Raw genomic sequence first — 55,555 nt, 5'->3', positions numbered from 1 at the left:
CTTGCCTTTCCGGCCGAGATTCTTGATGCGCTCCAGCTGCTTGCGGACCTTCGCGATGTCCGCAACCTTCTGCACGCCTTTGTTGATGTTCTTGGACAGCTTCCATGACGCGATGGCGAGGCCGATGGTGCGGGCGAACTTGGTGATGGAGTTCGCGGCTTTGGCGGTGGCTGCCACCGCACCAAATCCGGCTGACACCACCGATGCCGCTATGCCGATCAGGACGGTCGTCGCGAGTTCCTCGGCCAGGTCCTCGAGGATGCCCTCCAGATTGTTGCGGAGCTCGCCGAGTGCGGTCTTGTAATCGGCGCAGGACTTCGACAATTCGGCGCACCCGTCGAGGATTGCGCTGGTCGCATCCTTCAATTCTCGTAGATCGCGCGCGATGAATTCGACCTCTGGCGTTTTTGTGTCGGCGAATCGCTGTGCGTTAACCTCCAGCGCCTCGACCACCGTCGTGGTTTGGTACACCGTGGCGAGCCGATCCCAGGCCTGGGCAGCCTTGTCGAGCTTGTCGGTGTTGCCGTCAGGGACGGGGACACCTATCTGGTCGACCAAACCCATCAGATTGTCGAGAAGGCCTTCGCCGGGCCCGCCGGCCGACGGCGGCACGCTCAGGATTCCGGCGACGCTGGTCGGCTCGGGTGGCTTTACCGGTGGGGCTCCCGCCCCGGGCGTCGCATTGTGCTCCGCCATGGCGTGGTTGTGGCCCGCCTGAATGACGACGCCGCCATAGTTCTCCATGGCCACGGTCAGGTCGTTGACCGCGCCCAATACCTCGCCCACTCGCGAGTCGTAGGACTCGGCCCACGCTGTGCCAGCATCGTCGCTACCGGCCATCTCCCCGGTCTCAGCCAGGATCCGAACGTTCACATTGAATGCGTCATACATGTCGCCGGCGAGTTCGTAGAGACGCTTTCCAACGGCGTAGAACGTCTCTGGATCGACGTCTCGGGTCGTCACGACAGCATTTCGACGTTGAGGCGTGCGGCTTCGGTGTAATGGTGATGAGCTTTGTGGGCAGCAGCCCGCAATTCAGTTACCGCTTCCCGCATATCTTTTGCCGCGGCCATCCATTCATCATGTTGTGAACGGTGTGCCGTGGCCGCATCCCCCGACCAACTGCTGTGTAGTTGGCCAACTTGGCTGTCGGCGCGAGCAGCGATCGTCTCCGCACGCTCACTGAAAGTCTGCAGTTTGCCCACGAATGCGAGTAGTTCATCGAGTTCCACCTGATAGCGCATCTACAGCCCCATTCGACTGACGGTGTCTTCAAGTCTGGCCGCCGCACTGGTGTCCTGCTCCTGATAGCGAGCGGCCGCTTCAGCCAGGCGTCGCGCGGAATTGTCGAGCGATTCCACCAAGTCGTGCGCGCCCTCACGCCATTCGTCGAACAGCGGCGCGTACGCGGATGCGGCCGTCCCGGTCCAGCTGTGGGTCAGGTTTCTCCACTCGTGCGCCAAGCGTGTGAGCTCCTCGCGCAGCTCTTGTGCGTCGTTGCTCAATGCGCGGGACGCGTTGAACGCCGCGTCCGCATCCACTGTCAGCTGATCGGCCATGACTCCCCCCGGAGATCAGGTTCGCATTCGTAAACGTGCTCGAGCCTAAGTCACCTGACTCGGCGGTGCCGACGCCAATTGTCTGCTCGTCCTTAACCCAGTGGAATATCGTTGCCGCCCTTGGACTCCTGATACTGCTGCGACAGCTGGGCGTAACGCTCGGTGATGAGACTCTGCTGGGCGCGCAGCTCGGGTTCGGTGCCGATCAGCTCGTCGATGCTGACCGCGGTCCAGAACGCATTGCGGCGACGGTAGCCACCGGGCTCCAAGCCGAACACCTCGGACAGGATCTGAAGATCGTGCGGAATGGCGAAGCTGTCGCGGGAGTCCTCGTGGCTGAAGAAGTAGTAGAAGTTGTCGAAACCCGCCCACGTGATGGCCGACATGCACATGGTGCACGGTTCGTGGGTCGACAGGAACACCAGATCCGCGGTCGGAGGGCGGTCGGGCAGCTCGTAGAACAGATTGAGCGTGCGCACCTCGCCGTGCCACAGCGGATTGGTCAGTTCGGCGTTGGTGCCGGCGACCACCAGCGACAGATCGGACTTGCGCAAGATGGCGGCGCCGAAGACCTTGTTACCCGCCGCGACCCCGGTCGATGTGAGCGGCAGCACATCGGACTCGATCACATCGAGCAGGCGGCGGGCCAGTGCGGTCGCTGAAGTCATGTCGAACACTAAACCGAAACCGCCCGACCCGCCCGCGCTGCAAAATCGGGTCGACCGAGCGGGTAATCTGACGCCCGTGACCACCAGTGGAATTGATGTCAGCGCACGTCTGGGCACCGTGCTGACTGCCATGGTGACGCCGTTCGGCCCGGACGGCTCGCTTGATCTGGCGACCGCCAAGAAGGTAGCCACCCACCTGGTCGACACCGGTTGCGATGGTCTGGTGGTCTCGGGGACCACCGGCGAGTCGCCGACCACCACCGATGACGAGAAGATCGCGCTGCTGGAGGCCGTGCTGGACGCCGTCGGCGACCGTGCGCGCATCATCGCCGGAGCCGGTACCTACGACACCGCGCACAGTGTGGGCCTGGCCAAAGCCAGTGCGGCCGCCGGCGCGCACGGCCTGCTGGTGGTGACCCCCTACTATTCCCGCCCGTCGCAGCGCGGGGTCGAGGCGCACTTCACCGCTGTCGCCGACGCGACCGAGCTGCCGGTGGTGCTCTACGACATCCCGCCCCGCTCGATCATCCCGATCGACTGGCACACCCTGCACAACCTGTCAGCTCACCCCAACATCGTCGCGGTCAAGGACGCCAAGGGTGATCTGCACGGGGCGGCACGGTTGATGGCTGACACCGACATCGCGTACTACTCCGGGGACGACTCGCTGAACCTGCCCTGGCTGGCGGTGGGCGCGGTCGGCTTCATCAGCGTCTGGGGCCATGTGGCCGCCGGTCAGCTGCGCGACATGCTGGTCGCGTTCAACTCCGGCGACGTCGCCACCGCCCGCAAGATCAATACCACGCTGGCGCCGCTGAACGACGCACAGAACCGGTTGGGCGGCGTGACGATGTCCAAGGAAGCGTTGCGGTTGATCGGCCTCGATGCGGGTGAGCCCCGGTTGCCCCAGGTGCCGGCCGAGCAATCCGAGATCGATGTCCTGGCCGCCGATATGCGCGCCGCCGGCGTCTTGCGATGAAGGGCTTCTTGCGATGAACACTGTCGCCGGCGAACCGGCTCCCACGACTCAGCCCACGCTGAACGCGCCGGGGCCGTTGGCGCCGGGTGGGCTGCGCATCACGGCGCTGGGCGGCATCGGCGAAATCGGCCGCAACATGACCGTTTTCGAGCATCTCGGTCGATTGCTCATCATCGACTGCGGTGTGCTGTTCCCCAACCACGACGAGCCCGGCGTCGACCTGATCCTGCCGGATCTTCGCCACGTCGAGAATCGCCTCGACGATGTCGAGGCGCTGGTGCTCACACACGCCCATGAGGATCACATCGGCGCGATCCCGCACCTGCTGAAGTTGCGCGGAGATATCCCGGTCGTCGGCTCGAAGTTCACGCTGGCATTGGTGGTCGAGAAGTGCCGCGAGCATCGCATCAAGCCCAAGATCATCGAAGTCGCCGAGGGGCAGCGCAGCACCCACGGGGTGTTCGAATGTCAGTACTTCGCGGTCAACCACTCGATCCCTGATGCGCTTGCCATCGCCGTGCACACCGGCGCGGGCACCATCCTGCACACCGGCGATATCAAACTCGACCAGCTCCCGCCGGACGGGCGGCCCACCGATCTGCCCGGCATGTCGCGGCTCGGGGATGCCGGTGTGGATCTGTTCTTGTGTGACTCGACCAATGCCGAGCATCCCGGAGTGAGCCCGTCCGAGAGTGAGGTCGGCCCCACCCTGCACCGGCTGATCCGCGGCGCCGATGGCCGCGTGATCGTGGCCTGCTTCGCCTCCAACGTCGATCGTGTCCAGCAGATCATCGACGCCGCAGTCGCGTTGGGCCGGCGGGTGTCCTTCGTGGGGCGCTCCATGGTGCGCAACATGGGCATCGCCCGCGAGCTCGGCTTCCTGCGGGTGGCCGATGAGGACATCCTCGATATCGCGGCCGCCGAGATGATGCCGCCCGAACGGGTCGTGCTCATCACCACCGGCACCCAGGGTGAGCCGATGGCCGCGCTGTCGCGGATGTCGCGCGGCGAGCACCGCAGTATCACCCTGACCGCCGGTGACCTGGTCATCCTGTCCTCGTCGCTGATCCCCGGCAACGAGGAGGCGGTGTTCGGTGTCATCGATGCGCTGGCCAAGGTCGGGACCCGAGTGGTCACCAATGCGCAAGCGCGGGTACATGTTTCGGGGCACGCCTACGCCGGTGAACTCCTGTTCCTCTACAACGGTGTGCGTCCGCGCAATGTGATGCCGGTGCACGGCACGTGGCGGCACCTGCGGGCCAATGCTTCGTTGGCGGTGAGCACCGGCGTGCCGCCCGAGAACGTCATGTTGGCCGAGAACGGGGTGAGTGTCGACCTGGTCAACGGAGTCGCCTCCATCGCGGGCGCGGTGCCGGTGGGCAAGCGGTTCGTCGACGGTCTGGTCACCGGTGACGTGGGGGAGTCGACCCTCGGCGAAAGGTTGACCCTGTCAGCGGGTTTCGTCGCCGTCACGGTGGTGGTGCATCGTGGCACCGGGCGAGCGGCAGGACCCGCGCACCTGCACTCGCGGGGTTTCTCCGAGGATCCCAAGGCGCTCGATCCGGTCGCCGAGAAGGTGGCCCAGGAGCTGGAGCGGCTCGCCGGTGATCAGGTGACCGATCCCGTTCGCATCGCACAAGCGGTGCGGCGCACCGTCGGCAAGTGGGTGGGGGAGACCTACCGGCGCCAGCCGATGATCGTGCCGACCGTCATCGAGATCTAGTCGCTACGCACGGCCAGCGCCGTCCATTCGATCGGCGATGCGCTCAGGGGCCGACCGGTGGGACGGATGTAGATGTCGCGGTAGTAACTCGGACCGGCCTGCTCGATCAGCCGCCAACCGTAGCCGCGCAGCATCTCCTCCAGGTGTTCGGGGGAGAAACCGGATTTCCACAACCGTGGCACGAACCGGCGATACACCGCGTCGCTCTCATATCTCTCGGTGCCGTCGACGAAATCGGCGCGGACGTAGGTGAAGACCAGTCTGCTGCCGGCGGTCGCTTGGCGGAGTTGTTCGAACAGGTCGTGCACCGCAGCTGGGGTCAGATACTGGGTGAGCCCTTCGGCGATGTAGAGGGTGCGGCCGGTATCGCGAAAACCGTTGGTGTGCAGCGCGTTCATCAACGGCTCACGTTCGAGGTCCATGCCGACGAGGTGCACCGAGTCGGGCACCGCGCCGAGCGCGCGGACGACAGTTGTTCTCTTGCGGTCGATGATCGTCTGCTGATCGACCTCGAACACCGGAAGATCGCTGTAGCGGGCGATCCGATAGGGCCGGGTGTCCAGACCGGATCCGAGGATGACGACGGCGTCGGTCTCGCTGGCCGGATCGGACACCTTGTCATCGATATAGCGCTTGCGACAGGCGATCCCGGCCCAAAGCCCCGGTCCGGACCGGTCCGAGGCCGCGATCAGGGCACGGCGCAGCCAACCCGCGCGTGCCATTCCGGCCAGGGTCCGAGTGCCCCGCGGCAGGAAGGAAGCCGCCAGATCATCGTCAATCAGCCGGTGTTGCGGCGGCTCCAGCGCTTCGATGGCCGACAGCAACATCGGTCCGATCGCGGTGCGGGCGGCCGGATTCGACGGCACTAGCGCTTGTTCACGAATCCGGCGTCCAGCGGCAGCGTGACACCGGTGACGTACCGGGCGGCATCCGATACCAGCCAGAGCACCGCATTGGCGATGTCGTCGACGTCGAGGGTCTGCACCGGCAGGGCGTTGGACATATCCGGTCCGCGCTGCTCCTGCAGGGCCATGCCCTGCAACCAACCGCGGATGAAGTCGTTGTCGATCATGGGAGTGTCGACACCGGCCGGATGGATGGAGTTGACCCGGATATTGAACTGCGCCAGCACGTTCGCATACACCCGCATCAATCCGACGATGCCGTGCTTGGCGGCGGCGTAGCCGATGGATCCGGCCAGCGGCGAGCCGATGCCGACCAACCCCGCCACCGAGGACGTCAGCACGATCGACCCGCCGTTGCCGAATTTGACCATGGGCTTCATTGCCACGTCGACGGTGTTGTACACCCCGGTGAGGTTCACGTCGATCACGTCCTGCCAGGCGTCCTCGCCGGACATGGGGGCGATGCCCGCGTTGGCGATGACGATGTCGAGTCGGTCGCCGAGCGCTTCGGTGCCGGCCCGCAATGCCGACTTCACCGCGTCTCGATCCCGCACATCGGCTTCGGCGGCGTAGATCCGCGCGCCCGCCTCCTCGACGAGCTTGACCGTCGCGGCCAGGTCGTCGGGGGTGGCCATCGGATAAGGCACCGAGGCGATCTGATCGCACAGGTCCACCGCGATGATGTCGGCGCCCTCACCGGCGAGCTTGACCGCGTGCGCCCGGCCCTGGCCGCGCGCGGCGCCGGTGATGAAGGCGACCTTTCCCGATAGTGATCCCATCAGGGCACCTAACCGCGCAGCTGTCCCTTGGCGGGATCACCGGCAACGATCGGTGTCAGCATCTTGATGTCCGGTGCGCCGGCGAGGTGGTCACCGATCGCCCCGAACAGCTTCCCGATCGCCGGCGCGGTGCCGTGCTTCTGCAATGCGTCGGCGTCGGCCCACTGTTCGACGAAGACGAAGGTCCCATCGGCTTCGTGCAGCGAGTACAGCTCGCAGCCCGGTTCCTCGTGCACCTCGGCAATGGCCTCGGTGCATGCCGCGCGAACGGTATCCACGGATTCGGGTTTGGCGGTCATGGTGGCGACGACGACAACGGGCATGGTGCTCCTCAACTCCGAGTGGCTTGCCGACCTACCCTACTTGGGTGTGGCCGGCGTCACCGAGACCACGTCCTGGTCGATCGCGGTGACGGAGTCTGCGCCCACCAGGTACAACCGCGCGGTGGGCAGGTCGAGGAACAACCCGACCACGGTCACGGTGCCCGCCGCCAGATTTTGGGCGACCAGCGGGTGCCGCTGCGCGGCCTGCACCTGAATGGCGACGTTGACGACACTGAGTTGGTCGGCTCCGGTGAAGCCGGCTTCGGCGGCAGCGGCTGCCACCGGGTGGTATGCCCGGAATGCGGCCAGCGCCTCGGCGCCGTGGCCCAACCACTTCTCGACAGCACCATCGGCATCCTCATGCATCAGATCGTGCATGGCGTCGCAACCGGAGTGCCCGCAGATGGCGATGGTGCGCACCGATAGGCGGTCCACCGCGTAGCTGAGGGCGGACTCGACCGACAGGTCGGCACCCACCAGGTTGCCGACATTGCGCACGTTGAGCATCTCGCCGGGCGCCGAATCGGTGATGAGGTTGGGCAGGATCCGGGCGTCGGCACAGGAGATCAACATGGTGTGCGGATCGTGCTGAGCGCCGGCCGATTCCATCCGGGCACGCAGTAGCGGGGCCAGGCCGTTACTGAAGCGGTCGACACCACCGGCGAAGTGCGGCGGCCAGATGGTCCGCAGCGCGCTGATCACCCGGCGCCCCTCGGTGTCGCGACGCGGAACACGGCTGTGGGCGAACTCCATCCGCGCGGTACCGGTCTCGGTGACGGTGACTTCGCCGCCGTGTCCGCGTCGCTGCTTGATCCATTCCTGCAGCGTTTCCAGCGCGGCATGGTCGAGATAGTCGACGTTCAGGTCGATGGATACCTCGGCGCCGTCCGGGATCTCGGCCAAAGCTGCGGTCAGCCGCGGCAGTGCCAGGAAGCTGCACGATCCAGTGATGGCGACGTGCCAGCGGGGCGGGCCGTCCGCGCCGATGCGCGCGGTCAGGTCCTCGGTCACGATCGAGACCCGCACGATCCGCCACGCGGCGATCGTGATGGCCAACACCAGACCGATGAGCACGCCTTCCAGCAGGTTGAGGAAGACCACACAGACCAGCGTCACGGCGTAGATCAACAGTTCGCCGGTGCGGCGCGCCAGGTCGATGTGTGCCAGCTTCACCAGCTGGATACCGATGACGATGAGCAGGCCGGCCAGGGCCGCCATCGGGATCATCTCCACCACGTTGACCAGCAACACCGAGAACAGCAGCAGCCACACACCGTGTAGGGCTGCCGAGGCCCGGGTCTTGGCGCCGGCGCCGACGTTGGCGGTGCTGCGCACGATGACGCCGGTGACCGGCAGGCCGCCGAGTAGACCGGAAGACACGTTTGCGGTGCCCTGGCCGACAAGTTCGCGGTTGAAGTCGGTGCGCGGTCCGTCGTGCATCTTGTCCACAGCGCTGGCCGACAGCAGGCTCTCCACACTGGCGATCAGCGCGACGGTCAGCACCGCGAGTGCGATGGCACCCCAGCTGCCCTGGGGCATTTCCGGCAGCCCGATCGCGTCGATGACGGATTCGTCGAGGTTGATCCGGTCGGTGGCCAGGCCAGGCACGTAGCTGACCGCGGTGGCCAAGACCACCGCCACCAGTGCGCCCGGCACGGCACGTGCCGCCGCCGGGACATACCGCCAGCTCAGCATGACGGCAATGACCATGCCGCCGATCAGGACCTCGGTCCAGCCCGGGTGGGCCAACTGGCCCGGTAGCGCGGTGAGGTTCTCCCAGGCATTACTGCGCGGACCCCCGCCCAACAGCACATGCACCTGCTGCAGGGCGATGGTGATGCCGATACCGGCCAGCATCGCGTGCACCACGATCGGGGCGATCGCCAATGCGGCACGGGCTATCCGACTGAGTCCCAGCAGGATCTGCACCACGCCCGCCGCCGCGGTGATGGCGCAGGTGGCCTTCCAGCCGAACTGGGCCACCAGCTCGGCGACCACCACGGTCAATCCGGCCGCGGGTCCACTGACCTGCAGCGGAGATCCGCCTACCAGCGCGCAGACGATCCCGCCGACGATCGCGGCGATGAGGCCGGCCACGACCGGAGCCCCGGATGCGACCGCGATGCCGATGGACAATGGCAGTGCGACCAGAAAGACGACCAGTGAGGCCGGCACGTCATAGCGAAAGATCTTGTGTAACAAGGGGTTAACATTGGCCTGCGATTTCGTCCGCGTCACCTCCCCGACTGTAGCGCCACCTTCGGATTCCGTCGTGTCGTGGCTGGGTGACGATGCGCACGTATGGCCAACTGCAGTTCGAAGCCGATTTATGTGAACTACGGATTTCGTTGGAACCCAGATCGAAGGGGTGCGTGACACCGCTGCAGCTGAAAGCGCGGCTTCGATACCAATTTGTGACTGGTGTGGCTGATGGTGAAAGAGAGGCCTCTGCGACTAGGCTGGCACCCATGGCCAACAAGACCGCCGCCCGGTCCCGAGCCCGTTCGAGCACGTCAAAAGGCAGTTCGGGAACCAAGTCGCGGGCAGCAAGCAAGCCGGCGAAGCGTCCGGCCCCGCCGCGGCGCAAACCCGCGCCGCGCCGCTCGCCGTCGCGCTTTGCCGCCGCCGGCGCCGCCATGGGCCGGGGAACCCGGGCCGGCTGGCTGATGGTTGCCAAGGGCGCAGGCTCCACCGCGCGTTCGGTCGGCCGGGCTCGTGATCTGGAGCCAGGCCACCGGCGCGACGGGATCGCGCTGGCGCTGCTGGGGCTCGCGGTCGTCGTCGCCGCCAGCTCCTGGTTCGATGCCGCCCGACCCGTCGGCGGCTGGATCGACATCGTGTTGCGCACCGTGGTCGGCGGCGCCGTCGTGCTGGTGCCCATTGTGCTCGGCGTCATCGCTGTCGTCCTGATGCGCACCGAGCCGAACCTCGATGCCCGGCCCCGCCTGATCCTGGGCTCGGTCATGATCGCGCTGCCGGTGCTGGGGCTGTGGCACGTCTGGGCCGGCGCACCCCTGGATTCGATCGCGCGCCGCGATGCCGCGGGATTCATCGGTTTCGTCATCGGTGGCCCGCTCTCGGACGGTCTGACGGTGTGGATCGCCACACCGTTGCTGGTGATCGGCGTGCTGTTCGGGGTGTTGCTGTTGACCGGCACGACCATCAGGGAGCTGCCCGACACGTTGCGGGACATGTTCAGCACTCGAGGCTTCGACGACCGCTATGACGACGAGTACGACGACGACGACTACTACGACGATGGCGCCGAGGCCGTCACCGATGACTTCTCCGACGCCTACTACGACCGCGACGACGACCTCGGAGCTGCCGACGCACAGCAGTGGCCGACCGCCGAGTTGCCCGCCGGAACGCCGATGGACAACTACCCGCTGCCGGTCGAAGAGGCCCCCACGGCTCCGGAACCCGTTGCGGCCAAGCCCCGCAGGCCCAAGCCGGAACCGAAGAAGCCCAAGAAGTCCGAGGACGACGCCCTGGTGGTGGACCGGGTCGTCGAGGGGCCCTATGTGCTGCCCTCGCTGGAGCTGCTGGTGGCCGGGGACCCGCCGAAGTTGCGGACCGCCGCCAACGACCAGATGGAAGACGCCATCACCTCGGTGCTGCAACAGTTCAAGGTCGACGCGAGCGTCACCGGTTGCACCCGCGGCCCGACGGTGACCCGCTATGAGGTCGAGCTCGGCCCCGGCGTGAAGGTCGAGAAGATCACCGCGCTGCACCGCAATATCGCCTACGCCGTGGCCACCGAGAGCGTCCGCATGCTCGCGCCGATTCCCGGCAAGTCGGCCGTCGGCATCGAGGTGCCCAACACCGACCGCGAAATGGTGCGGTTGTCCGATGTGCTCACCGCGCCGTCGACCCGCCGCGACCATCACCCGCTGGTGATCGGGCTCGGCAAGGACATCGAGGGCGATTTCATCTCCTGCAACCTGGCCAAGATGCCGCACCTACTGGTGGCCGGTTCGACCGGTTCGGGTAAGTCCAGCTTCGTCAACTCGATGTTGGTGTCGTTGCTGGCGCGGGCGACCCCCGAAGAGGTCAGGATGATCCTGATCGACCCGAAGATGGTGGAGCTGACGCCCTATGAGGGCATCCCGCACCTGATCACCCCGATCATCACCCAGCCGAAGAAGGCCGCCGCCGCGCTGGCCTGGCTGGTGGAGGAGATGGAGCAGCGCTACCAGGACATGCAGGCGTCCCGGGTGCGCCATATCGACGTGTTCAACGAGAAGGTGCGCAGCGGCGAGATCAGCACACCGCTGGGCAGCGAGCGGGTCTACAAGCCCTACCCCTACATCCTGGCCATCGTCGACGAGCTCGCCGACCTGATGATGACCGCGCCGCGTGACGTCGAAGAAGCCATCGTGCGTATCACCCAGAAGGCGCGCGCCGCCGGTATCCACCTGGTTCTGGCCACCCAGCGTCCCTCCGTGGACGTCGTCACCGGTCTGATCAAGACCAATGTCCCGTCCCGGTTGGCGTTCGCGACGTCGTCGCTGACCGACAGCCGCGTCATCCTCGACCAGGCCGGCGCCGAAAAGCTGATCGGTATGGGTGACGGGCTGTTCCTGCCGATGGGGGCCAACAAGCCGATCCGCATGCAGGGTGCCTTCATCACCGACGAGGAGATCCACGCCGTCGTCGAGGCCACCAAGTCCCAGGCCGAGCCGGAGTTCGTCGAGGGTGTCACCAAGGCCAAACCGGCCGGTGGCGAGCGCGGCGATGTCGACCCCGACATCGGCGACGATATGGACGTGTTCCTGCAGGCAGTCGAGCTTGTGGTGTCCTCGCAGTTCGGGTCCACCTCGATGCTGCAGCGCAAACTGCGGGTGGGATTCGCCAAGGCGGGACGCCTGATGGATCTGATGGAGACCCGCAATATCGTCGGTCCGTCCGAGGGCTCCAAGGCACGCGAGGTGCTGGTCAAGCCCGACGAGCTGGCCGGCACGCTGGCGTTGATCCGGGGCGGCTCGGACGCCAACGGCGGTGACGACGAGGACGAGGACGAGCCCGACTTCTAGCGCGACTTGTGGAGCGTGAGCCGTCACCGTCGCGGCTCACGCTCCACAAATCACTAGAGGGTGAGCAGCATGCGGGTGTTGCCGAGGATGTTCGGCTTCACATAGGACAGGTCGAGGAACTCGGCCATGCCGGTATCGAAGGACCGACACATCTCCTCGTAGACCTCGGCGGTCACCGGGGTGCCCTCGATCTCGGTGAAGCCGTGCCTGCCGAAGAAATCGGTCTCGAAGGTCAGCACGAAGATGCGCTGCAGGTGCAGTTCGCGTGCCACGTCGAGCAGTTGGGCGACCACCCGGTGCCCGACACCCTTGCCACGGACCTTGGGATGCACCGCGACCGTGCGTACCTCGCCCAGGTCGGCCCACAGCACGTGCAGGGCACCGCAGCCCACGATCTCACCGCCGGCCTCGGCCACCCAGAACTCCTGCACCGCCTCGTAGAGGTTGACCAGGTTCTTCTCCAGCAGGATCTTGCCGGCATAGATGTCCACGAGATCCTTGATCGCCGGGACATCGGAGGTGCGGGCCCGGCGCACGACAAGGGCATCTGGGACTCGATCGACCGCCTCGCTCACAGCAGCGAGAGTATCGGCAAGGGCAACCGATATTCTGTTTCGGTGCCGGGCCAACCAGATACCGATCCAGTGGTTCCCCGTGCGTCCGTCGCCAACGTCGCCAATCTGCTGACCGGTGTCCGATTTGTGCTCGTGCCGGTCTTCCTGGCCGCCCTGTTCGCCGGTGACGGTCACGAGACGTCCTGGCGAACAATCGCTTTCGCCGTGTTCACGACGGCGGTCATCACCGACCACCTGGACGGCGCCCTGGCCCGCGCCTACGGCATGGTCACCGAATTCGGCAAGCTGGCCGATCCGATCGCCGACAAGCTGCTGATCGGCTCGGCGCTGATCGGGTTGTCGATGCTCGGCGATCTGCCCTGGTGGATCACGATCGTCATCATGGTCAGGGAGATCGGCGTCACAGTGCTGCGATTGGCGGTGCTCCGTCACGGGGTCATCCCGGCCAGCCGCGGCGGCAAGGTGAAAACGCTGGTCCAGGCGGTCGCGATCGGTCTGTTCATCCTGCCGATCTCCGGGCTGTGGTTGACCACGGCCACCGCGATCATGTGGCTGGCTGTCCTGCTGACCGTGCTGACGGGTGCCGACTACGTGGTGTCGGCGGTGCGCGACTCCCGGGCCCGGCCGGCCGCCTGAGCGAGTGCGGTACCTGCGGGGAACCAACGAGCCTCCGAGGGCGTTGACCCTGATATGACGACACTGCTGCGTGAGGTGATCGGCGATGTGCTGCGTGGCGCACGGACCGGGCAGGGGCGGACGCTGCGTGAGGTGTCCGACGCGGCCAGGGTCAGCCTGGGTTATCTGTCCGAGGTGGAGCGGGGCCGCAAGGAGGCCTCCAGCGAGCTGCTCAGCGCCATCTGCGACGCTCTGGACATCCCGATGTCGCGGGTGCTCTTCGACGCCGGTGAGCAGCTTGCGCGCCAGGAGCATGCCGCCAGCGGCGTGACGGGTATCGATGCCAGCACCAAGGTCGTGATCCCGCAGGTCGTGTCCATGGCGGTGGCTTGATCGGGTGCCGAAACGATAGGTTGACCCCAAGACGTTGCGCACCTCCGAATTACGAAGGCGGGAAACTTCATGGCCAATCCGTTCGTCAAGGCATGGAAGTACCTCATGGCGCTGTTCAGCTCCAAGGTCGACGAATATGCCGATCCGAAGGTTCAGATCCAGCAGGCGATCGAGGACGCTCAGCGCCAGCACCAGGCCCTGACGCAGCAGGCCGCGCAGGTCATCGGAAACCAGCGTCAGCTGGAGATGCGGCTGAACCGCCAGTTGGCCGATATCGAGAAACTGCAGGCCAACGTCCGCCAGGCCTTGACGCTTGCCGACCAGGCGACCGCGGCCGGTGACGCTGCCAAGGCGACCGAGTACACCAACGCCGCTGAGGCGTTCGCCGCGCAGCTGGTGACCGCCGAACAGAGCGTCGAGGACCTCAAGGCGTTGCACGATCAGTCGCTGCAGGCCGCCGGCCAGGCGAAGAAGGCCGTCGAGCAGAACGCGATGGTGTTGCAGCAGAAGATCGCCGAGCGCACCAAGCTGCTGAGCCAGCTGGAGCAGGCCAAGATGCAGGAGCAGGTCAGCGCCTCGCTGCGGTCGATGAGCGAGATCTCCGCACCGGGTACCACCCCGAATCTCGACGAGGTGCGCGAGAAGATCGAGCGTCGCTACGCCAATGCGATGGGCGCCACCGAGCTTGCCCAGAACTCGGTCCAGGGCCGGATGATGGAGGTCCAGCAGGCCAGCGTGCAGATGGCCGGGCACTCTCGTCTTGAGCAGATCCGCGCCTCGATGCGCGGTGAGGCATTGCCGTCGGGTGACGCCGCCGCGCCGACGGCCACTCCGGCCGCCAATCCGCCGGCTGCTGCCCCGGAAAACCCACTTTCGCAATAGTTTTGGAGGAGATATGGCCGCGGGACCGCGATCGGGGCGCCGAGGGGCGTGGCGCGCTGTGGCCGAGCGGGGTCTGCAGGGCGGGATAGACACCGCCGCCGAGTTCTCCGGTCTGCTGGCGAGCAAGCTCGCCGCCATGTCCGACCCGCGCGCCAAGCTGCTGCGCAAGCGCCGATGGGCGCTTCGCCTGGGTCTGTTCTTCGGCCTCAGCAGCGCCCTGTGGATCCTGGTGACCGCATTGCTGGCATTGTGGAGCACCCCGGTGTGGGCGTTGATCGTCACCGGCGTAATTGCCGCGGGTGCAGCGTTCCCGGCGACCCTGTTCTTCCTGCGCTACCGCTGGTTGCGTGCCGAACCGCTGCCCGCCGGTCCCACTACCAGGCGCATGCCGCCCTGGGGTTCGGCGGCCCGCAAACCGATGGCCGACCTGGCGTCCTCTGAGCGCGGGTTGTACTCGTTGCTCGGTGTGCTCCGGCGCAGCCGGATGCTGCCCGAGACCGACCTGCGCGATATCGAGATCGCCGCGGGACAGACCGCAGTCACGATGGCCGCGACCGCCGACGAGGTGGTCGCCATGGAACGCACCGCCTCGGCCTCGCCGCGCTCGCGCGCGCATCTGGCGCCGACCATCGCGTCCTTCACCGGGCAACTACAGCGCGGCGCCCGACAGTACGACGAAATGGTCACCGCGGCAGCCCAATTGGTGTCCTCTCTGAACGCTGGCCCGGTATCGCACTCGCCGATGGCTCAGCAGCGCTACCGTGACGAACTGGTCCACGCCACCGACCGGCTGCAGGGTTGGGCGCAGGCCTACAGCGATCTCCGCGAGATCGGGGTCCGGCGCGGCGCCTGATCAGATGTCGTGCGTGCCCAGCTCGGCGGAATCCGGGCGCGGGCCGAACCGGTCGATGTAGGACTGGTGTTTGGCGGCGTCGCGTTGCCGCGCCAGCGCATCTACCAGAGCCGGGTTCAGGCCGTGCACGCGCAACATGTGGCGACGCCAGATCTTGTTCAGTGCGTGGGAGAAGTAGATGAACGGGATCAGGATGGGCACCGTCATCGACAGGTGCACGTACAGCGTGGTGGGGATGAGCCAGAACGGCGCGAGCACCAACACCGCCGGGACCAAGACCCGTAGCATCAACCGGCGCGTGGCGCCCGGACCGGCCAGGTCGTTGCGGACCCAGTCGAGCATCGAATCGGGGAGCCGACGGCCCAGACAGTAGCCGATCAGCTGGAACAGATTCGGTTTCGACCTGGTCATCGCAACCCGGTCATCGCAGCCGAGGCCGCAGCGCGGGGATCACCGCTCCGGCCAATCCGCGCACCAGCGCCTTGGTCATGTCGAACATGTCGAAGTAATCGCGCCAGAGCGTGATCCGACCGTCGCGCACCTCGAACACGCCGCACACCCAGAACTGCAGCCGCACCGGGCCGATGATCAGGACATCGGTGCGCTCGTTGAGCACGACACCACCATCGGAAGCGGTCCGGTGGATGGCCACGTCGAACCCGAAGGCGGGCCGGTCCAGACCCCGGAACACGGCAAGGACGCGTCGACTTCCGCGTACGGTCGGAAACCCGACGTTCTGGTAGACGATATCGTCGTCGATCAGCGCGGCCGCCGTGTCGAGGTCGGGTCCGCGCAGGGAGAACAGGAACTTCTCCACCGTCGCGATATCGGCGGCGTCGGTGCTGGTCGGGGATGCCTGGTCGGTCATGGAACTCAGCGTATGTGACAGGGTGTGCGGTGTGCGCGTAGCTGTGGTGGCCGGACCGGATCCCGGGCATGCCTTCCCGGCGATCGCGCTGTGCCTGCGGTTGCGCGAGGCCGGCGATGCCCCCGTCCTGTTCACGGGCGAACAGTGGCTGGACACTGCCCGGTCGGCAGGGCTGCACGCCGAGCTGTTGGCGGGCCTGGACCCCGAGGGCACCGACGACGACGGTGATGCGGGTGCCAAGATCCATCGTCGGGCGGCGCGGATGGCGGTGCTCAATGTGCCCGGAATACGTGCTACCGCACCCGATCTGGTGGTCTCCGACGTCATCACCGCGTGCGGTGGGATGGCCGCCGAGCTGCTCGGGGTGCCCTGGATCGAGCTGAACCCACATCCGCTGTACTTGCCTTCGAAGGGTCTGCCGCCACTGGGCAGCGGCCTCGCACCCGGGGTGGGTCTGCGCGGGAGAATGCGCGACACGGTGATGCGCGCGCTGACCGCGCGCTCCATCCGGGCAGGCCATCGGCACCGTGAGCAGGCCAGGACGGCGATCGGACTGCCGGCCCGCGAACCAGGACCGTTGCGGCGACTGATCGCCACGTTGCCGGCCCTCGAGGTTCCGCGACCGGACTGGCCTGCCGAGGCAGTCGTTGTCGGCCCCTTGCACTTCGAGCCCACCGACGCTGTGCTGGAGCCCCCGCCGGGCGGCGGCCCGCTGGTGGTCGTGGCGCCCTCGACCGCCGTGACCGGGGCCGCGGGACTTGCCGAACTGGCGCTGACCGCGCTGCGGCCAGGCCGGGAACTACCCGCAGGGGCACGCGTGGCCATCTCGCGCCTCGGCGGTCCCGAGCTGGCCATGCCGGCGTGGGCCGTGGCCGGGCTGGGACGTCAGGACGCGCTGTTGGCCAAGGCCGACGTGCTGGTCTGCGGTGGTGGTCACGGGATCGTCGCCAAGGCCTTGCTGCACGGGGTGCCCCTGGTCACCGTCCCGGGTGGCGGTGACCAATGGGAGATCGCCAATAGGGTGGTGCGCCAGGGATCCGGGCGTCTGATCCGGCCGTTGACCCCCGAGTCGCTATCGGCTGCCGTGGCCGCCGTGCTGGCGGATCATGGGTACCGGGATGCCGCCCAGCGGGCCGGGTCCGGTGCCGAGGCGGTGACCGATCCGGTACGGGTGTGCCATGACGCGCTGGCTCCGACCCGCTAGCGGTCGGTAGGTTGGCGGCGTGCGTCTCACCGAGTTCAACGATCGTGTCACCGGCCGGTTCGGTGCCGCCTACGGCGCGTCGGTGCTCGTGGATCATGTACTCAGCGCGTTGGGGGGTCGGACCGCCGCCGAGGCCATCGAGGCAGGGGTCGAGCCGCGGGATGTGTGGCGGGCGCTGTGCGCGGATTTCGACGTGCCGCGCGATCAGTGGTGACCGGTCGGGCCTACCGGCGGGCGAGCACCCGATCCAGGAACTCCACCTGATCGATACGGACCTGTGGATCCAGATAGATGTCGAAGTGGCCGTACGGATAGCGGCGCAGCTCACCGCGGGGAGCGCGTTCGGCCGTGGTGACGGTCGATCCCGGTGGCGCGGTGGTATCGCTGTCACAGACGCACACCAGCACGGGCATCCGTAGCCGCCGGGCCGCGCGCACCGGTCGGTAGAAGGGGAAGCGCAACATGAGGCGCGCCGCGAATTCGTTGCGCCACAGCGACTCCGGTCCCACGATCGAGGCGAGGCCCGGCTGTGCGTCCGGCGCGGTCATCGCCGCGACCGTGCCGGGTGCCCCGACGGCGGGTATCAGCAGCGGCGGCCCGCCCCGCCAGGCCCGGATCTGATCGCGGACCGCGGCGATCGTGATGCGCGCCGATGTCAGTGGCGCGACTTTGGCCAGGGTGGGCAGCGCGTCGGTGAACGGCGCCTGGGAGACCACGGCCGCGATGGACGGCTCGTCGGCGGCGATGGCGAGCACGTGGCCGCCGCTGAATGAGGATCCCCACAGCACGATGCGGTTCGCGTCGATGCCGTCGAGTCCGCGGGCCCACTCCACGACGGCCCGGTAGTCCGCGTGCTGGGCGGCGATGTCGATCAGTTGACGGGGCCGACCGGTCGACGCGCCGAAACCGCGGTAGTCGAACAGGGCGACGGCGTAGCCGGCCGCACAGAATGCCTCGGCGTAGGGCGGCAGGCCGTCGTCACGGGTGCCGGCGAACCCGTGGGCCATGACGACGCAGGGCGTGTCGATGCCTGGCGTGTTGTCGGTGTCGGGTCGATACAGGTAGACGGCGAGTTCTTCACCGGCGAAGGGAACCCGCAGGTCCGCGCGCTGAGTCATCGACCGAGGATACCGACCTGCGATACCCGCGCCCGCGGTGCGCGGCGTGTCACCTTGCCTTCGAACACCTGTTCGCTAATGTGGTGATCATTCGGCCGGAGTCACTTGTCGGTGGTGCGTTCTAGTCTCGCAGCCAACCGACCGGAACCCCGGTCAACCGCACGACTACGGAGAGGTACTCCCATGGCGCCACAGGCTCCCGATCGCGAAAAAGCACTCGAACTGGCGATGGCCCAGATCGAGAAGAACTACGGCAAGGGTTCGGTGATGCGCCTCGGTGAAGAGGTTCGCCAGCCCATCTCGGTCATTCCCACCGGCTCCATCTCGCTGGACGTGGCGCTGGGTATCGGCGGTCTGCCGCGCGGCCGCGTCGTCGAGATCTACGGGCCGGAATCCTCGGGTAAGACCACCGTTGCGTTGCACGCGGTGGCCAACGCCCAGGCTGCCGGCGGTATCGCGGCGTTCATCGACGCCGAGCACGCGCTCGATCCCGAGTACGCCAAGAAGCTGGGGGTGGATACCGACGCCCTGCTGGTGTCCCAGCCCGATACCGGTGAGCAGGCGCTGGAGATCGCCGACATGCTGGTGCGGTCCGGGGCCATCGACCTGATCGTCATCGACTCGGTCGCCGCCCTGGTGCCGCGCGCCGAGATCGAGGGTGAGATGGGTGACAGCCACGTCGGTCTGCAGGCCCGCCTGATGAGCCAGGCGCTGCGTAAGATGACCGGCGCGCTGAACAACTCGGGCACCACGGCCATCTTCATCAACCAGCTGCGCGAGAAGATCGGCGTGATGTTCGGTTCGCCCGAGACCACCACCGGCGGTAAGGCGTTGAAGTTCTACGCCTCGGTGCGCCTGGATGTGCGCCGTATCGAGACGCTCAAGGACGGAACCGACGCCGTCGGTAACCGCACCCGCGTCAAGGTCGTCAAGAACAAGGTGTCTCCGCCGTTCAAGCAGGCCGAGTTCGACATTCTGTACGGCCACGGCATCAGCCGCGAGGGCTCGCTCATCGATATGGGTGTCGAGCACGGCTTCATCCGCAAGTCCGGTTCGTGGTTCACCTACGAGGGTGAGCAGCTGGGACAGGGCAAGGAGAATGCCCGTAAGTTCTTGTTGGAGAACGGCGATGCGGCCAACGAGATCGAGAAGAAGATCAAGGAGAAGCTCGGTATCGGTGCCGTGCTGACCGATGATGACGTTCTGCCCGCCCCCGTCGACTTCTGAGAAGCCGGCCGGACCCAAACGGGAGGAGCAGGCGCGGGATGTATGCCTTCGCCTGCTCACCGTCCGGGCCCGCACTCGTGTCGAGCTGGAAACCGCGCTGACCAAACGCGGCTTCCCCGACGATGTCAGCGCTCGGGTGCTCGACCGGCTGGTCGAAGTGGGGTTGCTCGACGACGCGGCGTTTGCCCAGGAGTGGGTCCGTAGCCGTCGGACCAATTCGGGAAAAGGCAAGCGCGCGTTGGTCGCCGAGCTGCGCACCAAAGGCGTCGACGCCGAATTGATCACCGAGACGCTCGACAGCGTCGACGCGGGCGAGTGGCGGGTCCAAGCCGAGCGTCTGGTCGCCGACAAGTTGCGTCGGGAACGCCTCGATGACGAGCTGAAGGTGACCCGCAGATTGGTCGCGATGCTGGCTCGTCGCGGGTACAGCCAGGGCATGGCCTATGACGTCGTGAGCACACAACTCGCTCAGGAGCGCGAACGCCGGGCGGTTTAGATCAGCACGTCGAGTACCTGGGGCAGCCTGGTCACGCCGTCGGAACCGAGGAAATGCCCGGCTCCCGGGACCACGACGGCGGTGGTGCCCAGCGACGCGGCGAGACGGTCGGTGTGTTCGATCGGAACGTAATCGTCTGCGTCGGAACGGAACAGCGCCAGCCGGTCGATACGTTCTGCCAGCCCGTTCACCGGGCATCCGCCGTTGATGTAGTCGTCGAGATTGGGCAGGGCCGGGCACGGATCGACAAACCCGGACACCAGGACCAGGGCGCCGAGTCGCCATGGCCTGCGAAGTGCGGCCAAGTATCTCAGCACGGTGAGGCATCCGAGACTGTGTCCCACCACGATCGTCTCCGCGTCGGGGATGCCGACGGTGTCGCGCACGGTGCGCAACCATGGTCCGGGCTCGGGTGCCTGCGGACTGGGCATGGCAGGCACCGAGGTGGTGATGCCGCGGGTGCCGAGCTCCTCGGCCAGCCAACCGAACCAATGGTCGTGCGGCGTGGCCGAGTATCCGTGGATGATTACGGCACGCCGTGCGGTTGTCGATGTCATGCACCCGACGCTAAAGCTTCACGCCTGCGTGAATGTCAAGACCGAGTCCGGAATTCACCGTCGTGCTGATCGGTGAGCTGGCTGCGGCGGCCGGTGTCAGCACCCGTGCCCTGCGGCATTACGAAGACCGTGGGCTGCTGGTTCCCGGCCGGACCGCCAACGGTTACCGGCGGTACGGCCGGCAGGACGTCACCCGGGTGATGCAGATCCAACTGATGATCGGTGCCGGGCTCGGCACGTCGACCATTCGGCGGTATCTCGACTGTGCCCGCACCGACGAGCGTGGGACATTCCTGCACATGTGTCCCGACCTGCGGGCCGCTCTGGACGAGGTCGCCGGCCGTCTCGACGAGCGCCAGGCCCAGCTCACCGAAACCCGGTTGCGGCTGCGCACGCTGGCTGTGGGAGCAGCGGCCTCAGATCAAGAACCCGCCGTCGACATTCAAGTTGATACCGGTGATATAGCCCGAGTCGGGGGAGGCAAGAAAGGCCACGGCGCTGGCGATATCACCGGTGTTGCCGTAGTGCCCGACGGCCAGTAACGGGGTCATCTGCTCGGCGAGTGGGCCCTCGGCGGGGTTCATGTCGGTGGCGATGGGCCCCGGCTGGATGTTGTTGACTGTGATACCGCGCGGCCCGAGTTCGCGGGCCAGGCCGCGGGTGAATCCGGCGACCGCCGCCTTGGACAGCGCATACACCGAAAAGGCCGGCACCGGAACGCGCTCGGCGTTCACGCTGCCGATATTGATGATGCGCCCGCCCATGCCCAGGTGTGGCACCGCGGCCTTGGTGGCCACGAATACGCCGCGCACGTTGATGTCCACGATGCGGTCGAATTCCTCGAGGTCGAAGTCCTCGATGAGTGCGCCGGAGGCGACACCGGCATTGTTCACCAGGATGTCCAGGCCGCCGAGTTCGGCCGCGGCGGACTCGACGGAGGCGGTGACTGCCTGCGCGTCGGCGGAGTCGGCCGCAATGGCCACCACCTTGGCGCCCGCGGTGGTCAGTTCGTCGACCAGTTGTTGTGCCGGGGTGGGCGAGGAGTTGTAGGTAAAGGCGACCGACGCACCGTCGGCGACCAGGCGGCGCACGATCTGGGCGCCGATACCGCGCGAGGCGCCGGTCACCAATGCGCGGCGGCCTGCCAGTGGTGCAGAGTACGGGTGTTATCGGTCATGACGTCCTCCGCGAGCTGGAACGGTTCGTGCGAACCGATCGGTTGTTGACCCCTGGGAGATAACAGTGCACGCCGTGCTTCATTCCCGGGTCTGATCCCGCGGATCCGAACGCGGCTACTGTAGCCCGCGTTCCAACGCGGCGAGCAGGCGCAGCGCCGCGGGGAGATCGCGGTGGTCGTCGAGTGCGCCACCTATGACGGATGCCCAGACGGCGCGGATGCGGGCGAGATCTTCGGCGGCCAGTTCTGTTGTGCGAAGCAGGAATTGACGATTGTCAGCCGGGTCCGGCGTTCGTTCGACGAGACCCTTGCGTTCCAGGTCGCGCAGCGCCCGGCTCAGGTTGCTGCGCTGCAGGGCGGTTCCGGTCGCGACCGCGCTGGGGCCGATACCGGGGTGGTGGTCGATATAGCGCAGCACCGTCACCTCGGTCGTGGAGAGGTCGAGTACGGACGGATCGGCCATGGTGCGGGCCCGGATCGCCCGGGACACCGCCATCAGGAGGTCGGCCAGGTCGGCGAGCTGCTCGGTGTGAGCGGGTCGAGCTTGCATGATCGCCACCCTACCTGATAGTTATAGATATATAACTATCATTTGATAACCAATTTGGAGCTGCTGCATGACCACCTCTGTCGACACCCCGCGCGCGGACGCGGCACCACGGATCACCGTCGGCCTACTCGTCACCCTTGCGCTGTTGTCGGCGGTGGCCCCGTTCGCCACCGACCTCTACCTGCCAGCTTTCCCCGAGATGGTCGACGATCTGCATACCTCGCCGACCACGGTGCAGCTGACCCTGACCACGTTTCTGATCGGTCTGGCGCTGGGGCAGTTGATCTTCGGCCCGCTCTCGGATCGCTACGGGCGGGTGAAGCCGCTGTGGATCGGTGCCGCGATCTGTGTGGGTGCGAGTGCGGTCGCGGTGTTCGCGCCCACCATCGAGGTGCTCATCGCCGCCCGGCTGGCGCAGGGCCTGACGGGTGCGGCGGGCATGGTGATCGGCCGCGCCATCATCTCCGACCTGGCCACCGGCCGTGCCGCCGCCCGGGCCTTCAGCCTCATGATGATCGTCGGCGGCATTGCTCCGATCGTTGCTCCGCTGGCCGGCGGTTTCCTCGTCGGTCCGTTGGGTTGGCGCGGCGCGCTGGCGATCATCCTGGTGCTGGTCGCTCTGATGCTCATCACCGCGCTCATCGTCATCCGCGAGACGCACACCGAGGAGCGTCGCACCGCGCTGCGGGCCGAGAAAGCCACCGCAGGCTCGCCATTGCGTGAATTGCTCGGGCGTCGCTATATCGGCAACGTCGTCGCATTCGGCTTCGCCTTCGCCGTGCTGATGGCCTACATCTCGGCCTCACCGTTCGTCTACCAGACGATGATGGGCCTGAGCGCCGCCCAGTACGGCGCGGTGTTCGGTGTCAATGCTCTCGGCCTGCTGCTGGTCAGTGCGCTCAGCGCCCGGCTGTCGGCCCGCACCGAACCGCATGTGCTGGCCACCGCCGGACTGGCCGTCATCACCGTCGCCGGCGTCATCGTGCTGGCGCTGGCCTACACCGACCTCGCGGCGGGCTGGCTGGCGCTCCCGCTGTTCGCCGCCGACGCCGGCATGGGTCTGATCTTCGGCACCACCACCGCGCTGGCCCTGTCGGCAGCGCCGCGGGCAGCAGGTAGCGCCTCGGCGGTGCTGGGTGCCACTCAGTTCCTGTTGGCCGCCGCCGTGTCACCTCTGGTGAGTCTGGCCGGTGAGCACACCGCCGGCCCGCTGGGCATCGTGATGGTGTGCTGCTCGGTGATCGCCTGCGCCGGTCTGGCGCTGGCCCGCAATCACACTCCCGGACCGTCCTGAACGATCGGCCGTGCCGCCTGCGGTTGAGGGCCCTTCTTGGACCGCCGCAGCCTGGCCTCGAGTCGCGTGGCCAACGAGGAGAGGGCGAAGTTCAGCCCGATCATCAACACCGCGATGACCATCAGCGCCGGGATGTAGTTGCTGTAGGCGGAGCCGACGCTCTGTGCCTGGCGAACCATCTCCACGAACGTGATCTGATAGCCGATCGCGGTGTCCTTGAGCACCACGACCATCTGTGACACCAGGACCGGCAGCATCGAGGTGATGGCCTGGGGGAGCTGCACACTGGTCATGGTCTGGGTCCACGTCATGCCCAGCGCCGAGGCGGCCTCGGCCTGACCGCGGGGCAGCGCGTGCACACCGGTGCGCACGATCTCGGCGATCACCGCCGCGTTGTACAACGTCAGGCCGGTGATCACCCCGGCCAGTGCCAGGTACTCCGAGGCGAACACCCCGTACATCGCGAACAGTGCGTAGGAGAACAACATCATGATCAGCACCGGCACCGCGCGGAAGAATTCCACGAACACGCCGCAGCCCCAGCTGATGGCCCGCACCGGCGAGAGCCGTCCGATCCCGAGCAGACAGCCCAACACCAGGGCCAGCACGATCGACACCGCGGCGGCGGTCAGCGTGCCCTCGATACCGGGCAGCACATAGGTGGTCCAGAGATCGGCGGTGAAGAACGGCTCCCACTTGGCGGCATCGAACTGCCCGGCGGCGGCGAACTTCCACGCCACCCAGCCCAGGATCGCGGCGAACACCAGGGCCGTCAGAACGGCCAGGACCATGTTGATCTTGCGCGCGCGGGGACCGGGCGCATCGAACAGAACGGACGAGCCCGTCATCGGTGCTCTCCGCTCTTCGCGCAAGCGCTCACGTGTTGTCTGTTCTTCGCGCGAGCGCTCATGTGTTGTCTGTTCTTCGCGCGAGCGCTCATGTGTTGTCTGTTCTTCGCGCGAGCGCTCACGTGTTGTCTGTTCTTCGCGCAAGCGCTCATCACCGAAGCACCGCCCAGCGCTTGCCCAGCCACCCGAACAGCAAGCCCATCGGCAGGGTCAGGATGACGAACCCGATGGCGAAGATGCTACCGACCACCAGCAGTGCCGAGGTGTTCTCCACCATTTCCTTCATCAGCAGTGCCGCCTCGGCGACGCCGATCGCCGAGGCGATGGTGGTGTTCTTCGTCAACGCGATCATCACCGAACCCAGCGGGATGATGACCGCTCGAAAAGCCTGCGGCAGCAGGATGATCCGGAGGTTCTGCGAGAAGGTCAGGCCGAGCGAGCGCGCCGCCTCGGCCTGACCCATCGGCACGGTGTTCACCCCCGAGCGGATGGCCTCACACACGAATGCCGCGGTGTAGATTGTCAGCCCGAGAACCGCCAGGCGGAAGTTGCTGTCGACGATCGACGTCGGCGACGTCGGGTCGGTCAGCGTGATGTGCAGCGTGTTGGCCAGGCCCAATGAGCAGAACACCAGGATCAGGGTCAGCGGGGTGTTGCGCACCACGTTGACATAGCTGGTGCCCACCGCCCGCATCACCGGTACCGGTGAGAGCCGCATTGCGGCCAGCACGGTGCCCAGCACCAGTGCACCGATCGCCGCATACACGGTCAGCTCGATGGTGACCAGGAACGCAGCGAAGATCCGGTCCTGGTACTCGCTGAAAACTTCCACCCGGTGGATCCGCTACTTCGTGACGGCGGGCGGCTGGGGTGTGGCGATACCGGCAGGGCCCAAGTTCTTCTCGAACGCCGCGGCCCACTTGCCCTCGGTCTCCATCTTGGTGATGGCGTCGTTGATCTTGGTCTGCAGCTCGGTGTCGTCCTTCTTCAGCCCGATGCCGTAGTTCTCCTCCGAGAACGGCTCACCGACGAGCTTGAAGGTGCCCGGCTGTTGGGCGGCATACCCGGCCAGGATCACCTCATCGGTGGTCACCGCATCGATCGCACCGCTCTTGAGCGCCTCCACGCAGGCCGAGTAGGTGTCGTACTGCTGCAGCTGAACGCCGGGGTACTTGTCCTTGATGCGCTGGGCTGGGGTCGAGCCGGTGACCGAGCACAGCTTCTTGTTGTTCTCCAGCGATTCGGCGCCGACGATGTCGGAATTGTCCGCCCGCACCAACAGGCTCTGGCCGGTCACCAGATAGGGACCGGCGAAGCTGACCTTCTCCTTACGTGCGTCCGTGATCGAGTAGGTGGCGGCGATGAAGTCCACCTGCCCGTTCTGGATCAGCGTCTCGCGCTGGCCCGACGGGGCTTCCTTCCACTCGATCTGATCGGGGGTGTAGCCGAGCTGTTCGGCCACATAGGTCGCCACATCGACGTCGAACCCGCTCATCGAGCCGTCCGGGTTCTTCAGTCCGAGACCCGGCTGGTCGAACTTGGTGCCGATGACCACCTTGTTCTCGTCACCGCCCGATCCGCCGCCGCAGGCGGCCAGGGTCAGCGGCAGTGCTGCGGCCAGGACGGCGGCAGCGGCCACCCGAACTCGAAATGACATCACGTGCTCCTTCGATTCAGTGATTGAGAATCTTGCCGAGGAAGTCCTTGGCGCGGTCGGATTTCGGGTTGCCGAAGAACTCCTCCGGCTCGGCGTCCTCCACGATCGCGCCGTCGGCCATGAAGACCACCCGATGCGAGGCGCGCCGCGCAAAGCCCATCTCGTGGGTCACGACCAGCATCGTCATCCCCTCGGTGGCCAGATCGGTCATGACGGCCAGCACCTCGTTGATCATCTCGGGGTCCAGCGCGCTGGTGGGCTCGTCGAAGAGCATCACCTTCGGGTTCATGGCCAACGACCTGGCGATCGCGACACGCTGCTGCTGTCCGCCGGAGAGTTGCGCGGGGTACTTGTCGGCCTGATTGGCGATACCGACCCGATCCAGCAGCTTCATCCCCTCGGCACGCGCTGCGTCCTTGGCGATCTTGCGCACCTTGACCGGGGCCAGCATGACGTTCTCGATGATCGTCTTGTGGGCGAACAGGTTGAACGACTGGAATACCATTCCGACGTCGGAGCGCAGCTGGGCCAGCTTGCGGCCCTCCTCGGGCAGCACTTCACCGTCAATGGTGATGGTTCCCGTGTCGATCGGCTCGAGCCGATTGATGGTGCGGCACAAGGTGGATTTGCCCGAACCCGACGGACCGAGCACCACGACGACCTGACCGCGCGGAACATCGAGGTTGATGTCCTTGAGCACGTGGAGATCGCCGAAATGCTTGTCGACAGCCTGCATCGAGATCATCGGGACCGAAGCCGCGGTGGTCATGGGCTCTGACCCTACCCAGGGAACGCTCAGGATGGGCGGTATCGACACCCCCGTAACATGATCGTCGTGAGTCCCATGGTTGCTGCCGACGCACAGGCGGATCTTGCGGCACCCGCCGACGTCGACGTGCGCACCTATCAGGTGCGCACCTACGGCTGCCAGATGAACGTGCACGATTCCGAACGGCTGTCAGGCCTGCTCGAGGCCGCCGGTTACGCGCGCGCCGCCGAGGGCGCCGACGCCGACATCGTGGTGTTCAACACCTGCGCGGTGCGCGAGAACGCCGATAACAAGCTCTACGGCAATCTCAGTCACCTCGCGCCGCGCAAGGCGGCCGATCCGAACATGCAGATCGCGGTCGGCGGGTGTCTGGCCCAGAAGGACCGGGACACCGTCCTGAAGAAGGCCCCGTGGGTGGATGTCGTGTTCGGTACCCACAACATCGGGTCGCTGCCGGTCTTGTTGGAGCGGGCCCGACATCAGCGGGTGGCTCAGGTCGAGATCGCCGAGGCCTTGCAGGAGTTTCCGTCGGCTCTGCCCGCCGCTCGCGAATCAGCCTATGCCGCTTGGGTTTCCATCTCGGTCGGCTGCAACAACACCTGTACGTTCTGCATCGTGCCCGCGTTGCGCGGCAAGGAGGTCGATCGCCGTCCCGGTGAGATCCTGGCCGAGGTGCAGACGCTGGTCGACCAGGGTGTGCTCGAAGTCACGTTGCTCGGCCAGAACGTCAACGCCTACGGCGTTTCCTACGCCGACCCGACGATCCCGCGTAACCGGGGTGCCTTTGCGGAGTTGTTGCGTGCCTGCGGAACCGTCGACGGGCTGGAACGGGTGCGGTTCACCTCGCCGCATCCGGCCGAGTTCACCGACGATGTGATCGAGGCGATGGCCACCACGCCGAATGTCTGTCCCACGCTGCACATGCCATTGCAGTCCGGATCCGACCGCATCCTCAAGGCGATGCGTCGGTCCTATCGCGCCGAGAAGTTCCTCGGCATCATCGACCGTGTCCGCTCCGCCATACCGAAAGCCGCCATCACCACCGACATCATCGTCGGGTTCCCCGGCGAGACCGAAGAGGATTTTCAGGCGACCCTCGACGTGGTGGCCCGGGCGAGATTCGCCAGCGCCTTCACCTTCCAGTACTCCAAGCGGCCAGGAACCCCCGCCGCGACCCTGCCCGACCAGCTGCCCAAAGAGGTTGTCAGCGAGCGGTATCAACGGCTCGTCGACCTCCAGGAACAGATCTCGTGGTCGGAGAACAAGGCGCAGGTGGGCCGTGAGGTCGAGTTGCTGGTGGCCGCGGGGGAGGGTCGTAAGGACGCCGCCACCGCACGCCTGTCCGGCCGCGCACGCGACGGTCGGCTGGTGCATTTCGACGCAGGCGGCGCCGATGTCCGCCCCGGCGACATCGTCACCACCACGGTGACCCGTGCCGCCCCCCACTTCCTGGTCGCCGACGGCCCGCTTCATACCCATCGCCGCACTCGCGCCGGCGACGCGCACGCCGCGGGCCTGCGGCCGGTGACCGGCGTCGGCCTCGGCATGCCGGGCATCGGCGCGCCGGCGGCGGCCACCACCACCGATTGTTCGACGACTGGATGCGCATTGTGAGTGAGAAGAATCCGCCGGAGTTCGAGGATTTCAAGGACGACCTGGAAGCGGCCGAACGCCGCGTCGCCGCCGAGATCGACCCCGGTGCCCGCGCGATGGTGGTGGCGGTCTGCGTCTTCGTGCTGCTCGGCACCTTCGTGCTGCCGCACACCGGATCGGCGCGCGGGCTCGACATCCTGGTGGCCAGCGATGTCGCCCACAGCACCGGCCTGTCGTTGCCCTCACGCGTGTTCGTCTGGCTGGCGCTGGTGTTCGGCGTCGGGTTCTCGATCCTCGCGCTGCTGACCCGGCGCTGGACGCTGGCCTGGATTGCGCTGGCGGGCACCACCGTCGCCTGCCCGGCCGGCATGCTCGCGGTGTGGTCCCGGCAGACCGCGGCCGGCGATCTGCCCGGGCCCGGCATCGGTCTGATCATCGCCTGGATCGCGGTGCTGATCCTGGCCTTCCACTGGGCGCGGGTGGTGTGGACGCGTACCGCGGTGCATCTGAGTGCCGAGGAAGAGCGCCGCGCGGCGATCGCCGCCCAGCAGCGCAAGTCGCTGCTGGACGACGAGGGCTAACGCTTCTTGGTGACGGCCTCGGCGGCCGTGCCCGCCCACTCGCGCCACTGCGCGGCACTGGCCCGGGCCTTCTCGGCGTCCTTGGTCTTGCCGGCCGCCTCGGCCTTCTCCGCCTGGCGCTCGAATTGCTCGGCCCGTTCCCGGAACTGGTCGGCACGGGCCTTGGCCTCGGCGTCGGTGTGATCGACGGTCTGCGCATCGCGGACCTTCTTCTCCACCGCCCGCAACCGGCGTTCCAGATCTGCCGACCGCTCGCGGGGCACCTTGCCGATGGCGTCCCACTTGTCGCCGATGGTGCGCAACGCGGACAGGGCGGCCTTGGGGTCGGAGACGTCGATGCGCTCGGCCTCGGCCAGCAGCTTCTCCTTGGCGTCGGCATTGGCGCTGAACTCGGCGTCCCGCTCGGCGTGTACGGCGTTGCGGGCGGCGAAGAAGGTGTCCTGGGCGGCCTTGAAACGTGCCCACAGCGCATCGTCGACATCCTTGGCCGCGCGCCCGGCCGCCTTCCACTGGGCGAGCAGATCGCGGAAGGTCGCCGCGGTCGCTGCCCAGTCCGTGGAATCGCTGAGCTTCTCGGCCTTCTCACACAGGGCCTCCTTGGCCTGGCGCGCACCGACGCGTTCGCGGTCGAGCTCGGCGAAATGCGAACCCCGGCGCCGGTTGAACGTCTCGCGCGCCGCCGAGTAGCGCTTCCACAGCGCGTCGTCGGTCTTGCGGTCCAACCCGGTGATGGTGCGCCACTCGTCGAGGATGGCCCGGAGCCGGTCGCCTGCGGCCTTCCACTGGCCGGTGGCATTCGCGATCTCCTCGGCCTCGGCGGCCAGGGCTTCCTTGCGTGCGGTCTGCGCCGCGCGGTGCTCATCGCGCCGCGCGCGTTCCTCGGCGGCTGCCCCGTCGGCGTGTTCGAGGATGCTGTTCAACCGGGCCTGCACCGAGTCGACATCACCGAGAACCGCGGCTGTCGGCAGCGTCTCCAGCAGCGCCGTCGCGGCGGACTTGATCTTGCGGGCATCGCCGCTGCCGGAGGCCAGCCGGGTTTCCAGCAGCACGACCTCGGTGTTCAGATCGTCGAAGCGGCGACCGAAATGGGTGTAGGCCGCCTCGGCGTCGCCGGCCTGCCAGGACCCGATGACGCGCTCACCGGCGGAGGTGATCAGCACGACCGTGCCATCGTCCTCGACGCGGCCGAACCGGTGCGGGTCCACCGACGGTGGCACGACCGGCGCGGCGGCCGCGGCCGGCCGGGGATGGGGTGCGGGCCGCGGTCCGGGCCGCGGGATCGGTTTCGGTGTGGGTTTGGGCGCCGATGTCTCGGCGGTCTCGCCCGGCCCTGAATCGCTGGTTGTCATCTCTTCCTCGCACTCCCGCGCGGTTTGACCCGCGCACCTGCCGCGCGACGCGGCGCCCGATGCTTCCGCTCGTTATTCAAGCAGGTCGGTCCCGTCCGTGCGCACAGCTTCGCGATGCGTGGGCGATCTGCGGTTGCGATCCGAACCGCTTTACCGGCAACCTCAGGACCCGAACCCCCGAGGAGGCCGCATTGGACAAGGCGGATATCGCCGCACTTCTGGCGCTCGGTGCCGCCCTGTTCGTCGCGATCGGCGATGTCATCCACCAGCGCTCGGCCCACGAGGTGACCGACGAGGACGTCAGCCACCTCACGCTGTTCCTGCGACTGCTGCGCGACCGGGTCTGGTGGGTCGGCAGCCTGGTCTCGGCGGTCGGGTTCGGTCTGCAGGCCGCGGCGCTGGGATTCGGATCGGTATTGCTGGTGCAGGCGCTGCTGGTGACATCTTTGCTGTTCGCGCTGCCACTCAATGCCCGGGCCTACCGGCGCCGGGTCACCCGCTTCGAATGGACGTGGGCGGTGCTGCTGGCGATCTCGGTGGCGGTGATCGTGACCGTCGGGAACCCCACGGAGGGCCAGGCCCGCGCCGGGACGGAGGCCTGGCTGGCCGTCGTCGCCGTGCTGGGCCCGATGCTCGTGCTGTGTGTGGCCGGAGCGCGGATCTGGTCCGGCAAGCCGATCGGGGCGATCCTGCTGGCGGTGGTCTCCGGCGCGCTGTGGGGAATCTTCGCGATCCTCACCAAGGCCGTGGTGGACCGGCTCGGCGACGGGTTGTGGGAGCTGCTGCGCACCCCCGAGCTGTATGCGTGGGCGCTGGTCGCGGTGGCAGGCACCGCGTATCAGCAAGCGGCCTTCCGGGCCGGCGCGATCACGGCGTCGCTGCCGACGATGACGGTGACCGAACCCGTCGTCGCCTCCGCACTCGGCGTCGTGGTGCTGGGGGAGGCGTTGCGCCCCGGCGAGGCGGGCTGGATCACCCTGGTGGCCGCGGTGGTGGTGATGGTCCTGGCGACCGCGGCGCTGGCGCGTGGTGAGGCGGGCTGGGCCGACGAGCAGGTTTCGCCAGCGCGCTAGCGTGAAGACGTGTTGGCGGCCATTGCACTGATCCCATCCGCGCCGATCCTGGTGCCGGAGTTGGCCGGGACGGCGGCCGAGGAGGTGGCCGATCTGCGGGCGGCCGTACTGACGGTCGGCGCCCAGCTGCCGGCACGGTGGATCGCGGTGGCCGCGGGCCAGACCGCGGGGGTGGTGGGCCCGCAGGCGGTGGGGACCTTCGCCGGTTACGGCGCCGATATCGTCGTGACGCTGTCGCCGGAACCGGACGGCCCGGTCACCGATCTCCCGTTGGCCGCGCTGATCACCGGCTGGGTGCGCGCGAACGCGGCCCCGAACGCTGTCGCCGAGGTGCATATCGTCGGACCCGATACCGACGCCGGATCCCTGCGTGCGGTCCTCGACGGCACCGGTGACCCGATCGGCGTGCTGGTGGTCGCCGACGGTGCCAATACCCTGACCGCCGCCGCGCCAGGTGGCTTCGATCCCGACTCGGTACCGGGGCAGCACCGGCTCGACGATGCGCTGGCCGCGGGCGACACCGCGAACCTGACCGGCGTGGCCGCCGGCGCGGTGGGCCGTGATGCCTACCGGGTGGTGGCCGATCTGGTCGGTTCGGCACCGGTGGCGGCGCATGAGCTCTACCGCGGCGCCCCGTACGGTGTCGGCTACTTCGTCGGGATGTGGCGGCTGTGACGCCAGCGCTGCGACCGGTCGCCGTGATCGGCCCGACCGGCACCGGGAAGTCCGCGCTCGCCCTTGCGCTGGCCCACCGACTGGGTGGGGAGATCGTCAACGCCGATGCCATGCAGCTCTACCGCGGTATGGACATAGGCACCGCGAAGCTGCCGCCCGAGCAGCGCGAGGGCATCGTCCACCATCAGCTCGATGTCCTCGACGTCACCGAGAACGCCTCGGTCGCGCGGTATCAGCACAGTGCGGCCGCCGATATCGAGGCGATCCTGGCGCGCGGTGCAGTGCCGGTGATCGTGGGCGGCTCGATGCTCTACATCCAGTCCTTGCTCGACCAGTGGTCGTTTCCCGATACCGATCCCGCGGTGCGGGCCAAATGGGAGGCCCGGCTGACCGAGGACGGGGTGGCCGCGCTGCACGGCGAACTGGCCCGCGTCGATCCCGCCGCGGCGGCGGCCATTCTGGACACCGACGCCCGCCGCATCGTGCGGGCGCTGGAAGTCGTCGAGCTGACCGGCGAGCCGTTCGCCGCGTCCGCGCCGCGGATCGGCAATCCGCGGTGGGGCACCCAGATCATCGGATTGGACTGGGAGACAGGCGCGCTCGATACCCGCTTGCGCGCACGCACCGAAGCCATGTTCGCCGACGGGCTGGTCGGCGAGGTCGGCGGCCTGATCGAACGCGGCCTGCGCGACGGGGTGACCGCCGCCCGCGCCATCGGCTACGCCCAGGTGCTCGCGGCGCTGGATGCCGGCGATGATCCCGATTTCGCCGGGGCGCGTGAAGCCACCTTCGTGGGCACCCGACGGTACGTGCGGCGGCAGCGGTCGTGGTTCCGGCGCGATCATCGGGTCCGGTGGCTGGATGGTTCGCGCCATGACCTGGCCGAGGCCGCGCTGAGTATCCTGGACGAGTGAGACTGGGCATCCCCTTCGTGAAGGGACACGGAACGCAGAACGACTTCGTCGTGCTGCCCGATCTGGATGCCGAACTTCCACTGCGCCCCGACTGGGTGGCCACCCTATGCGACCGGCGCCGCGGCCTCGGCGCCGACGGGGTGCTGCGCGTGACGACCGCCGCCGCTGCCCAGGCGGCCGGGGTGTTCGCCGTGTTGCCCGAGGGGGTGGCAGGCGACGACTGGTACATGGACTACCGCAACGCCGACGGCTCGATCGCCCAGATGTGCGGTAACGGGGTGCGAGTGTTCGCGCACTATCTGCGCGCCGCCGGTCTGGAGCACCGTGACGAATTCGTGGTGGGCTCGTTGGCCGGGCCGCGTCCGGTCGTCGTGCGGGTCGACGCGGGCGAGAGCGCGCGGGCCGAGGTCACCGTGGACATGGGCAAGGCCGTTCTGCTGGGTACCGGTTCGGCCGTGGTCGGCGGGCAGAGCTTCACCGGGCTCGGCGTGGATGTTGGCAATCCGCACCTGGCCTGCGTCAGCGATCTCAGCGCCGCGCAGCTGGCCGCCCTCGACGTGGCAGCCCCGGTTTCGTTCGACACCGCTCAGTTCCCCGAGGGTGTCAACATCGAGGTGCTCACCCGCCCCGAGTCGGGCGCGGTCAGCATGCGGGTCCACGAACGCGGAGTCGGCGAAACACGTTCCTGCGGAACAGGAACCGTTGCGGCGGCGTTGGCAGCCCTGGTGGACGGCGGCGACGGCACCGGTACCTTGCGGGTCCGTATTCCCGGCGGCGAGGTCACCGTCACCGTCACCGAGGCCACCAGCTACCTGCACGGTCCGTCGGCCCTGGTGGCCCGCGGTGACTATGCGGGCGATTAATCACATGCGTGCAGCCCGGGCGGCATGTCACCATCGAAAGCACATATGACTGAATTTTCTCCGAACAATCCCGTTCCCAGCACCGGTGAACTCGCCCTGGAAGACCGGGCGGCCCTGCGCAGGGTCGCCGGGCTGTCCACCGAGCTCACCGATATCTCCGAAGTCGAGTATCGCCAGCTGCGTCTGGAGCGCGTGGTCCTGGTGGGGGTGTGGACCGAGGGCAGCGCGGCCGATGTCGACGCCAGCATGGCCGAACTGGCCGCGCTCGCCGAGACCGCAGGCTCGGAGGTCCTCGAGGGCCTGGTGCAACGCCGCGACAAGCCCGACGCCTCGACCTACATCGGTTCCGGTAAAGCCATCGAGCTGCGTGAGATCGTCGAGGCCACCGGTGCGGACACCGTCATCTGTGACGGCGAGCTCAGCCCCGCCCAGCTCAATGCCCTGGAGAAGGCCGTCAAGGTCAAGGTGATCGACCGCACCGCCCTGATCCTGGACATCTTCGCCCAGCACGCGACGAGCCGGGAGGGCAAGGCGCAGGTCTCGCTGGCCCAGATGGAGTACATGCTGCCGCGGCTGCGCGGTTGGGGTGAATCGATGTCCCGGCAGGCCGGCGGCCGGGCCGGTGGTGCCGGTGGCGGTGTGGGTACTCGCGGCCCTGGTGAGACCAAGATCGAAACCGACCGGCGCCGCATCCGCGAGCGGATGTCCAAACTTCGCCGCGAGATCAAGGATATGAAGAAGATCCGCGACACCCAGCGCGGGAGCCGCCGGCGCAGCGATGCCGCCGCACTGGCGATCGTCGGCTACACCAACGCCGGTAAGTCCAGTCTGCTCAACGCGCTCACCGGGGCCGGCGTCCTGGTCGAGAATGCGCTGTTCGCCACGTTGGAGCCGACCACCCGGCGTGGGGAGTTCGAGGATGGTCGCGCGTTCGTGCTCACCGACACCGTCGGGTTCGTCCGCCACCTGCCCACCCAGCTGGTGGAGGCGTTCCGGTCCACCCTGGAGGAGGTGGCCGACGCGGAGTTGCTCATCCATGTGGTCGACGGCTCCGATGTCACACCGCTGGCCCAGATCCAGGCGGTGCGCACGGTGATCAACGATGTCGTCACCGAATACGGCATCGCCCCACCGCCGGAACTGTTGGTGGTCAACAAGATCGACGCGGCGGGTGATCTCGCGCTGGCGCAGCTTCGGCGTGCGCTGCCGGACGCGGTGTTCGTCTCGGCGCACACCGGGGAAGGCCTGGCGCAGTTACGGACCCGGATGGCGGAGCTGGTCGAGCCGACCGACGCGTTCGTCGACGTGACATTGCCCTACGAGCGCGGCGACCTGGTGGCCCGCGTCCACGCCGAAGGGCGCATCGAATCGACCGAGCACACCGACAAGGGAACCAAAATCGCTGCCCGCGTGCCGGTTCCGCTCGCGGCAGCGCTCGGGGAGTTCAGTAACTGGTAGTCGACACGGGCAGGCGCACCGTTCATCGGATCCCCCGAGGTCCCGGCGATGGGCGCCTGCCCGCGGGTCAGGCGGCCGCCGCGTCGCCGGCGGGCGATGGATCGGAATGGCTGTCGGTCTTCGTATCGTCGGGTGTCACGATCGATGTCGTGACGCTCGAATCCTCGGTCTTCGCATCATCGGGGTGCAGCACCTCGATGGTCGGGGCTTGCGCTGAGTCGTCCTCGTCACGCAGGTCCTGATCGCGCAGATCGTCGCGCAGGTCCGCGCGCAGATCATCGCCGGAACGGTCCTCTTCGCGGAGGTCCTGGCTGCTCGGGTCTTCCTTGAGCAGGTCTGCGGTATCGCCGGACTCGTCGCCGGCCGTGGTGGTATCGATCGAGCGTGCGAGCGGCAGCACGTCCGCGCCGTCGGTGTCCGTGTCGGTGTAGGTGTCGGGCGGCACGGTCACCGGGGTGCGCTGCTCGTCGCGCACGATGGCGGCCGGTTGTGCCGGTGCCGGAACGGGCTTCGGGCCGAAGGCGGCCTGGAAACCCTCGCCGATCGCGGCCGCGACGTCCTGGACGAAGGTCACCGGGTTGATCCGGGGGATCAACCGGAACGGTGCGGGCACACCGTAGCTGAGGGTGCGGTCGTAACCGGTATCGATGAGCACCCGCAGCAGCGGGGCGACGAAGTCGACGATCGGAGTGATCAGGAACCCGGTGCCGGTGAAGGCGGCGAATTCGAGGAACGGCCGCACGATCGGAAGTGTGCGGGTCGGGATGGTGACGTAGCGCGTGTCGCCGTGCTCCTCCCAGTTGTCCTGATCGGCCAGTTCGACGGCGAGTTCCTCGGGGGTGTAGTCGTCGGGCAGTTCGCCGACGTCTTTCTGGTTGGGGGCCAGGTAGGTGCCGTGCACGTACCAGAAGCCCGCGATCGCGTTCAGCACGGCGAGCGCGTTGACGGGGTAGATCGGGAAGTCGGAGACGCCGTCGTATTGGAAGGCGATATCGGTGGCGCAGATGTGGTCGCAGGTGTCGGTGGGTGCAGGCAGCCCGAACGTGGCGTCCAGGATCGGCACGTGCCCGAGGAAGGCCAGTCGCTCGAACAGGCCGCCGTTGGGCCGGTTCGTGTTTCCGATCATGACGAAGGACAGGTAGTTCTGGTCCTTGGGAAGTCCGGCGAGATTGCGCTTTTCCCTGCTGACGATGTTGGCGCCCTGGGAGTAGCCCATCAGGATTACCGGGGTGTTCGCCGGGTTCTGTGCCAGGGTGTCGACCAGCGTGCCGTTGAGCGTGGAGAGTCCCGCTCCGGTCGACACATCCCATTTGTCGCCGGTCAGACCGCCCCAGCCGGGCAGCGGGATGGGCCAGAACTGGGCCGGGTAGTTGATGCCTTCCAGCGTGCAGTCGTTGTCCTTGGTGCAGGCCGGGTTGAACGGGGCGATGTAGTAGTCCCTGGCGTTCTCCAGATAACCGTCGATCCCGTTGGCGTTGGGGGTGCCCGTGCCGGGGACGATGAGCGCGGTGGCGGCCAGTGCGGCGGCCAAGGTCAGCGTCGAGGTGATCGAGACGATGATCGCGAGGAGCACCGTGATCAGAGTTGTGGTGGCACGCCGCGCAGTGCGCATCGGATCCCCCTCGTCGTGGTTGTTCGCCGACTCTTCGGATCGTTGCACTCGAGCGGGCTGACGGGAGCGTAAACCGCAGATTGAAAATAGAATCTCATTCTAATAGCGTGGGACGTCCGGGACCACGGAGGGAGATGGCGTTGGGTTTGCGTGGTGACGCAGCGATCGTCGGGTTTCACGAGCTACCTGCGACGCGGAAGCCGACCGGGACCGCGGAGTTCACCATCGAACAGTGGGCGCGGTTGGCGGCCGCGGCGGTGGCCGACGCGGGGCTGTCGGTCCAGCAGGTCGACGGGCTGGTGACCTGCGGGGTCATGGAGTCCCAGCTGTTCGTCCCCTCCACAGTCGCCGAGTATCTGGGTCTGGCGGTCAATTTCGCCGAGATCGTCGATCTCGGCGGCGCCTCGGGCGCGGCCATGGTGTGGCGCGCGGCGGCGGCGATCGAACTGGGGCTCTGCCAGGCGGTGCTGTGCGCCATCCCAGCCAACTACCTGACCCCGATGTCGGCGGAGCGTCCCTACGATCCCGGCGACGCGCTGTACTACGGGGCGTCCAGCTTCCGGTACGGCTCGCCGCAGGCCGAGTTCGAGATTCCCTACGGCTACCTCGGACAGAACGGTCCGTACGCGCAGGTCGCCCAGATGTACTCGGCCGCATACGGATACGACGAGACCGCGATGGCCAAGATCGTCGTCGACCAGCGGGTGAACGCCAACCACACACCCGGGGCGGTGTTCCGGGACAAACCGGTGACCATCGCCGATGTCCTGGACAGCCCGATCATCGCGTCTCCGCTGCACATGCTGGAAATCGTCATGCCGTGCATGGGGGGATCGGCAGTGCTCGTCACCAATGCCGAACTGGCCCGCGCCGGCCGCCACCGACCGGTCTGGATCAAGGGGTTCGGCGAACGGGTGCCCTACAAGTCCCCGGTCTATGCCGCCGATCCGCTCCAGACACCGATGGTGAAGGTCGCCGAATCCGCCTTCGGGATGGCCGGCCTGACCCCGGCCGACATGGACATGGTGTCGATCTACGACTGCTACACCATCACCGCCCTGCTGACGTTGGAGGACGCGGGTTTCTGTGCCAAGGGCACGGGAATGCGGTTCGTCACCGACCACGACCTGACCTTCCGCGGTGACTTCCCGATGAACACCGCAGGCGGACAGCTCGGCTACGGCCAGCCCGGCAATGCCGGTGGCATGCACCATGTGTGCGATGCCACCCGGCAGCTGATGGGACGCGCCGGGGCAACCCAGGTCGCGGACTGTCACCGCGCCTTCGTCTCGGGCAACGGTGGCGTGCTCAGCGAACAAGAAGCTCTCGTCCTGGAGGGGGATTGATGACCGAGTCGTCGGCCCGGCCAGTGCCACTGCCCACGCCGACCTCGGCACCGTTCTGGGATGGCCTGCGCCGGCACGAGGTGTGGGTGCAATTCTCACCGTCATCGGATGCCTACGTGTTCTATCCGCGCATCCTGGCGCCCGGCACCCTGGCCGATGATCTGTCCTGGCGCCAGATCTCCGGTGATGCCACCCTGGTCAGCTTCGCCGTCGCACAGCGACCGGTCGCCCCTCAGTTCGCCGATGCCGTTCCGCATCTGCTCGGCGTGGTGCAGTGGACCGAGGGGCCGCGGCTGGCCACCGAGATCGTCGGCGTCGATCCGGCTCGACTGCGCATCGGTATGGCCATGACGCCGGTGTTCACCGAACCCGACGGCGCCGATATCACCCTGTTGCACTACACCGCCGCCGAATAGGGGAGACATGGCGCTGGCACTCACCGATGAACAGGTACAGCTGACCGAGGCGATGGCGGGTTTCGCCCGCAGGCACGGCGGACTGGAACTGACCCGGTCGCAGTTCGACGCCCTCGCAGCCGGGGAACGCCCGGCGTTCTGGGCGGCCTTGGTCGCCAACGGACTGCACGGGGTTCAATTGCCCGAGCAGGGTGGGGGTTTCGTCGATGCCGCCTGCGTCATCGACGCCGCGGGCTACGGTCTGCTGCCCGGCCCGCTGCTGCCCACGATGATCGCCGGTGCCGTCATTGCAGACCTGCCGGAACAACCGGCGGTGCGCGCCGCGCGCGAGGCCCTCGCCGCGGGTGGCCCGATGGCGGTGTTGCTGCCGAGCGATGGCGTGCTGCGGGCCGAACCCGACGGCGCAGGGTGGCGGCTGACCGGCGCGGCCGGACCGCAGCTCGGCGTGGCCGCCGCGGAGCATGTGATCGTTGCCGCCGATACCGATGCGGCGCAAAGACTCTGGTTTCTGATCAACGCTGCCGGGCCGGGGGTGGTGGTGCAGGCGGCCGCCCCGACCGATCTGACCCGGGATGTCGGCACCCTGTCGTGCGCCGACGCACCCGTCGCGGCCGATGCCGTGCTGGCCGGTGTCGACCCGGTGCGGGCGCGGTGCCATGCGATCGGCCTGATGGCGGCCGAGGCAGCGGGGATCGCGCGCTGGTGTGTGGACAATGTGGTCGCCTATCTGAAGGTGCGCGAACAGTTCGGACGCCGCATCGGGGCGTTCCAGGCCCTGCAGCACAAGGCGGCCATGCTGTTCATCGACAGTGAACTTGCCGCCGCCGCCGCATGGGATGCGGTGCGCGGCGCCGAACAACCGATCGAGCAACACGAGATCGCCGCCGCAGGCGCTGCCATCGCGGCGATCGGCAAGCTGCCGGATCTGGTGGTCGATGCGCTGACGATGTTCGGGGCCATCGGGTACACCTGGGAGCACGACCTGCACCTGTACTGGAAGCGGTCGATCAGCCTGGCCGCCGCCGCGGGCGGTGTCGCCGAATGGGCCGAGCTGCTCGGGGAACCCGACCGGCAGCCAAGAGATTTCGGCATCGAGCTGGCCGGTGTGGAAGAGCGGTTCCGGGGGCAGATCGCCGCGCTGATCGACGCCGCGGCGCAGCTGGACAACGAGGCGCCGGGCCGGCAGAACCCCGAGTACGAGGACTTCTGGACCGGTCCGCGCCGGACCGCACTGGCCGATGCCGGACTCGTCGCGCCATATCTGCCCGCGCCGTGGGGGCTGGACGCCACGCCGGCCCAACAGCTCGTCATCGACGAGGAATTCGACCGGCGGCCAACGCTTACCCGGCCATCGTTGGGAATCGCACAGTGGATACTGCCGACGGTTATCGCCGAAGGCACCGACGGCCAACGGGAGCGCTTCGCGGTGCCGACGCTGCGCGGTGAGATCGGGTGGTGTCAGCTGTTCTCCGAACCCGGCGCCGGATCGGATCTGGCGTCCTTGACGACCAGGGCGACCAAGGTCGAGGGCGGCTGGCGGATCGACGGGCAGAAGGTGTGGACCTCCTCGGCGCAGCGCGCCGACTGGGGTGCGCTGCTGGCCAGGACGGATCCGCAGGCCGCCAAGCACCGGGGCATCGGCTACTTCCTGATCGATATGACGAGCCCGGGCATCACCATCCGGCCGCTGCGAACCGCCAGCGGTGACGAGCATTTCAACGAGGTGTTCTTCGACGATGTCTTCGTGCCCGATGACATGCTGGTCGGTGAGCCGACCGCGGGCTGGTCGCATGCGCTGGCCACGATGGCCAACGAACGGGTGGCCATCGGTGCCTACGCCAAACTGGACAAGGAACGTGAATTGCGGGCGCTGGCCCGTCAGGCCGGTCCGGCGGGTGTCATGGTGCGGCACGCGTTGGGCCGGGTACGGGCCGCCACCAACGCCATCGGCGCGCTCGCGGTGCGCGACACCCTGCGCCGGCTCGCCGGACACGGGCCCGGCCCGGCGTCCAGCGTCGGCAAGGTCGGCACCGCACTGTTGGTGCGCCGGGTGACCGCCGACGCGCTGGCTTTCAGCGGTCGGGCCGCCATGGTGGGTGGCGCCGACCACCCCGCAGTGGCCGACACGTTGATGATGCCTGCGGAGGTCATCGGCGGTGGCACCGTCGAGATCCAGCTCAATATCATCGCCACCATGATCCTCGGACTACCGCGCGCATGACCACCGGCGACACCGAGCTGCCCGACTACAAGCGGGCCCGCCGGGCCCAGATCGTCGATGCGGCACTGGATCTGCTGAAGTCACAGGACTACGAGCAGATCCAGATGCGCGATGTCGCCGATCACGCCCGAGTCGCATTGGGCACCCTGTACCGATACTTCAGCTCCAAGGAGCACGTTTACGCCGCGGTCCTGATGCAGTGGGCGCAACCGGTTTTCGCCGCGGCGGAAGCGGTCCGACCGGCCACCGAACAGCAGGTCCGCGAGAAGATGCGCGGCATCATCACCAGCTTCGAACGTCGGCCGGCGTTCTTCAAGGTCTGCATGCTGTTGCAGAACACCACTGACGCCAATGCCCGCGACCTGATGGATCGATTCGCCTCCGTCGCCCAGCGCACCCTGGCCACGGACTTCGCCGCCATGGGCGAACAGGGATCGGCCGACACCGCGATCATGGCCTGGGGCATCATCTCGACCATGCTGTCCGCGTCCATCCTGCGCGACCTGCCGATGGCCGACACCTATCGCGTGGTCGACGCGTTCGTCGATCTGATCGGTCCGCGGCTGTCCAGCGGGGCGGGGGAAGGCCGGGGTTGACGAACGACCGGCGGCTCGTGCGCCCGCACCGGAGGAAGCGGCTGCTCATAGCGCTGCACCTCGACCAGCACATGTGCGCCGCTGCACCCGCGCGCCAACGACGAGGTGCCGACATCGTCGGTGAGCACATTCGGATTACCGTGCACGCACAGTGAATCCGGGTCGCCGGGATCCAGCGGGTCGTACCAGGCGCCGGTGGCGAGTTGCACGACCCGCGGGCGCACACGCGCGTCGATGACCACGCCGGCCAGGCAGGCACCGCGATCGTTGAACACCCGCACCACATCGCCGTCGGTGAGCCCCCGCTCGGCCGCGTCGCTCGGATGGATCCGGATCGGTTCGCGGCCAGCGACCTTGGAGTCTTGGCTGACCGCGCCGATATCGAGCTGGCTGTGTAGTCGGCTGGTCGGCTGGTTGGCCAGCAGATGCAGCGGATAGTCGCGCGCGCGGTGGCCGCCCAGCCACTCGGTCGGCTCGAACCAGGCCGGGTGGCCCACGCAGTCGGCGTAGTCGAAGGAGTCGATATCGGCCGAGAAGATCTCGATGCGCCCGCTGGGGGTGTGCAGCGGATGTGCCCGCGGATCGGCGCGGTAGTCGGCCAGCAGGGTCAGCCCGGACTCGGTGGGCAGCCTGAGCTGACCGTCGGCCCAGAACTGATCGAAGGTGGGCACCGCGAAATCCAGTCCGGCCGACCATGTCTCATACAAGTGGCGCAGCCACTGCCGCGCGGTCCTGCCCTCGGTGAACTGCTCGCCCACACCGAGCCGCTCGGCGAGCTCGGAAAAGGTCGTGTAGTCGTCGCGCGACTGAGCGTGGGGCTCGGCAAGAGCAGGCATCGCGACCAGCAGCGGATCGTTCTTGGATCCGGAGTAGTCGTCACGTTCATAGGCGGTGGTGGAGGGCACGACGATATCGGCGTGCTTGGCCATCGCCGTCCAGTACGGATCGTGGACGACGATGGTGTCCGGCCGGGCAAGTGCGCGCCGCAACCGGCCGATGTTCTGGTGGTGGTGGAACGGATTGCCGCCGGCCCAATACACCAGCCGGATGTCGGGATAGGTGAGCCGACGGCCGTTGTAGTCGAACGGTTCCCCCGGGTGCAGCAGCATGTCGCTGACCGCCGCCACCGGTATGAAGGTCTGCACCCGGTTCGGCCCCTGGGGCAGGACCGGCAGCGGATGGCGCAACGGCGGCAGCCCCGGTTCGTTCATCGAACCGTACCCGTGCCCGAAACCCGCTCCGGGCAGACCGATCTGGCCCAGCATGGCGGCCAGCGTCAGACCCATCCAGGGGGCCTGCTCACCGTGTCGGATGCGTTGCAGTGACCAACTGACGGTCACCAGCGTTCGCGCGGCGGCCATCCGGCGCGCCAGTGCGGTGATGTCGGTGGCGGACAGACCGCTGATCTCGGCCGCCCACGCCGGCGTCTTGGGCACGCCGTCATCGGTGCCCAACAGGTAGCGCTCGAACCGGTCGTAGCCGGTGCAGTACTCGTCGAGGAACCGGCGGTCGGCCAGCCCCTCGGTGGCCAGCACATGCGCCAATCCCAGCATGACGGCAACATCGGTGCCCGGCACGGGCGCATGCCATTCGCACTCACCGTCGACATCGTCGCGCAGCGGGGAGAACGAGACGATACGACCGCCTCGATCGCGCAACCGGCGCAGTGCGTCGCGGGCCGGATGTGCCGACGTACCACCGTGATTGATCCCGGTGTTCTTCAGTGCCAGACCGCCGAAGGCCACCAGTAGATCGGTGTGCTCGACGATGACATCCCAGGACGTCGAGCGCTTGAACAGGTCGTCGTGGGTGCCCACGACGCGGGGCATGATCACCCCGGTGGCACCGAGACTGTAGGAGTGCCGCGACGAGGTGTATCCGCCGAGCAGCTTGAGGAACCGGTGCACCTGGCTTTGGGCGTGGTGGAAGCGCCCGGCACTGGCCCATCCATAGGAACCGCCGTAGATGGCCTCATTGCCGTGGTCGTCGATGACCCGTCGCAGTTCGTCGGCGAGCAGCTCGGTCAGTTCGGGCCAGGTGAGCGCGACGAACTCGTCGGCGCCGCGCCGGTCGCTGGGCCCGGGTCCGTCGCGCAACCAACCCGCCCGCACCGCCGGGCCGGTGATGCGGGCCCGGTGTCGCAGCGAGCCCGGCAGATTCCCGAGCAGGGGAGAGGGGTCGGCGTCACCGGCGGCCGGCGTCACCGCGGTGATATCGCCTTCGGCCACCTCGGCGGAGAAAAGGCCCCAATGGGCGAGGCTGCTGCGCGGCACCGGCTCATCGTAGGGCGATCGGTGCCACGTCCGACCAACCAGCGACGTTCGACCAACCATCTGGTTGGTATATGTTGGTCGTCACCCAACCGATAACCAGTACCGGAGGTCACAGATGGGCGCCGTCAAATACGACCGCACGTTGTTCGAGCCCGAGCATGAATTGTTCCGCGAGTCGTACCGTGCCTTCCTGGAGCGCCATGCCGCGCCGTTCCGGGAGGAATGGGAGAAGGCGAAGATCGTCGACCGTGAGGTGTGGCGCGAGGCCGGTAAGCAGGGCTTTCTCGGGATGGCCGTGCCCGAGGAGTACGGCGGCGGCGGTAATCCGGATTTCCGCTACAACGTCGTCATCACCGAGGAGACCAGCGCCGGCCGGCACAGCGGCCTCGGATTCACCCTGCAGAACGACGTGATCGCCCCGTACCTGATCGAGCTGACCACCGAGGAGCAGAAGCAACGCTGGCTGCCCGGGTTCTGCAGCGGCGAATTGATCACGGCGATCGCAATGACCGAGCCGGGCACCGGCAGCGACCTGCAGGGGATCAAGGCCCGCGCCGTCCGCGACGGTGACCACTACGTCCTCAACGGATCGAAGACGTTCATCACCAATGGTATTCACGCGGACCTGGTGATCGTGGTGGCCTGCACCGACCCCGACAAGGGTGCACAGGGCTTCTCGCTGCTGGTGGTCGAGCGCGGTATGGAGGGCTTCGAGCGAGGCAGGCACCTGGACAAGATCGGTCTGGAGGCCCAGGACACCGCCGAATTGTCGTTCACCGATGTGCGAGTTCCGGTCGAGAACCTCCTCGGCCAAGAGGGCATGGGCTTCCTCTACTTGATGCAGAACCTGCCGCAGGAGCGCATCAGCATCGCGGTGATGGCCGCCGCGGCGATGGAGTCAGCGCTGGAAGAGACGCTGCAGTACACCAAGGAACGCAAGGCCTTCGGCAAGCCGATCGGGAGCTTCCAGAACAGCCGTTTCCTGCTTGCCGAGCTGGCCACCGAGGCCACCGCGATCCGGGTCATGGTCGACGAGTTCGTCAAGCTGCACCTCGATCGAAAGCTGACCGTCGAGCAGGCTGCGATGGCCAAATGGTTCAGCACCGAGGCGCAGGTGCGTCTGGTGGACCGGTGCCTGCAACTGCACGGCGGCTACGGCTACATGCGCGAATACCCGATCGCCCGGGCGTTCCTGGACTCCCGGATCCAGACGATTTACGGCGGCACCACCGAAATCATGAAGGAGATCATCGGTCGCAGTCTGGGGGTCTAGCAGGTCCGACACGCCGTCGCCGCAGGTGGCGATATCCCACGAGTTCGCCGACAACTGTCGCAAAGTTGACGAACACGATACTTTCGTGGGGTTTTGCACGACTTCCGGGAGGACCGAATGACCAGGCAGCGAACCCGACTCGGCAGCTTTGCCGGGCGGGCGGCAGCAGTGCTGGTAAGTGCCGGGCTGATGGCCGCGACGGTGCTGCTGGCACCGCAGGCGTCGGCGACACCGGAAGGCGACGCCGATGCGGCGATCACCGTCGCGTGGGAGACCGCCGGCGGCGGTGCGGAGGGACCACTCGGTCCCAAGGACGGCGGCGTGTACCCGGCCGGGCCTGGCTTCGGCCAGAATTTCGCCGGGGGCAAGATCTTCTTCACCCCGCAGACCGGCGCGCACATCATGTCCGGCGCCATCCTGGAAAAGTACGAATCCCTGGGTGGCCCCACCGGTGACCTGGGATTCCCGACCATCGACGAGGGGCCCGGACGCGCGGCCGACAGCCGCAACGTGACATTCAACGCGCCCGACAACCCGGTGATCTTCTGGACGCCGGGAACCGGCGCGCGGGTGGTGCGCGGAGCCATCAACAGCGCCTGGGACGCTCTGGGTGGATCGGCGGGCGTGCTCGGCGTGCCTGCCGATGACGAGACCATCGACGGTGACGTCGTCTCCCAGAAGTTCACCGGCGGCCAGATCTCGTGGGATCGCAAGACGCGGGCGTTCACCACCACGCCGCCCGAGCTGGCCGCCCAACTCGGGGCGGTGCAGGTGCCTTCCGACGCGGCATCGGCCATCGCCGCGGCACGTCGGGCCGCCGGCGGCGAACTGGGGCCGCTCGGTGCCGAAGACGGGGCCCAGTATGCGATCGGCGCCGACGGCGTCGGGCAGAACTATGCGGGCGGCAAGATCTTCTACAGCCCGCAGACCGGTGCCAACGTGGTCACGGGGCAGATCCTGGCCAAGTACGAGAGTGTCGGCGGGCCGACCGGGGATCTCGGGTTCCCCACCGCCAGCGAGGCGGACGGCGGGCTGGCACCGCAGAGCGCGGTGGTGCCCTTCGCCGCCGAGGACAAGCCCGTCATCTTCTGGACCCCCGACTTCGGTGCGGTCATCGTCCGTGGGGCCATGAATGCCGCCTGGCAGAAGCTGGGTGGCGCGACCGGCGAACTCGGCGCACCCAAGAGCGATCAGACCGACAACGGTGGCGTGATCAATCAACAGTTCAACGGCGGATCCATCTCGTGGGACAAGGCGGCCAACCGGTTCAGCACGGAGCCCGCGGGCTTGCAGTCGCAGCTGGCGGGCCTGCAGGTTCCCGGGGCCGATTCCCCACAGGCGCCGGCCGACGGGCCGCAGGCCAACGGCGGCAGCGACAGCGGCGACAAGTGGTACACCTGGCGCTGGTGGTGGTTGCTCGGTCTCATCCCGGTGGTGGGTCTGATCGCCGTGATCGCCGTCGCAGTGCTGCGCAACCGGCGGTCCGGTGACGAGGACCGGTTCGACGAAGCTTTCGACGACGATCCGTACGACCGTGGCTACTACGGCTATGGCCAAGACGATCACCACAACGACGACCAACGCGATGACCAACGCGATGACCGGGCCGAGGATCGCGACGGCGGCTATGGTCCGCCGCCGCAGGACCCGTGGGCATCGCTGTCACCGGTCGTGTCGGCGGGCTCGTTCACCGTCGATCCGATCGACACCGCTGCCGGCTACGACCCCCGGGACAGCGATGCTGCGGAAGCCGATGACCTCGGCGTCGATCCGCTCGTCGATGATGGTGCCGACACCGACCGGCCGGAAGAACTGCTGCAGTTCGACGACGACGAAGATGATGTCGACACCGCCCCGACCCGGATCGAGACGCTCACACCGCAGCCGGCTGAGTCCGTCTTCGCCGAGGCGGATTTCGCGGAGCCGGATTATGAGGAGTCGGATTTCGTCGAGTCGGACTTCCGTGCCGAGAACTTCGAACCCGAGCCGACCCTGCCGGCCCCGGAACCCGAGGTGACCGGCGGACGCCATGCCGCCGCCGGCGGGGACGATGATGACGATGACGCCGGTTGGACCTCGATGCGACTGGCGACCACCGATCGCTACCGCGCACCGGAGGGCTACCCCATCAAGGCCGATACCAAGACCGGTCTCTACTGGGCGCCCGGTAGCCGCGGCTACCGCGATACCGAGGCCGAGATCTGGTTCTCCAGTGAGGAGTTCGCGCGCGCGAACGGATTCATCCGCGCCGACTGATCCGACGCCGACTGATCACACCTTGCGGATCACGGTGACGACCTTGCCGAGCACCACCGCATCGTTACCGTCGATGGGTTCGAACGCCGGGTTGTGCGGCATCAGCCACACCTGACCCTTGGTCCGCTTGAACGTCTTGACCGTGGCCTCGCCGTCGATCATCGCCGCGACGATATCGCCGTTGTCGGCCACGTTCTGTTGGCGCACGACCACCCAGTCGCCATCGCAGATGGCCGCGTCGACCATGGATTCGCCGACTACCTTCAGCAGGAACAGCGACCCCTCGCCGACCAGCTCCTTGGGCAGCGGGAACACGTCCTCCACGGCCTCCTCGGCCAGGATCGGTCCGCCCGCCGCGATTCTGCCGAGCACCGGGACGAAGGTTGGTTCCGGTAGCGCATCCGAGCCCGCGACATCGGTGGCCACGATCGGGGTGATCACCTCGTCGGCACCGCGCACGTCGACCGCGCGTGGACGGTTGGGGTCACGCCGCAGATAGCCCTTGCGCTCCAGGGTGCGCAGTTGGTGGGCGACCGAGGACGTCGAGGTGAGCCCCACCGCGTCCCCTATCTCCCGGATGCTCGGTGGGTAACCGCGGGTGGTCACCGACGATCGGATGACCTCCAGGATGGTGCGCTGACGCTCGGTCAGGCCGGAGCGTGCCTCAGGGGTGTCGCTGCTGTCGCTCATGTCGCCGAATGTAGTCGCAGCCGCCCCGATAATCAAACATGTGTTCGAGGCGTGTCGCGCCCTTCCGTGGCGTGATGGCTGCGCGATCGGCAGAGCTCACTCATCGGTCACGGTCAGCGTCACCTCGATGTTGCCGCGGGTGGCATTGGAGTAGGGGCACACCCGGTGGGCGGCCTCGGCGAGCTCGGTGGCGGTGTCGTGGTCCACGTTGGGCAGCACGATCTCCAGTTCGACGGCAAGACCGAACGCGCCGTCGTCGGCGGCCCCGAGTGTCACCCGGGCGCCGACGGCGGAGTCGGTGACATCGGCCTTGTGTTCGCGGGCGACCAGTCGGAGGGCGGAGTGGAAGCATGCCGCGTAACCGACGGCGAACAGTTGCTCGGGATTGGTGCCTGCGCCGGACCCGCCCATCTCCTTGGGAATGCTCAGTGCGACATCGACTTTCCCGTCGGAGGTGCGGCCGTGTCCGTCACGTCCCTCGCCGGTGGCCAGGGCTTCGGCGGTGTAGAGCTTCTTCATCGGTGGGTGTCCTTTCGTCGTTCTCGGTCATTGCGGGGAGCTGAGCTGGTCGACAAGTCCTCGGAGGGCATCGCGTAACGCGCCGACCTCATCGGGTCGGGCAGCGGTGGCGGCCAGTAGGCGCTGTGGAATGCAGGCGGCATGTTCTTCGAGGGCGCGCCCGGCGGGGGTGAGCGCGACCTCGACGCGACGTTCGTCGGCGGTGGCTCGGTGACGCACCACCAGGCCGGCGGTCTCCAGGCGTTTGATCAATGGTGAGAGGGTGCCGGAGTCCAGGTGCAGCCGCCGGCCCAGGTGTCCGACGGTGCTGGGGTCGTCCTCCCAGAGGGCCAGTAGTACGAGGTACTGGGGGTAGGTGATGCCCAGTTCGTCCAGGAGTGGCCGATAGGCCGCGGTCATCAGGCGGGAAGCCGAGTACAGCGCGAAGCACAGCTGTTCGTCGAGGCGTCCGGCGGTCATGGCTACGACTCTAGTGCTCAATTCAATTGTGAGCAATTGAATTGAGCAAAGCGCAATCCGCGGCACTCGCGGTCGTCCACTTGTCGGTGGGTGTCGATATCGTTCGCTAACAGTTCGATCACGTGTTCTATCGTTCGAACAGATGATCGACTACAGTTCGAACATAGAAGCGAACACACCTCAAGGAGGCAGGCACATGACGATTCTGGAAGCACGTAGCGATGTGCGTGAGCGCCGGACGTCCGGCCCCACCCGGCGGCAGGAAGTCCTGCGGCGCACCCCGTCTGAGGCCGAGGTGTGGCCACTGCCTCGCGATGTCGTGGTGCGGCGGCGTCGGCGGCCACAGGATCGCCGTCCCGGCGGTGCGCCGATCGGTCATCGCGGCACGGGGGTGCTGATGTCGCGTGCCTCGCACCGCAGGCCGATCACCCCGGCCGCGACCGTGCTGCTGGCGTTGCTGGCCGGTGCATTCACGCTGTGGCTGGGTTTCGTCGCCAACCTCGGCGGTTCCGCGATAGAGCAACCGGTCGAGGTGCCTACCAGGTTGTCGGTCGTGGAGGTGCAGACCGGTGAGACGCTGCAGAGCATCGCGGCGCGGGTCGCCCCCGATGTGCCTGCCGACTCCGTCGTCGAGCGGATCCGCGAACTGAACAAGCTGGACTCCGGCAGCCTGCGGACCGGGCAGACCCTCATCGCACCGATCGGCTGAGATCGTGCGCACCGGCACGGGGTCGCACCGCATCCGCACCATGCAGGTACGCTCGGAAGCGTCAAATCTGGTGCAGCTGTGGTGCGGCGAAGGAGCGGTGATGCACTGTCCGTTCTGTCGTCACCCTGATTCGCGCGTGGTCGATTCCCGCGAGACCGACGAGGGCCAGGCGATCCGGCGCCGGCGATCCTGCCCTGAGTGCGGCAGGCGCTTCACCACCGTCGAGACCGCGGTGCTGGCAGTCGTCAAACGCAGCGGCGTCACTGAGCCGTTCAGCAGGGAAAAGGTCATCAAGGGCGTGCGACGGGCATGCCAGGGCCGCCAGGTCGACGATGATGCGCTGAATCTGCTGGCCCAACAGGTCGAAGACGCCGTGCGGGCCGCGGGCTCTCCGGAGATCCCCAGCAACGAGGTCGGGTTGGCCATCCTGGGCCCGCTGCGTGACCTCGACGAAGTTGCCTATCTGCGCTTCGCCTCGGTGTACCGATCGTTCTCCTCTGCCGACGATTTCGAGCGCGAGATCGAGGCCCTGCGCGCCCACCGGCGCGTCAACACCGCCGGCTGACGTCGTTCATCCGAGCCGCCGCCTTCCGTCGTCGATCACCCGGCCGGCCACCTTCACCCATCCGGTGGGGTCCCACCAGGTCCGGATCTGCGATCCCTCGCCCTGGGTGATCAGCAGATCGCGATTGAGATGGTCGGTCATCCGGACCGCCGCTGCGCCCGTCGCCTCATCCTCGGGGATCCCCAGGTGTGGCGCGAACATCCGGGAGCGCAGCGCCCCAGCCGCACGATCGGTCCACGCCCAGAGATAATGCTCGACATCGTCGACGTAGTCGGTCGGATCGGCCGTCAGCACCTGCTCGGCCGACTCGAATTCGTAGATCGCCAGCTCCGGTGCCCACTCCGACCGGGCGCTGATGGCGGTGAACTCATCGTCGATGTAGTCCACCTGCACCAGTCCGGCGGGAACCTGCAGCGTCCGCACCGGCATACCGCGATCCTTCAGCCACCACGACGTCCCGACGGTCGGGTGCCCGGCGAACGGTATCTCGGCGGCCGGGGTGAAAATGCGGACATGGGCGCTGGCCGCGCCCGGCTCGGGGATGTCGATGAATACTGTTTCGCTGTAACCCAATTCGGTCGCGATCCGTTGGCGGTCGGCCGGATCGACGGTGGCGGCATCGATCACACCGAGCGGATTGCCGAACCTTCCGTCCGCATTGGTGAACACTCGCAACACATCGACGTCGACGGCCATGAGCCGATTCTAGGCGCGATCGGGCCTCAGGTGGCGCTGCGTTCGTCGGCGCCCATCGCGTCGAGCACGGCCACCCTGGTGTCCAGCGGGCCGGTGATCGTGCGCTCGCGAATGCCGGTGCGCAACAACGCGCGCAGCATTTCGTGGTCGTGCACCGAGGGCGCGGTGGTGTTGATGAATCGCTCGACGAGCTCGACGAAACGCTCGGGATCGTCATGGAACGGGAAATGTCCGGACTTGTCGAAGATGTGCAGTTCCGAGCCGGGCATGGCGGCATGTGCCAGGTGGGCATGGCTGACCGGGATGACCGAATCTTGCTTGCCCCAGATCAGTTGCACAGGAACCGATTCGGTCAGATAACAGCGGTCGAGCATGGTGACCACCTGACCGCGCCAGTCCACGACCGCGCGCAGAGTCCTGGCGAACGCCGAGGACGCGGTGGGCTCGGGCAGGTCGGCCAGCACCCGCAACATGTCGGGAAGATCGCGGCCCACCCCGGTCGAGCCGAACACCGTTCCGCCGACGCGGCCGATGGCTTGCAGGGCCGGCAGCACCAAGGGCACGCGCAGCAGGGCCAACGACTCGCTGACTCCCGGCAGCGCCGCGATGCGCAGTGCGATGTTGACGTCCTTGGTGACGCCGCCCGCGCCGACGAGTACCAGGCGATCCACGAACTGCGGGAACTGATAGGCGAACTGCATGGCCACGCCGCCGCCGAGCGAATGCCCGACGACCGTCACCCGATCGATGTCGAGGACGCTGAGCAGGTCGCGCATACCGTTGGCGTACGCGGCCACCGAGTAGTCCGCACGCGGCTTGTCCGACTGCCCGTGGCCGAGCAGGTCGGGCGCGATCACGGTGAAGCGGCGCGCCAACATCGTCTGCACCGTGTGCCAGGTGGTGGAGTTGTCGCCGATGCCGTGGATGAGTAGCACCGCGGGGCCGGATCCGGCGATCCGGTATGCCCGTCGGTAACCGTGGATGGTCTGGAACTTCAGATTCGGGGTGACCTCACGCACGCTGCGCAGCTTGGTCGTGCGATCGGCCATCTGCGCCACTCCTCGCTGGTGAGAAGCTTCAGGTACGGTCCCCGCCGTCGGGGAAACTGTCCGGGAAGCCGCCCCGCTTGTTGTCGTCCTGCTGGGCCAGGAACCGTTCGAACTCGGCGCCCAACTCGTCACCGCTCGGCAGGTCCTCGTCGCGGGCGAGCAGCGAACGATTTTCCTGTGCGGCAACGAATGCATCGTACTGATGCTCGAGCGCTGCCACCACCTGAGCGACCTCCGAACTGGCCTCGACCTGTTCGTTGATCTTGGTGTGCACGTCGATGGCGGCCTCGCCGAGCGCGGTCAGCGGGATATCCAGCGAACCGGCCCGAGCTGCCTCGGCCAACAGCGTCTCGGCGGCCGGGGGATAGGAGGTCTGGGCCAGATAGTGCGGCACGTGGACGGTGAAACCGAGCACATCGTGGCCGTGCTGGCCCATGCGGAACTCCAGCAGGCTGGACACGCTGGCGGGGACCTGCACTTCACCGACCCACGGCGTGTGACCGGCGATCAGCTCCGAGTTCGGCGAATGCGCGGTGAGCGTGACCGGCCGGGTGTGCGGTACCGCCATCGGGATGGTGCCCAGCCCGATCGTCCGCCGGACACCGAGACGTTCGGCGAGCAACCGCACCGCGGTCACGAAACGCTCCCAGCGCAGGTCCGGCTCCATCCCGGCCAGCAGCAGAAACGGCGTGCCGACGCTGTCACGCAGTGCGTAGAGGTTCAGTTCGGGCTGCTCGTAGCCGCTGAAATGGTCGGTCTTGAACGTCATCAGCGGTCGACGCGAGCGGTAGTCGAGCAACTCGTCGATGGCGAAGGACGCCACCAATTCGGTGTCGAGGGTGTTCTTCAGATGCTCTGCCGCCAACCGGATGGCATGCCCGGCGTCGGAGAACCCCTCCAACGCGTGAATCAGAACCGGTCCGCTGCCGTCGACGGCAGACAGCTGTGGTGCGGGGAACTCCAGCTCGTACATCCCATTCTGCTCGGGCTGGTAGTGCTGCTCCTGGGAATCAGACATCAGGTTCACCTCCTGTTCACTAGTGTCTCGCATGTCGGCGGACCCTGGCATGACGGGTACCCCGACATCGTCTCAACACCGCACAGGTGGCGGTCCTTCCCCCGTCAGCTCCGGAACTGGTTGAGCGCGCGCAGCTTGTTCATCACGTCCAGCGCGGCCACCTTGTAGGCCTCCGAGAAGGTGGGGTAGTTGAACACCGCATCGACGAGGTACTCGATGCTGCCGCCACAGCCCATCACCGCCTGACCGATGTGCACCATCTCGGTGGCGTTGGTCCCGAAGATGTGTACACCCAGCAGGCGAAGATCTTCGGTCGACACCAGGAGCTTGAGCATGCCGTAGGAGTCGCCGGCGATCTGTCCGCGGGCCAGTTCCCGATACCGCGACACTCCGACCTCGTAGGGCACCGACTCCTTGGTCAGGTCGACCTCGGTGGCGCCGACGTAGGACACCTCGGGAATCGAGTAGATGCCGATGGGCTGCAGCTCGGTCATCGCGTGGCACGGCTCGCCGAAGGCGTGATACGCCGCCAACCTGCCCTGGTCCATCGACGTCGCGGCCAGCGCGGGGAAGCCGATGACGTCGCCGACGGCGTAGATGTGGTCGACCTTGGTCTGATAGTTGTCGTCGACGAAGATCCGGCCGCGGTTGTCGGCCTCCAGGCCGGCGTTGGGCAGGTCCAGCTCGTCGGTCTGACCCTGCCTTCCGGCCGAGTACATCACGGTTTCAGCCGGGATCTGCTTGCCGCTGGCCAGGGTGGTGACGGTGCCCGAAGGCCCGACATCCACCGCGGTGACCTCTTCGCCGAACCGGAACGTCACCGCGAGATCGCGCAGGTGGAACTTCAACGACTCGATGATCTCCGGATCACAGAATTCCAGCATGTTCGAACGCTTTTCGACCACCGTGACCTTGGTGCCCAGGGCGGCGAACATCGAGGCGTACTCGATGCCGATCACACCCGCACCCACGACCACCATCGATGTCGGGATGGTCTTGAGATCCAGAATTCCGTCGGAGTCCAGCACCCGCTCCGCGTCGAAATCGACACCGGCGGGCCGGGCCGGTGTGGTGCCGGTGGCTATCACGATGTTGCGACCTCTGACGGTGACGCGTTCGGCGCGGCTCGGGTCCTCGACGTGAACGGTGTGGGCATCGAGGAACCGTGCGAGCCCCACGTAGAGCTCCACGCGGTTGCGCATGAGCTGCGAGCGGACCACGTCGATCTCCTTGCCGATGACGTGCTGGGTGCGGGCCAGCAGGTCGGCCGGGGTGATCTTCTCCTTGACCCGGTAGCTGGCCCCGTAGAGCTCGCGCTGGTTCATGCCGGTCAGATAGATGACGGCTTCGCGCAGGGTCTTGCTCGGAATGGTCCCGGTGTTGACACAGACCCCGCCGAGCATCCGGCCACGTTCGATCACCGCCACCGACTTGCCCAGTTTGGCCGCGGCGATGGCCGCCTTCTGGCCGCCCGGCCCGGAACCGATGACGACGAGGTCGTACTCCTGCGTGGAACCCATGGGTGCAGTCCTACGCGCGCGGTGGGGTGCGCGCATTCCGGGGACGGCAAAATCCGTGTGAACATTTTTGCGTGTGTGCCGATCTCGCCATCGCGGGAACTTCCCGGCAATGTCGTTCGTCTCTATTGCTGACGGAGTTTCCGACCACACAGAGAGCACAATGCGACGCGCCAAGCGCAAACCCCGAAGACCCCGCCGCCGGCCCCGTGAGACCGGCACCGAGAAGTCCTGTGTCGCCCAGGGGGCGACATGCTGACCGCGCTCGGAATTCTGCTCGGCATTGTGGTGGTATCTGCCATCACCGCCCTGACCGGCTATTTCGTAGCCCAGGAGTTCGCCTACATGGCGGTCGACCGGTCACGTCTGAAGGCCCGCGCCCAAGCCGGTGACACCGGCGCCACGCGCGCATTGCAGGTCACCCGCCGCACCTCGTTCATGTTGTCCGGCGCCCAGCTGGGCATCACCGTCACCGGCCTGCTGGTCGGTTATGTCGCCGAACCGCTCATCGGTAAGGGGCTGGGGGAGCTGCTCGGCGGCGTCGGCGTGCCGTTGGGGCTCGGCATCGCCATCGGCACGGTGCTGGCCATGGTGTTCTCCACCGTGGTGCAGATGGTCTTCGGTGAGCTTTTCCCGAAGAACCTCGCGATCGCGCGGCCCGAACCGGTGGCCCGTTGGCTGGCGTTGTCCACCAACATCTACCTGGCGGTGTTCGGCTGGCTGATCAAACTGTTCGACGCATCGTCGAACCTGCTGCTGCGCGCTCTGCGCATCGAACC

57 protein-coding genes and 1 pseudogene (2 of these 58 running past the window's edge) are annotated in these 55,555 nt (G+C 67.3%); 29 read left to right on the top strand and 29 right to left on the bottom strand.

Annotation, left to right across the window (positions count from 1 at the left end):
- The 4 genes from G154_RS05395 to G154_RS05380 form a co-directional block, all read right to left on the bottom strand.
- Nucleotides 1–963: the 5' portion of a hypothetical protein gene (locus G154_RS05395; protein WP_019513044.1), read on the bottom strand. 303 nt of this gene lie to the left of the window's left edge; the window shows 963 of its 1,266 coding nt (coding positions 1–963); its start codon is at nt 961–963; its stop codon lies beyond the left edge, outside the window.
- Nucleotides 960–1,244, bottom strand: coding sequence for a WXG100 family type VII secretion target (locus G154_RS05390; RefSeq protein WP_019513043.1), 285 nt, complete (start codon nt 1,242–1,244; stop codon nt 960–962). Before G154_RS05390 ends, G154_RS05395 begins: the two co-directional genes overlap by 4 nt.
- Nucleotides 1,245–1,559, bottom strand: coding sequence for a WXG100 family type VII secretion target (locus G154_RS05385; RefSeq protein ID WP_019513042.1), 315 nt, complete (start codon nt 1,557–1,559; stop codon nt 1,245–1,247).
- A gap of 92 nt (nt 1,560–1,651) precedes the next feature.
- Complete coding sequence (locus G154_RS05380) at nt 1,652–2,227, bottom strand: nucleoside deaminase (RefSeq protein WP_023985628.1); 576 nt, start codon at nt 2,225–2,227, stop codon at nt 1,652–1,654.
- Between the two features lie 76 nt (nt 2,228–2,303).
- Here G154_RS05380 and dapA point away from each other — a divergent pair, with 76 nt between their 5' ends.
- Nucleotides 2,304–3,206: a 4-hydroxy-tetrahydrodipicolinate synthase gene (dapA, locus tag G154_RS05375; protein ID WP_019513040.1), complete on the top strand. Its 903-nt coding sequence runs from the start codon at nt 2,304–2,306 to the stop codon at nt 3,204–3,206.
- A gap of 13 nt (nt 3,207–3,219) precedes the next feature.
- A complete protein-coding gene (locus G154_RS05370; protein ID WP_019513039.1) occupies nt 3,220–4,929 on the top strand; it encodes a ribonuclease J in 1,710 nt (569 codons plus the stop codon).
- On the opposite strand, the gene G154_RS05365 is transcribed toward G154_RS05370, so the two are convergent.
- The 4 genes from G154_RS05365 to G154_RS05350 are packed head-to-tail and all read right to left on the bottom strand — an operon-like array spanning nt 4,926 to nt 9,138.
- On the bottom strand, nt 4,926–5,795 hold the full coding sequence (locus G154_RS05365; RefSeq protein ID WP_019513038.1) for an SAM-dependent methyltransferase: 870 nt from the start codon (nt 5,793–5,795) through the stop codon (nt 4,926–4,928). The genes G154_RS05370 and G154_RS05365 overlap by 4 nt on opposite strands.
- A complete protein-coding gene (locus G154_RS05360) occupies nt 5,795–6,613 on the bottom strand; it encodes a mycofactocin-coupled SDR family oxidoreductase (protein WP_019513037.1) in 819 nt (272 codons plus the stop codon). The genes G154_RS05365 and G154_RS05360 overlap by 1 nt, the downstream gene beginning before the upstream one ends.
- 8 nt (nt 6,614–6,621) lie before the next feature.
- Entirely contained in the window at nt 6,622–6,936 is a 315-nt protein-coding gene (locus tag G154_RS05355; protein ID WP_019513036.1) for a putative quinol monooxygenase, read from the bottom strand.
- Between the two features lie 36 nt (nt 6,937–6,972).
- Nucleotides 6,973–9,138 carry a bifunctional SulP family inorganic anion transporter/carbonic anhydrase gene (locus G154_RS05350; protein ID WP_019513035.1) on the bottom strand — a complete coding sequence of 722 codons (2,166 nt, stop codon included), beginning with the start codon at nt 9,136–9,138 and terminating at the stop codon, nt 6,973–6,975.
- Between the two features lie 266 nt (nt 9,139–9,404).
- Between G154_RS05350 and G154_RS05345 the strand changes: the two genes are divergently transcribed.
- Complete coding sequence (locus G154_RS05345) at nt 9,405–11,972, top strand: DNA translocase FtsK (RefSeq protein ID WP_023985629.1); 2,568 nt, start codon at nt 9,405–9,407, stop codon at nt 11,970–11,972.
- 53 nt (nt 11,973–12,025) lie between these two features.
- Here G154_RS05345 and G154_RS05340 read toward each other — a convergent pair whose 3' ends face one another.
- Nucleotides 12,026–12,547: an amino-acid N-acetyltransferase gene (locus tag G154_RS05340; protein ID WP_192817327.1), complete on the bottom strand. Its 522-nt coding sequence runs from the start codon at nt 12,545–12,547 to the stop codon at nt 12,026–12,028.
- A gap of 42 nt (nt 12,548–12,589) precedes the next feature.
- On the opposite strand from G154_RS05340, the gene pgsA reads away from it, so the two are divergent.
- The 4 genes from pgsA (at nt 12,590) to G154_RS05320 (ending at nt 15,290) form a co-directional block, all read left to right on the top strand.
- Nucleotides 12,590–13,183: a CDP-diacylglycerol--glycerol-3-phosphate 3-phosphatidyltransferase gene (pgsA, locus tag G154_RS05335; RefSeq protein ID WP_023985630.1), complete on the top strand. Its 594-nt coding sequence runs from the start codon at nt 12,590–12,592 to the stop codon at nt 13,181–13,183.
- 54 nt (nt 13,184–13,237) lie between these two features.
- Nucleotides 13,238–13,555 carry a transcriptional regulator ClgR gene (gene clgR / locus G154_RS05330; RefSeq protein ID WP_019513031.1) on the top strand — a complete coding sequence of 106 codons (318 nt, stop codon included), beginning with the start codon at nt 13,238–13,240 and terminating at the stop codon, nt 13,553–13,555.
- 69 nt (nt 13,556–13,624) lie between these two features.
- Nucleotides 13,625–14,437, top strand: coding sequence for a phage shock protein PspA (gene pspA, locus G154_RS05325; protein WP_019513030.1), 813 nt, complete (start codon nt 13,625–13,627; stop codon nt 14,435–14,437).
- 13 nt (nt 14,438–14,450) lie between these two features.
- Nucleotides 14,451–15,290, top strand: a complete 840-nt coding sequence (locus G154_RS05320; RefSeq protein ID WP_023985631.1) for a membrane protein — start codon at nt 14,451–14,453, stop codon at nt 15,288–15,290.
- On the opposite strand, the gene G154_RS05315 is transcribed toward G154_RS05320, so the two are convergent.
- A complete protein-coding gene (locus G154_RS05315; RefSeq protein ID WP_019513028.1) occupies nt 15,291–15,701 on the bottom strand; it encodes a DUF5313 domain-containing protein in 411 nt (136 codons plus the stop codon).
- A 10-nt stretch (nt 15,702–15,711) separates the two neighbouring features.
- Nucleotides 15,712–16,158 carry a limonene-1,2-epoxide hydrolase family protein gene (locus G154_RS05310; protein ID WP_019513027.1) on the bottom strand — a complete coding sequence of 149 codons (447 nt, stop codon included), beginning with the start codon at nt 16,156–16,158 and terminating at the stop codon, nt 15,712–15,714.
- A gap of 31 nt (nt 16,159–16,189) precedes the next feature.
- On the opposite strand from G154_RS05310, the gene G154_RS05305 reads away from it, so the two are divergent.
- A complete protein-coding gene (locus G154_RS05305; protein WP_023985632.1) occupies nt 16,190–17,362 on the top strand; it encodes a glycosyltransferase in 1,173 nt (390 codons plus the stop codon).
- A gap of 19 nt (nt 17,363–17,381) precedes the next feature.
- The gene (locus tag G154_RS05300; protein ID WP_019513025.1) at nt 17,382–17,576 is read left to right on the top strand and encodes a DUF3046 domain-containing protein; all 195 of its coding nucleotides are present in this window, start codon (nt 17,382–17,384) and stop codon (nt 17,574–17,576) included.
- A 10-nt stretch (nt 17,577–17,586) separates the two neighbouring features.
- Here the strand turns inward: G154_RS05300 and G154_RS05295 are convergent, their stop codons facing one another.
- Complete coding sequence (locus G154_RS05295) at nt 17,587–18,480, bottom strand: alpha/beta hydrolase (protein ID WP_019513024.1); 894 nt, start codon at nt 18,478–18,480, stop codon at nt 17,587–17,589.
- 183 nt (nt 18,481–18,663) lie between these two features.
- Here G154_RS05295 and recA point away from each other — a divergent pair, with 183 nt between their 5' ends.
- Nucleotides 18,664–19,707, top strand: a complete 1,044-nt coding sequence (gene recA, locus G154_RS05290; protein ID WP_019513023.1) for a recombinase RecA — start codon at nt 18,664–18,666, stop codon at nt 19,705–19,707.
- The gene (gene recX / locus G154_RS05285; RefSeq protein ID WP_234713116.1) at nt 19,673–20,203 is read left to right on the top strand and encodes a recombination regulator RecX; all 531 of its coding nucleotides are present in this window, start codon (nt 19,673–19,675) and stop codon (nt 20,201–20,203) included. Before recA ends, recX begins: the two co-directional genes overlap by 35 nt.
- Here recX and G154_RS05280 read toward each other — a convergent pair.
- Nucleotides 20,200–20,760 carry an alpha/beta hydrolase gene (locus G154_RS05280; RefSeq protein ID WP_019513021.1) on the bottom strand — a complete coding sequence of 187 codons (561 nt, stop codon included), beginning with the start codon at nt 20,758–20,760 and terminating at the stop codon, nt 20,200–20,202. The genes recX and G154_RS05280 overlap by 4 nt on opposite strands.
- Nucleotides 20,761–20,792: 32 nt before the next feature.
- Between G154_RS05280 and G154_RS27050 the strand changes: the two are divergent.
- A pseudogene (locus G154_RS27050) lies at nt 20,793–21,011 on the top strand (MerR family transcriptional regulator); the annotation flags it as partial.
- A gap of 165 nt (nt 21,012–21,176) precedes the next feature.
- Here the strand turns inward: G154_RS27050 and G154_RS05270 are convergent.
- Nucleotides 21,177–21,887, bottom strand: coding sequence for a 3-oxoacyl-ACP reductase family protein (locus G154_RS05270; protein ID WP_019513019.1), 711 nt, complete (start codon nt 21,885–21,887; stop codon nt 21,177–21,179).
- 165 nt (nt 21,888–22,052) lie between these two features.
- Nucleotides 22,053–22,487, bottom strand: a complete 435-nt coding sequence (locus tag G154_RS05265) for a MarR family winged helix-turn-helix transcriptional regulator (protein WP_023985635.1) — start codon at nt 22,485–22,487, stop codon at nt 22,053–22,055.
- A 67-nt stretch (nt 22,488–22,554) separates the two neighbouring features.
- Here G154_RS05265 and G154_RS05260 point away from each other — a divergent pair, with 67 nt between their 5' ends.
- Nucleotides 22,555–23,781 carry a multidrug effflux MFS transporter gene (locus G154_RS05260; RefSeq protein WP_019513017.1) on the top strand — a complete coding sequence of 409 codons (1,227 nt, stop codon included), beginning with the start codon at nt 22,555–22,557 and terminating at the stop codon, nt 23,779–23,781.
- On the opposite strand, the gene G154_RS05255 is transcribed toward G154_RS05260, so the two are convergent.
- The 4 genes from G154_RS05255 to G154_RS05240 all read right to left on the bottom strand — a co-directional run bounded on the left by G154_RS05255 (nt 23,760) and on the right by G154_RS05240 (nt 27,031).
- Nucleotides 23,760–24,629, bottom strand: coding sequence for an amino acid ABC transporter permease (locus tag G154_RS05255; RefSeq protein ID WP_019513016.1), 870 nt, complete (start codon nt 24,627–24,629; stop codon nt 23,760–23,762). The two genes, G154_RS05260 and G154_RS05255, sit on opposite strands and share 22 nt — an antisense overlap.
- A 151-nt stretch (nt 24,630–24,780) precedes the next feature.
- Nucleotides 24,781–25,461, bottom strand: a complete 681-nt coding sequence (locus G154_RS05250) for an amino acid ABC transporter permease (protein ID WP_019513015.1) — start codon at nt 25,459–25,461, stop codon at nt 24,781–24,783.
- A gap of 12 nt (nt 25,462–25,473) precedes the next feature.
- Nucleotides 25,474–26,286, bottom strand: a complete 813-nt coding sequence (locus tag G154_RS05245; protein WP_031601449.1) for a glutamate ABC transporter substrate-binding protein — start codon at nt 26,284–26,286, stop codon at nt 25,474–25,476.
- Between the two features lie 16 nt (nt 26,287–26,302).
- Nucleotides 26,303–27,031, bottom strand: a complete 729-nt coding sequence (locus G154_RS05240; protein ID WP_023985637.1) for an amino acid ABC transporter ATP-binding protein — start codon at nt 27,029–27,031, stop codon at nt 26,303–26,305.
- A 99-nt stretch (nt 27,032–27,130) separates the two neighbouring features.
- On the opposite strand from G154_RS05240, the gene miaB reads away from it, so the two are divergent.
- Both miaB and G154_RS05230 read left to right on the top strand, forming a co-directional pair.
- A complete protein-coding gene (miaB, locus tag G154_RS05235) occupies nt 27,131–28,669 on the top strand; it encodes a tRNA (N6-isopentenyl adenosine(37)-C2)-methylthiotransferase MiaB (RefSeq protein WP_023985638.1) in 1,539 nt (512 codons plus the stop codon).
- Complete coding sequence (locus tag G154_RS05230) at nt 28,657–29,229, top strand: hypothetical protein (protein WP_023985639.1); 573 nt, start codon at nt 28,657–28,659, stop codon at nt 29,227–29,229. The genes miaB and G154_RS05230 overlap by 13 nt, the downstream gene beginning before the upstream one ends.
- Here G154_RS05230 and G154_RS05225 read toward each other — a convergent pair.
- Nucleotides 29,226–30,578: a DUF349 domain-containing protein gene (locus G154_RS05225; RefSeq protein WP_019513010.1), complete on the bottom strand. Its 1,353-nt coding sequence runs from the start codon at nt 30,576–30,578 to the stop codon at nt 29,226–29,228. The two genes, G154_RS05230 and G154_RS05225, sit on opposite strands and share 4 nt — an antisense overlap.
- 191 nt (nt 30,579–30,769) lie before the next feature.
- On the opposite strand from G154_RS05225, the gene G154_RS05220 reads away from it, so the two are divergent.
- From G154_RS05220 to hflX, 5 genes are read left to right on the top strand one after another with little or no spacing between them, the layout of a single operon-like run.
- Nucleotides 30,770–31,651 carry a DMT family transporter gene (locus G154_RS05220; RefSeq protein ID WP_019513009.1) on the top strand — a complete coding sequence of 294 codons (882 nt, stop codon included), beginning with the start codon at nt 30,770–30,772 and terminating at the stop codon, nt 31,649–31,651.
- A gap of 9 nt (nt 31,652–31,660) precedes the next feature.
- The gene (locus tag G154_RS05215) at nt 31,661–32,326 is read left to right on the top strand and encodes a hypothetical protein (protein ID WP_019513008.1); all 666 of its coding nucleotides are present in this window, start codon (nt 31,661–31,663) and stop codon (nt 32,324–32,326) included.
- Nucleotides 32,327–32,334: 8 nt separating this feature from the next.
- Entirely contained in the window at nt 32,335–33,240 is a 906-nt protein-coding gene (gene miaA / locus G154_RS05210) for a tRNA (adenosine(37)-N6)-dimethylallyltransferase MiaA (protein ID WP_023985640.1), read from the top strand.
- 8 nt (nt 33,241–33,248) lie between these two features.
- A complete protein-coding gene (gene dapF, locus G154_RS05205) occupies nt 33,249–34,103 on the top strand; it encodes a diaminopimelate epimerase (protein ID WP_023985641.1) in 855 nt (284 codons plus the stop codon).
- 45 nt (nt 34,104–34,148) lie between these two features.
- A complete protein-coding gene (hflX, locus tag G154_RS05200) occupies nt 34,149–35,561 on the top strand; it encodes a GTPase HflX (RefSeq protein ID WP_019513005.1) in 1,413 nt (470 codons plus the stop codon).
- A 67-nt stretch (nt 35,562–35,628) separates the two neighbouring features.
- Here hflX and G154_RS05195 read toward each other — a convergent pair whose 3' ends face one another.
- Complete coding sequence (locus tag G154_RS05195) at nt 35,629–37,173, bottom strand: PE-PPE domain-containing protein (protein ID WP_023985642.1); 1,545 nt, start codon at nt 37,171–37,173, stop codon at nt 35,629–35,631.
- A 140-nt stretch (nt 37,174–37,313) separates the two neighbouring features.
- Between G154_RS05195 and G154_RS05190 the strand changes: the two genes are divergently transcribed.
- From G154_RS05190 to G154_RS05175, 4 genes are read left to right on the top strand one after another with little or no spacing between them, the layout of a single operon-like run.
- A complete protein-coding gene (locus tag G154_RS05190; RefSeq protein WP_023985643.1) occupies nt 37,314–38,519 on the top strand; it encodes a thiolase family protein in 1,206 nt (401 codons plus the stop codon).
- Entirely contained in the window at nt 38,519–38,935 is a 417-nt protein-coding gene (locus G154_RS05185) for a Zn-ribbon domain-containing OB-fold protein (RefSeq protein WP_019513002.1), read from the top strand. Before G154_RS05190 ends, G154_RS05185 begins: the two co-directional genes overlap by 1 nt.
- Nucleotides 38,936–38,942: 7 nt before the next feature.
- Complete coding sequence (locus G154_RS05180; RefSeq protein WP_019513001.1) at nt 38,943–41,156, top strand: acyl-CoA dehydrogenase; 2,214 nt, start codon at nt 38,943–38,945, stop codon at nt 41,154–41,156.
- Nucleotides 41,153–41,752, top strand: coding sequence for a TetR/AcrR family transcriptional regulator (locus G154_RS05175; protein ID WP_019513000.1), 600 nt, complete (start codon nt 41,153–41,155; stop codon nt 41,750–41,752). Before G154_RS05180 ends, G154_RS05175 begins: the two co-directional genes overlap by 4 nt.
- On the opposite strand, the gene G154_RS05170 is transcribed toward G154_RS05175, so the two are convergent.
- A complete protein-coding gene (locus tag G154_RS05170) occupies nt 41,677–44,025 on the bottom strand; it encodes a molybdopterin-dependent oxidoreductase (protein WP_019512999.1) in 2,349 nt (782 codons plus the stop codon). The genes G154_RS05175 and G154_RS05170 overlap by 76 nt on opposite strands.
- A 115-nt stretch (nt 44,026–44,140) precedes the next feature.
- Between G154_RS05170 and G154_RS05165 the strand changes: the two genes are divergently transcribed.
- Both G154_RS05165 and G154_RS05160 read left to right on the top strand, forming a co-directional pair.
- Nucleotides 44,141–45,298, top strand: a complete 1,158-nt coding sequence (locus G154_RS05165) for an acyl-CoA dehydrogenase family protein (protein WP_019512998.1) — start codon at nt 44,141–44,143, stop codon at nt 45,296–45,298.
- 117 nt (nt 45,299–45,415) lie between these two features.
- Nucleotides 45,416–47,554 carry an LGFP repeat-containing protein gene (locus G154_RS05160; RefSeq protein WP_023985644.1) on the top strand — a complete coding sequence of 713 codons (2,139 nt, stop codon included), beginning with the start codon at nt 45,416–45,418 and terminating at the stop codon, nt 47,552–47,554.
- 15 nt (nt 47,555–47,569) lie between these two features.
- On the opposite strand, the gene lexA is transcribed toward G154_RS05160, so the two are convergent.
- The 3 genes from lexA to G154_RS05145 all read right to left on the bottom strand — a co-directional run bounded on the left by lexA (nt 47,570) and on the right by G154_RS05145 (nt 49,222).
- A complete protein-coding gene (lexA, locus tag G154_RS05155; protein ID WP_019512996.1) occupies nt 47,570–48,244 on the bottom strand; it encodes a transcriptional repressor LexA in 675 nt (224 codons plus the stop codon).
- A gap of 96 nt (nt 48,245–48,340) precedes the next feature.
- A complete protein-coding gene (locus G154_RS05150; RefSeq protein ID WP_019512995.1) occupies nt 48,341–48,763 on the bottom strand; it encodes an organic hydroperoxide resistance protein in 423 nt (140 codons plus the stop codon).
- Nucleotides 48,764–48,790: 27 nt separating this feature from the next.
- Nucleotides 48,791–49,222: a MarR family winged helix-turn-helix transcriptional regulator gene (locus G154_RS05145; RefSeq protein WP_019512994.1), complete on the bottom strand. Its 432-nt coding sequence runs from the start codon at nt 49,220–49,222 to the stop codon at nt 48,791–48,793.
- A gap of 196 nt (nt 49,223–49,418) precedes the next feature.
- Between G154_RS05145 and G154_RS05140 the strand changes: the two genes are divergently transcribed.
- Together G154_RS05140 and nrdR are read left to right on the top strand one after the other, a co-directional pair.
- Nucleotides 49,419–49,931, top strand: coding sequence for a LysM peptidoglycan-binding domain-containing protein (locus tag G154_RS05140; protein WP_019512993.1), 513 nt, complete (start codon nt 49,419–49,421; stop codon nt 49,929–49,931).
- A 100-nt stretch (nt 49,932–50,031) separates the two neighbouring features.
- Nucleotides 50,032–50,496 carry a transcriptional regulator NrdR gene (gene nrdR / locus G154_RS05135; RefSeq protein WP_023985646.1) on the top strand — a complete coding sequence of 155 codons (465 nt, stop codon included), beginning with the start codon at nt 50,032–50,034 and terminating at the stop codon, nt 50,494–50,496.
- Between the two features lie 6 nt (nt 50,497–50,502).
- On the opposite strand, the gene G154_RS05130 is transcribed toward nrdR, so the two are convergent.
- From G154_RS05130 to sthA, 4 genes are all read right to left on the bottom strand, one after another.
- Nucleotides 50,503–51,192, bottom strand: a complete 690-nt coding sequence (locus G154_RS05130; protein ID WP_019512991.1) for a PhzF family phenazine biosynthesis protein — start codon at nt 51,190–51,192, stop codon at nt 50,503–50,505.
- A 26-nt stretch (nt 51,193–51,218) separates the two neighbouring features.
- On the bottom strand, nt 51,219–52,241 hold the full coding sequence (locus G154_RS05125; RefSeq protein ID WP_023985647.1) for an alpha/beta fold hydrolase: 1,023 nt from the start codon (nt 52,239–52,241) through the stop codon (nt 51,219–51,221).
- A gap of 28 nt (nt 52,242–52,269) precedes the next feature.
- Nucleotides 52,270–53,259 carry a proteasome assembly chaperone family protein gene (locus G154_RS05120; protein ID WP_023985648.1) on the bottom strand — a complete coding sequence of 330 codons (990 nt, stop codon included), beginning with the start codon at nt 53,257–53,259 and terminating at the stop codon, nt 52,270–52,272.
- Between the two features lie 104 nt (nt 53,260–53,363).
- Entirely contained in the window at nt 53,364–54,779 is a 1,416-nt protein-coding gene (sthA, locus tag G154_RS05115) for a Si-specific NAD(P)(+) transhydrogenase (protein ID WP_019512988.1), read from the bottom strand.
- Nucleotides 54,780–55,028: 249 nt separating this feature from the next.
- Between sthA and G154_RS05110 the strand changes: the two genes are divergently transcribed.
- Nucleotides 55,029–55,555: the 5' portion of a hemolysin family protein gene (locus G154_RS05110; RefSeq protein ID WP_019512987.1), read on the top strand. 859 nt of this gene lie beyond the right edge of the window; 527 of the gene's 1,386 nt are visible here — the first part of the coding sequence; it begins with the start codon at nt 55,029–55,031; the stop codon falls past the right edge of the window.

The organism is Mycobacterium sp. VKM Ac-1816D, assembly GCF_000416385.1.
Lineage (GTDB): Bacteria > Actinomycetota > Actinomycetes > Mycobacteriales > Mycobacteriaceae > Mycobacterium > Mycobacterium neoaurum_A.
Note: the sequence above shows the minus strand (reverse complement) of the source record. Positions and strands in the feature narration are given on the sequence as shown.

Excerpts from the sequence above, each read along its gene's own strand:
- G154_RS05385 (WP_019513042.1), bottom strand. The coding sequence starts at position 1,559 with ATGGCCGATCAGCTGACAGTGGATGCGGACGCGGCGTTCAACGCGTCC.
- miaB (WP_023985638.1), top strand. The coding sequence starts at position 27,131 with ATGGTTGCTGCCGACGCACAGGCGGATCTTGCGGCACCCGCCGACGTC.
- nrdR (WP_023985646.1), top strand. The coding sequence starts at position 50,032 with ATGCACTGTCCGTTCTGTCGTCACCCTGATTCGCGCGTGGTCGATTCC.
- G154_RS05345 (WP_023985629.1), top strand. The coding sequence starts at position 9,405 with ATGGCCAACAAGACCGCCGCCCGGTCCCGAGCCCGTTCGAGCACGTCA.
- G154_RS05175 (WP_019513000.1), top strand. The coding sequence starts at position 41,153 with ATGACCACCGGCGACACCGAGCTGCCCGACTACAAGCGGGCCCGCCGG.
- recX (WP_234713116.1), top strand. The coding sequence starts at position 19,673 with ATGATGACGTTCTGCCCGCCCCCGTCGACTTCTGAGAAGCCGGCCGGA.
- G154_RS05240 (WP_023985637.1), bottom strand. The coding sequence starts at position 27,031 with ATGATCTCGATGCAGGCTGTCGACAAGCATTTCGGCGATCTCCACGTG.
- sthA (WP_019512988.1), bottom strand. The coding sequence starts at position 54,779 with ATGGGTTCCACGCAGGAGTACGACCTCGTCGTCATCGGTTCCGGGCCG.
- G154_RS05150 (WP_019512995.1), bottom strand. The coding sequence starts at position 48,763 with ATGAAGAAGCTCTACACCGCCGAAGCCCTGGCCACCGGCGAGGGACGT.
- G154_RS05120 (WP_023985648.1), bottom strand. The coding sequence starts at position 53,259 with ATGTCTGATTCCCAGGAGCAGCACTACCAGCCCGAGCAGAATGGGATG.
- G154_RS05310 (WP_019513027.1), bottom strand. The coding sequence starts at position 16,158 with ATGACCGACCAGGCATCCCCGACCAGCACCGACGCCGCCGATATCGCG.
- G154_RS05380 (WP_023985628.1), bottom strand. The coding sequence starts at position 2,227 with ATGACTTCAGCGACCGCACTGGCCCGCCGCCTGCTCGATGTGATCGAG.
- pspA (WP_019513030.1), top strand. The coding sequence starts at position 13,625 with ATGGCCAATCCGTTCGTCAAGGCATGGAAGTACCTCATGGCGCTGTTC.
- G154_RS05160 (WP_023985644.1), top strand. The coding sequence starts at position 45,416 with ATGACCAGGCAGCGAACCCGACTCGGCAGCTTTGCCGGGCGGGCGGCA.
- clgR (WP_019513031.1), top strand. The coding sequence starts at position 13,238 with ATGACGACACTGCTGCGTGAGGTGATCGGCGATGTGCTGCGTGGCGCA.
- G154_RS05255 (WP_019513016.1), bottom strand. The coding sequence starts at position 24,629 with ATGACGGGCTCGTCCGTTCTGTTCGATGCGCCCGGTCCCCGCGCGCGC.
- recA (WP_019513023.1), top strand. The coding sequence starts at position 18,664 with ATGGCGCCACAGGCTCCCGATCGCGAAAAAGCACTCGAACTGGCGATG.
- G154_RS05260 (WP_019513017.1), top strand. The coding sequence starts at position 22,555 with ATGACCACCTCTGTCGACACCCCGCGCGCGGACGCGGCACCACGGATC.
- G154_RS05180 (WP_019513001.1), top strand. The coding sequence starts at position 38,943 with ATGGCGCTGGCACTCACCGATGAACAGGTACAGCTGACCGAGGCGATG.
- hflX (WP_019513005.1), top strand. The coding sequence starts at position 34,149 with ATGACTGAATTTTCTCCGAACAATCCCGTTCCCAGCACCGGTGAACTC.
- G154_RS05185 (WP_019513002.1), top strand. The coding sequence starts at position 38,519 with ATGACCGAGTCGTCGGCCCGGCCAGTGCCACTGCCCACGCCGACCTCG.
- G154_RS05320 (WP_023985631.1), top strand. The coding sequence starts at position 14,451 with ATGGCCGCGGGACCGCGATCGGGGCGCCGAGGGGCGTGGCGCGCTGTG.
- G154_RS05125 (WP_023985647.1), bottom strand. The coding sequence starts at position 52,241 with ATGGCCGATCGCACGACCAAGCTGCGCAGCGTGCGTGAGGTCACCCCG.
- G154_RS05130 (WP_019512991.1), bottom strand. The coding sequence starts at position 51,192 with ATGGCCGTCGACGTCGATGTGTTGCGAGTGTTCACCAATGCGGACGGA.
- G154_RS05280 (WP_019513021.1), bottom strand. The coding sequence starts at position 20,760 with ATGACATCGACAACCGCACGGCGTGCCGTAATCATCCACGGATACTCG.
- G154_RS05145 (WP_019512994.1), bottom strand. The coding sequence starts at position 49,222 with ATGACCGCCGGACGCCTCGACGAACAGCTGTGCTTCGCGCTGTACTCG.
- G154_RS05315 (WP_019513028.1), bottom strand. The coding sequence starts at position 15,701 with ATGACCAGGTCGAAACCGAATCTGTTCCAGCTGATCGGCTACTGTCTG.
- G154_RS05245 (WP_031601449.1), bottom strand. The coding sequence starts at position 26,286 with ATGTCATTTCGAGTTCGGGTGGCCGCTGCCGCCGTCCTGGCCGCAGCA.
- G154_RS05390 (WP_019513043.1), bottom strand. The coding sequence starts at position 1,244 with ATGCGCTATCAGGTGGAACTCGATGAACTACTCGCATTCGTGGGCAAA.
- lexA (WP_019512996.1), bottom strand. The coding sequence starts at position 48,244 with ATGAGCGACAGCAGCGACACCCCTGAGGCACGCTCCGGCCTGACCGAG.
- G154_RS05195 (WP_023985642.1), bottom strand. The coding sequence starts at position 37,173 with ATGCGCACTGCGCGGCGTGCCACCACAACTCTGATCACGGTGCTCCTC.
- G154_RS05140 (WP_019512993.1), top strand. The coding sequence starts at position 49,419 with ATGACGATTCTGGAAGCACGTAGCGATGTGCGTGAGCGCCGGACGTCC.
- G154_RS05165 (WP_019512998.1), top strand. The coding sequence starts at position 44,141 with ATGGGCGCCGTCAAATACGACCGCACGTTGTTCGAGCCCGAGCATGAA.
- G154_RS05265 (WP_023985635.1), bottom strand. The coding sequence starts at position 22,487 with ATGCAAGCTCGACCCGCTCACACCGAGCAGCTCGCCGACCTGGCCGAC.
- G154_RS05355 (WP_019513036.1), bottom strand. The coding sequence starts at position 6,936 with ATGCCCGTTGTCGTCGTCGCCACCATGACCGCCAAACCCGAATCCGTG.
- G154_RS05230 (WP_023985639.1), top strand. The coding sequence starts at position 28,657 with ATGCGCATTGTGAGTGAGAAGAATCCGCCGGAGTTCGAGGATTTCAAG.
- G154_RS05370 (WP_019513039.1), top strand. The coding sequence starts at position 3,220 with ATGAACACTGTCGCCGGCGAACCGGCTCCCACGACTCAGCCCACGCTG.
- G154_RS05225 (WP_019513010.1), bottom strand. The coding sequence starts at position 30,578 with ATGACAACCAGCGATTCAGGGCCGGGCGAGACCGCCGAGACATCGGCG.
- G154_RS05360 (WP_019513037.1), bottom strand. The coding sequence starts at position 6,613 with ATGGGATCACTATCGGGAAAGGTCGCCTTCATCACCGGCGCCGCGCGC.
- G154_RS05295 (WP_019513024.1), bottom strand. The coding sequence starts at position 18,480 with ATGACTCAGCGCGCGGACCTGCGGGTTCCCTTCGCCGGTGAAGAACTC.